45 protein-coding genes and 1 riboswitch are annotated in these 54,985 nt (G+C 62.9%); of the genes, 15 read left to right on the top strand and 30 right to left on the bottom strand.

Going from position 1 to position 54,985, the window contains the following annotated elements; all coding sequences use genetic code 11:
* Positions 1-18 precede the first annotated feature (18 nt).
* Positions 19-1,125 carry a DUF3800 domain-containing protein gene (locus B2Y33_RS21775; protein ID WP_206406087.1) on the bottom strand — a complete coding sequence of 369 codons (1,107 nt, stop codon included), beginning with the start codon at positions 1,123-1,125 and terminating at the stop codon, positions 19-21.
* Positions 1,126-1,588: 463 nt separating this feature from the next.
* Here B2Y33_RS21775 and B2Y33_RS21770 point away from each other — a divergent pair, with 463 nt between their 5' ends.
* On the top strand, positions 1,589-2,587 hold the full coding sequence (locus B2Y33_RS21770) for a DUF2314 domain-containing protein (RefSeq protein ID WP_080992823.1): 999 nt from the start codon (positions 1,589-1,591) through the stop codon (positions 2,585-2,587).
* A gap of 129 nt (positions 2,588-2,716) precedes the next feature.
* Here the strand turns inward: B2Y33_RS21770 and B2Y33_RS21765 are convergent, their stop codons facing one another.
* The 9 genes from B2Y33_RS21765 to mtnA form a co-directional block, all read right to left on the bottom strand.
* Positions 2,717-3,652 (bottom strand): AEC family transporter, encoded by a 936-nt coding sequence (locus B2Y33_RS21765; RefSeq protein WP_206406086.1) that lies wholly within the window; start codon positions 3,650-3,652, stop codon positions 2,717-2,719.
* Between the two features lies 1 nt (position 3,653).
* Entirely contained in the window at positions 3,654-4,529 is an 876-nt protein-coding gene (locus tag B2Y33_RS21760) for a carboxylate/amino acid/amine transporter (protein ID WP_027915877.1), read from the bottom strand.
* 154 nt (positions 4,530-4,683) lie between these two features.
* Complete coding sequence (gene rpsA / locus B2Y33_RS21755) at positions 4,684-6,360, bottom strand: 30S ribosomal protein S1 (protein ID WP_003252673.1); 1,677 nt, start codon at positions 6,358-6,360, stop codon at positions 4,684-4,686.
* A 124-nt stretch (positions 6,361-6,484) separates the two neighbouring features.
* Positions 6,485-7,171 (bottom strand): (d)CMP kinase, encoded by a 687-nt coding sequence (cmk, locus tag B2Y33_RS21750; protein WP_023533778.1) that lies wholly within the window; start codon positions 7,169-7,171, stop codon positions 6,485-6,487.
* Positions 7,168-9,375, bottom strand: a complete 2,208-nt coding sequence (locus tag B2Y33_RS21745; RefSeq protein WP_027915876.1) for a bifunctional prephenate dehydrogenase/3-phosphoshikimate 1-carboxyvinyltransferase — start codon at positions 9,373-9,375, stop codon at positions 7,168-7,170. Before B2Y33_RS21745 ends, cmk begins: the two co-directional genes overlap by 4 nt.
* A gap of 110 nt (positions 9,376-9,485) precedes the next feature.
* Positions 9,486-10,580, bottom strand: a complete 1,095-nt coding sequence (pheA, locus tag B2Y33_RS21740; RefSeq protein ID WP_023533762.1) for a prephenate dehydratase — start codon at positions 10,578-10,580, stop codon at positions 9,486-9,488.
* Positions 10,580-11,665, bottom strand: coding sequence for a 3-phosphoserine/phosphohydroxythreonine transaminase (serC, locus tag B2Y33_RS21735; RefSeq protein ID WP_023533733.1), 1,086 nt, complete (start codon positions 11,663-11,665; stop codon positions 10,580-10,582). Before serC ends, pheA begins: the two co-directional genes overlap by 1 nt.
* A gap of 136 nt (positions 11,666-11,801) precedes the next feature.
* Entirely contained in the window at positions 11,802-14,567 is a 2,766-nt protein-coding gene (gyrA, locus tag B2Y33_RS21730) for a DNA gyrase subunit A (protein WP_206406085.1), read from the bottom strand.
* A 384-nt stretch (positions 14,568-14,951) separates the two neighbouring features.
* Entirely contained in the window at positions 14,952-16,028 is a 1,077-nt protein-coding gene (mtnA, locus tag B2Y33_RS21725; RefSeq protein WP_028688041.1) for an S-methyl-5-thioribose-1-phosphate isomerase, read from the bottom strand.
* A 360-nt stretch (positions 16,029-16,388) separates the two neighbouring features.
* On the opposite strand from mtnA, the gene ubiG reads away from it, so the two are divergent.
* The 3 genes from ubiG to B2Y33_RS21710 are packed head-to-tail and all read left to right on the top strand — an operon-like array spanning position 16,389 to position 18,528.
* Positions 16,389-17,087 carry a bifunctional 2-polyprenyl-6-hydroxyphenol methylase/3-demethylubiquinol 3-O-methyltransferase UbiG gene (gene ubiG, locus B2Y33_RS21720; protein ID WP_023533768.1) on the top strand — a complete coding sequence of 233 codons (699 nt, stop codon included), beginning with the start codon at positions 16,389-16,391 and terminating at the stop codon, positions 17,085-17,087.
* A 2-nt stretch (positions 17,088-17,089) separates the two neighbouring features.
* A complete protein-coding gene (gene mupP / locus B2Y33_RS21715; RefSeq protein ID WP_027915873.1) occupies positions 17,090-17,761 on the top strand; it encodes an N-acetylmuramic acid 6-phosphate phosphatase MupP in 672 nt (223 codons plus the stop codon).
* A gap of 26 nt (positions 17,762-17,787) precedes the next feature.
* Complete coding sequence (locus tag B2Y33_RS21710; protein WP_023533782.1) at positions 17,788-18,528, top strand: YciK family oxidoreductase; 741 nt, start codon at positions 17,788-17,790, stop codon at positions 18,526-18,528.
* 103 nt (positions 18,529-18,631) lie between these two features.
* Here the strand turns inward: B2Y33_RS21710 and B2Y33_RS21705 are convergent, their stop codons facing one another.
* From B2Y33_RS21705 to B2Y33_RS21685, 5 genes are all read right to left on the bottom strand, one after another.
* A complete protein-coding gene (locus tag B2Y33_RS21705; protein WP_027915871.1) occupies positions 18,632-19,417 on the bottom strand; it encodes a TenA family transcriptional regulator in 786 nt (261 codons plus the stop codon).
* Between the two features lie 30 nt (positions 19,418-19,447).
* Positions 19,448-21,904: an EAL domain-containing protein gene (locus B2Y33_RS21700; RefSeq protein WP_027915870.1), complete on the bottom strand. Its 2,457-nt coding sequence runs from the start codon at positions 21,902-21,904 to the stop codon at positions 19,448-19,450.
* 305 nt (positions 21,905-22,209) lie between these two features.
* Positions 22,210-22,530: an AtuA-related protein gene (locus B2Y33_RS21695; protein WP_027915869.1), complete on the bottom strand. Its 321-nt coding sequence runs from the start codon at positions 22,528-22,530 to the stop codon at positions 22,210-22,212.
* Positions 22,527-23,891, bottom strand: coding sequence for an acyclic terpene utilization AtuA family protein (locus tag B2Y33_RS21690; RefSeq protein WP_028688046.1), 1,365 nt, complete (start codon positions 23,889-23,891; stop codon positions 22,527-22,529). Before B2Y33_RS21690 ends, B2Y33_RS21695 begins: the two co-directional genes overlap by 4 nt.
* Complete coding sequence (locus B2Y33_RS21685; protein WP_206406084.1) at positions 23,892-25,184, bottom strand: CitMHS family transporter; 1,293 nt, start codon at positions 25,182-25,184, stop codon at positions 23,892-23,894.
* Between the two features lie 129 nt (positions 25,185-25,313).
* On the opposite strand from B2Y33_RS21685, the gene B2Y33_RS21680 reads away from it, so the two are divergent.
* Entirely contained in the window at positions 25,314-26,186 is an 873-nt protein-coding gene (locus B2Y33_RS21680) for a LysR family transcriptional regulator (RefSeq protein WP_027915866.1), read from the top strand.
* Positions 26,187-26,273: 87 nt separating this feature from the next.
* On the opposite strand, the gene B2Y33_RS21675 is transcribed toward B2Y33_RS21680, so the two are convergent.
* The 5 genes from B2Y33_RS21675 to B2Y33_RS21655 form a co-directional block, all read right to left on the bottom strand.
* Positions 26,274-28,106 (bottom strand): ABC transporter ATP-binding protein, encoded by a 1,833-nt coding sequence (locus B2Y33_RS21675; RefSeq protein ID WP_206406083.1) that lies wholly within the window; start codon positions 28,104-28,106, stop codon positions 26,274-26,276.
* Positions 28,099-28,731 carry a DsbA family protein gene (locus B2Y33_RS21670; protein WP_027915864.1) on the bottom strand — a complete coding sequence of 211 codons (633 nt, stop codon included), beginning with the start codon at positions 28,729-28,731 and terminating at the stop codon, positions 28,099-28,101. Before B2Y33_RS21670 ends, B2Y33_RS21675 begins: the two co-directional genes overlap by 8 nt.
* A gap of 3 nt (positions 28,732-28,734) precedes the next feature.
* Complete coding sequence (locus B2Y33_RS21665; protein ID WP_027915863.1) at positions 28,735-29,667, bottom strand: rhodanese-related sulfurtransferase; 933 nt, start codon at positions 29,665-29,667, stop codon at positions 28,735-28,737.
* 217 nt (positions 29,668-29,884) lie between these two features.
* On the bottom strand, positions 29,885-30,181 hold the full coding sequence (locus tag B2Y33_RS21660; RefSeq protein WP_027915862.1) for a BolA family protein: 297 nt from the start codon (positions 30,179-30,181) through the stop codon (positions 29,885-29,887).
* Positions 30,182-30,189: 8 nt separating this feature from the next.
* Positions 30,190-30,714, bottom strand: a complete 525-nt coding sequence (locus tag B2Y33_RS21655; RefSeq protein WP_027915861.1) for a DUF2059 domain-containing protein — start codon at positions 30,712-30,714, stop codon at positions 30,190-30,192.
* Between the two features lie 152 nt (positions 30,715-30,866).
* On the opposite strand from B2Y33_RS21655, the gene B2Y33_RS21650 reads away from it, so the two are divergent.
* Entirely contained in the window at positions 30,867-32,261 is a 1,395-nt protein-coding gene (locus B2Y33_RS21650) for a class II fumarate hydratase (RefSeq protein WP_027915860.1), read from the top strand.
* A 202-nt stretch (positions 32,262-32,463) separates the two neighbouring features.
* On the opposite strand, the gene B2Y33_RS21645 is transcribed toward B2Y33_RS21650, so the two are convergent.
* Positions 32,464-33,426: a DMT family transporter gene (locus tag B2Y33_RS21645; protein WP_111475161.1), complete on the bottom strand. Its 963-nt coding sequence runs from the start codon at positions 33,424-33,426 to the stop codon at positions 32,464-32,466.
* Between the two features lie 182 nt (positions 33,427-33,608).
* The gene (gene pap / locus B2Y33_RS21640) at positions 33,609-35,102 is read right to left on the bottom strand and encodes a polyphosphate:AMP phosphotransferase (protein ID WP_206406082.1); all 1,494 of its coding nucleotides are present in this window, start codon (positions 35,100-35,102) and stop codon (positions 33,609-33,611) included.
* A gap of 130 nt (positions 35,103-35,232) precedes the next feature.
* On the opposite strand from pap, the gene mnmC reads away from it, so the two are divergent.
* From mnmC to B2Y33_RS21625, 3 genes are all read left to right on the top strand, one after another.
* Positions 35,233-37,203: a bifunctional tRNA (5-methylaminomethyl-2-thiouridine)(34)-methyltransferase MnmD/FAD-dependent 5-carboxymethylaminomethyl-2-thiouridine(34) oxidoreductase MnmC gene (gene mnmC, locus B2Y33_RS21635; protein WP_206406081.1), complete on the top strand. Its 1,971-nt coding sequence runs from the start codon at positions 35,233-35,235 to the stop codon at positions 37,201-37,203.
* 108 nt (positions 37,204-37,311) lie between these two features.
* The gene (locus B2Y33_RS21630) at positions 37,312-37,719 is read left to right on the top strand and encodes a DUF2946 family protein (protein WP_023533821.1); all 408 of its coding nucleotides are present in this window, start codon (positions 37,312-37,314) and stop codon (positions 37,717-37,719) included.
* Positions 37,720-37,795: 76 nt separating this feature from the next.
* Positions 37,796-39,847, top strand: a complete 2,052-nt coding sequence (locus B2Y33_RS21625) for a TonB-dependent receptor (protein ID WP_206406080.1) — start codon at positions 37,796-37,798, stop codon at positions 39,845-39,847.
* A 41-nt stretch (positions 39,848-39,888) separates the two neighbouring features.
* Here B2Y33_RS21625 and B2Y33_RS21620 read toward each other — a convergent pair whose 3' ends face one another.
* From B2Y33_RS21620 to B2Y33_RS21605, 4 genes are read right to left on the bottom strand one after another with little or no spacing between them, the layout of a single operon-like run.
* A complete protein-coding gene (locus B2Y33_RS21620) occupies positions 39,889-40,908 on the bottom strand; it encodes a FecCD family ABC transporter permease (protein WP_027915854.1) in 1,020 nt (339 codons plus the stop codon).
* Positions 40,905-41,873 carry an ABC transporter substrate-binding protein gene (locus tag B2Y33_RS21615; RefSeq protein ID WP_206406079.1) on the bottom strand — a complete coding sequence of 323 codons (969 nt, stop codon included), beginning with the start codon at positions 41,871-41,873 and terminating at the stop codon, positions 40,905-40,907. Before B2Y33_RS21615 ends, B2Y33_RS21620 begins: the two co-directional genes overlap by 4 nt.
* Complete coding sequence (locus B2Y33_RS21610) at positions 41,870-42,655, bottom strand: ABC transporter ATP-binding protein (RefSeq protein WP_027915852.1); 786 nt, start codon at positions 42,653-42,655, stop codon at positions 41,870-41,872. The genes B2Y33_RS21615 and B2Y33_RS21610 overlap by 4 nt, the downstream gene beginning before the upstream one ends.
* A gap of 45 nt (positions 42,656-42,700) precedes the next feature.
* Positions 42,701-44,839 carry a TonB-dependent receptor gene (locus tag B2Y33_RS21605; protein WP_376743993.1) on the bottom strand — a complete coding sequence of 713 codons (2,139 nt, stop codon included), beginning with the start codon at positions 44,837-44,839 and terminating at the stop codon, positions 42,701-42,703.
* A gap of 109 nt (positions 44,840-44,948) precedes the next feature.
* A riboswitch (cobalamin riboswitch) is annotated at positions 44,949-45,156 on the bottom strand.
* A 270-nt stretch (positions 45,157-45,426) separates the two neighbouring features.
* On the opposite strand from B2Y33_RS21605, the gene B2Y33_RS21600 reads away from it, so the two are divergent.
* The 5 genes from B2Y33_RS21600 (at position 45,427) to B2Y33_RS21580 (ending at position 50,970) form a co-directional block, all read left to right on the top strand.
* A complete protein-coding gene (locus B2Y33_RS21600) occupies positions 45,427-45,801 on the top strand; it encodes a hypothetical protein (protein ID WP_241195011.1) in 375 nt (124 codons plus the stop codon).
* 28 nt (positions 45,802-45,829) lie between these two features.
* Positions 45,830-47,617 carry an N-acetylglutaminylglutamine amidotransferase gene (locus B2Y33_RS21595; RefSeq protein WP_027915850.1) on the top strand — a complete coding sequence of 596 codons (1,788 nt, stop codon included), beginning with the start codon at positions 45,830-45,832 and terminating at the stop codon, positions 47,615-47,617.
* Positions 47,618-47,621: 4 nt separating this feature from the next.
* The gene (ngg, locus tag B2Y33_RS21590) at positions 47,622-49,367 is read left to right on the top strand and encodes an N-acetylglutaminylglutamine synthetase (protein ID WP_027915849.1); all 1,746 of its coding nucleotides are present in this window, start codon (positions 47,622-47,624) and stop codon (positions 49,365-49,367) included.
* Positions 49,368-49,472: 105 nt separating this feature from the next.
* Positions 49,473-50,657 (top strand): osmoprotectant NAGGN system M42 family peptidase, encoded by a 1,185-nt coding sequence (locus B2Y33_RS21585; RefSeq protein ID WP_023533809.1) that lies wholly within the window; start codon positions 49,473-49,475, stop codon positions 50,655-50,657.
* Positions 50,658-50,742: 85 nt separating this feature from the next.
* On the top strand, positions 50,743-50,970 hold the full coding sequence (locus tag B2Y33_RS21580) for a YheU family protein (RefSeq protein WP_027915848.1): 228 nt from the start codon (positions 50,743-50,745) through the stop codon (positions 50,968-50,970).
* Between the two features lie 28 nt (positions 50,971-50,998).
* Here B2Y33_RS21580 and csrA read toward each other — a convergent pair whose 3' ends face one another.
* Both csrA and B2Y33_RS21570 read right to left on the bottom strand, forming a co-directional pair.
* Positions 50,999-51,199: a carbon storage regulator CsrA gene (gene csrA / locus B2Y33_RS21575; RefSeq protein ID WP_059183723.1), complete on the bottom strand. Its 201-nt coding sequence runs from the start codon at positions 51,197-51,199 to the stop codon at positions 50,999-51,001.
* Between the two features lie 129 nt (positions 51,200-51,328).
* Positions 51,329-52,138, bottom strand: coding sequence for an SDR family oxidoreductase (locus B2Y33_RS21570; RefSeq protein WP_104926452.1), 810 nt, complete (start codon positions 52,136-52,138; stop codon positions 51,329-51,331).
* A gap of 223 nt (positions 52,139-52,361) precedes the next feature.
* On the opposite strand from B2Y33_RS21570, the gene B2Y33_RS21565 reads away from it, so the two are divergent.
* Complete coding sequence (locus tag B2Y33_RS21565) at positions 52,362-52,514, top strand: DUF3309 family protein (protein WP_012271016.1); 153 nt, start codon at positions 52,362-52,364, stop codon at positions 52,512-52,514.
* Between the two features lie 48 nt (positions 52,515-52,562).
* Here the strand turns inward: B2Y33_RS21565 and B2Y33_RS21560 are convergent, their stop codons facing one another.
* Both B2Y33_RS21560 and B2Y33_RS21555 read right to left on the bottom strand, forming a co-directional pair.
* Positions 52,563-54,227 carry a cation acetate symporter gene (locus B2Y33_RS21560; RefSeq protein ID WP_027915845.1) on the bottom strand — a complete coding sequence of 555 codons (1,665 nt, stop codon included), beginning with the start codon at positions 54,225-54,227 and terminating at the stop codon, positions 52,563-52,565.
* Positions 54,224-54,535 carry a DUF485 domain-containing protein gene (locus B2Y33_RS21555; RefSeq protein WP_023533810.1) on the bottom strand — a complete coding sequence of 104 codons (312 nt, stop codon included), beginning with the start codon at positions 54,533-54,535 and terminating at the stop codon, positions 54,224-54,226. The genes B2Y33_RS21560 and B2Y33_RS21555 overlap by 4 nt, the downstream gene beginning before the upstream one ends.
* Positions 54,536-54,985 lie beyond the last annotated feature (450 nt).

Here is a 54,985-nt window from a genome sequence, read left to right as displayed (position 1 = left end):
TAGGAAACCCGGGGCGATTCAGATGTCGTACTCACCTCGACTACTGAGCATGTAAACCTCTCGGGCTTTTTTGACACGCTCAAGCAACGGCACGACCACACCTGATGCCATCTCGAGAAAGTCATTGATGTCAGCTCTTGTTTGGGGAATCTTATATCCCTTGGATGTACTCGTGATGATGACATCAGCATCTCGTAACTTTGCAATGCCGCTCGACCTCACACGCTGCTTGGACAGATCACCAAAGCCCCTCTCCTCCAGATGAGCAAGGATGTCGGCTATTGGAATGTAGTCCTTGGTCACAAACTCACTCTGGAATCTGAGGTAATCCAGAATACTGAGCTGCAAACGCTCGTCCTCGTCCGGATAAAGGCCGGCTTTATCGATGAAAATATCCGCCTGACGCAGAGCCTCCTGATGCACATGCCAGTCCGCGTAGCTGGAATCATCCATCGAGGGAGCAAGCAGCGAATTGAACTTGGGTGGCCATTCGAGAATGCCGAGCGTCTGCTCACGTAGGATCTTTTTATAGACCTCAGTAATAATGCCGACAGCTTTTTGCTCATAGAGCTGGGCCACGGACCCCGCAAAGAAATCAGCGACCTGAATCAACACATCATCCTTGCTGGATTTTGTCTGGAATGCATGATCGTCCCCGAAGAGGTCTCCCATATAGCGATCCTCAACGTAGGCCTTAAGGCTTTCCTGAAACTCAGCTCCGCCATGCTCATCTACCATCATCTGCAGACTGTGGCAGTTCGTGAAAAGTCGGTTGTAAAGCAATCCGTTGATATGCTTCACGAACGAGGTCTTGAATTGCAGCCCCCCATCTTTGTAGATGCGCTCCTTCTCCACCGCCACGAAATAGAGCTTGATCGGAAGGTTCGCCAGGTCGGTCAGAATACGAACACGTCGCTCAGCATCCTTCGCCCGCACCTTACTGGACTTGATTTCGCCCGTTTGGAAGTGCTTCCGCCGGAGCGCCTCGGCACAGTGGTAGGCATCCTGCAGATTTTTCTCAGCAACAAGAATGGAACAAATGACGAAGAAACGAGAGCTCCCGGCCTTGGATATGCCCAGATCAGAATTACCTGACTCGTCCACATAGGCGTATGTCTTATCCAATTAGATGCCTCCTCATTAATAGGTAGCCGTAGTGCTACCAGGAGCAGGTCCTTCGCTGAATATGTGGACGCGATCAGGGCTGCTTCCACTCTGGCTATGGAGACTCCATAACTAGCGGAGCTATGCAGTCGCAGTCAAGCGCTACCAACAAAATCGCATGAAAGGAGTGTAGTGTCTCTATGGATTCTATGGACCCACGCCTATGCGGTCTAGTATTGCACCGGCGTCTGAACTGAGGTGAATCAAGCCTTAGTGCCTTACCTTATAAACGTTGAATCCGGCATGCCTAGACTCTGTACGAGCTTCCGAGAAAGCCAATTCCTGCCTCCTAACCCCAGAAGAACGTTACGAAAGACTATGGCTGTGTTCAAGGCTCGCCAGCCTCTCGAACCAGCTCCCTGCTCTTCGGTCAGATGACCTTGATACTCTTCGTCATCAACGCGCACTCACACGGATGTACCCCATGACCGAGCAAATCATCTACCCGGCCGACGACAACAGCCCTGCCCTTCAAGCCGCCATCGCCAATGCACAGGCCACGTTCAAGTTCTTCTGGCGCGAGCTCTCCTGGGAGGCGCGCCGGATCATCAAGGGCCTGGAAATGGCCGCCGTGAAGATGGCTTTCCCGGTCCAGGGCAACGACCCGGAACTGCCAACCGTCGAGAACATGTGGCTCAGCGAAGTGGCGTTCGACGGCGTCTCGATCAGCGGCGTACTGCTCAACGAACCGGAATGGGCTACGGGCTTCGATGCAGCGCAGCGTGTGACGCTGCCGTTTTCGGCGCTCACTGACTGGATGTACGTGTCTGCCGGTGAGGTCTATGGAGGCTTCACCATCGATGCAATGCGCAGCGAGATGCCCGCAACCGAACGTGCTGAACACGATGCGGCGTGGGGCCTGGAATTTGGTGAGCCCGGGTTCGTGGCGCTCGTACCGGCACCCAAAGGGCAACCTCAGGTATTGCTCTCGCGGGCCCTGGATACTCCTGCTGACGCCGAAGCGCTCAAGCGGCTGGAAGAGGCTGACCATCCCATGGCCGTGAACATGGTGGCGCAGGTGCACGATGCACTGGTGCAACATCCTGCCATGGTGACCGATCCCGATGAGGGCGGTTGGTTGCTGCTGCACCGCGAAACGCTGGCGGGCAACTACCCGGTGGTGAGCGCTCTGCTTGAGCACGGGGCCGACACCTCGGCGCTCAACCCGCTGGGTCAAACGCCGTTGCAACTGGCCGAGCAGGCAGGCTGGCCGCGACTGGTGCGATTGTTGCGCGGGGAGGAGGTGCCGCTTGCAGCGCCGCACGCCCCTGCCCCGCAGGCGCGACCCGCTGAACCTGACGAGGAGCAGACGCACACCCGGCCCCACGCCCAGGCGCAGCCACAGCAAAACAGCCGGCCGCGCTGGATGATCGTGGCTGGCGTGGTAATCGTGGTGGCCTTGATCTGGCTGCTGGTGCGCTAGCGACCTACCCGGCGGTCAAGCAGCCGTGTCGGTGAGGCGTTCTGGACCAGCGCCTCACCCTCAGTGTTCAGGTCCCGGCCAGCATGTCGCTGAACGCGATCGGAATCTCTGAGCGTTCGAACCGCTCATTCACTGCGCATACCCCAAAAGGTAAAGCAGCGCCGTCAAGGTCAGCAGTGAGACCACCGTTGACCAGAGAATGGTCCTGGAGATCAAGCCCGCATCCCGGTTGTAGTACTCCGCCAGCATGAACGGCCCAGTACCGGTGGGCAGTGCAGCCAGCAGCACGGCCGAGGCGGCCCACATTTCGGGCAGGTGAAACACCTTGTACGCCAGCACCCAGGTCAGCGCCGGCTGGCCGATCAATTTCAACGCCACCAGCGGCCAGGGGCTGGCCTGTGCGCGCGGCTGTTTCTCTGCCAGAAAGGCTCCGAGCGACACCAGTGCACAGGGCGTGGTGGCCAATGCGAGCATGTCGAGCAAGTGCATCACCGGTTCGGCCAGCCCCAGCCCGGTCATGGCCCACGCTGCACCTGCCAGCGGCGCGACGACCAGCGGGTTTTTGGCCAACGCCTTGAGCACCAGACCCACGGCGCGGCCCACTTCGGGCTCATCCTGCAAGCCGATTTCGATCAGCATCAGCGACAGGGCAAATACCAGGCAGACCACAATCAACGATGAAATCAGCGCTGGTTGCAAGCCAGGCTGACCGAACAGCAGCAAGCACAAGGGAATGCCGATGTAGCCGGTGTTGGCGTAGCCGGCACTCAGCCCATCGATGCTCGACGCCACTAATCCATGGCCGCCGCGCAGCCGCCATAGCAGGGTAATCGCAAACATCGCCAGGGCCCCGGCGCCAAATGCGGCGATGAAACCAGGGTGCCAGATTTCAGCCCAGGTGGCCGTGGCGGTGACCTTGAACAGCAAGGCCGGCAGGCACAGCCAGACCACCATCTTGTTGATTTCGGCCGCTGCCTTGTCGCCCAGTTTATGGGTACGGCGGCACAGGTAGCCGACGATGATCAAGGCGAAGATCGGTGCGACAATCACGAAAACGGTGTGCATGTCAGGCTTTGCCGGGCATTGGGGCCTGTGCCCGTGCACTGAAACGACTCAACCATACCGATCCCAGAATGATGGCTCCGCCTGCCAGAAGCCGCCCAAGCGGTTCATGCTGGTTCCAGATCAGCAGGTTGAGCAGCAGCCCCACCGGCACGTGCAGGTTGTTCATCACGGCGAGCGTGCCACCCGATACCAGGCAAGCACCCTTGTTCCACCAGTACAGGCCCAGCGCCGTGGGGCACAGCCCCAGAAATACCAACACGCCCCACTGCACCGACGTGCTGGGCAGGTGTGCGCCGTTGCCGAACAACACAAACGCAGGTAGGACCACCAACAGTGCCCCCAGGTAGAAATAGCCGAACCGCGCATAGTGCGGCAGGTCACTGGGAAAACGGGCAACCAGATGCCGATACAACACTTGGCCCGCGGCATACGTGAAGTTGGCCAGCTGTAGCAACAGGAAGCCCATGAAGAATTCGCCACTGATGCTGTCGAAGCGAATCACCGCCGCGCCGGCTACGGCCACCAGCGCTGCCAGCAGCGCCCATGGGTTGAACCGCCGGTTCATGGCATCTTCGATCAGGGTCACGTGCAACGGCGTAAGAATGGTGAACAGCAATACCTCAGGTACGCTGAGCACGCGAAAGCTCAAGTAAAGGCACACGTAGGTGATGCCGTACTGCAAGGCACCTATCAGCAGCATCGAGCGGACAAAGCGCGGTTCTACCTGCCGCCATCGGGTCAACGGCAGAAAGACCAGGCCCGCCAGCACCACGCGTGCAAGCACGGCAAAATAGCTGTCGACGTGGCCGGCCAGGTACTCGCCTATCAAGCTGAAAGAGAACGCCTGGATAAGCGCAACGATGATCAGATAGCCCATGGTTGTCTCTCGAAAATCAAGGTCGGGACCTTAGCGGGTTGAGGCAAGCGAGTTCAACCACGAAAAACGTAGGGACACGCCCTAAACGAGGCGAAGATGACGCCCATAAAAAAGGGCGACCCGAGGGTCGCCCTTTTTACCGATCAAACAGAACTCAGTTCTGCTTGGCCATTGCTTCGCGCAGCAGCGCAGCCATGGTGGTATCGGCAGCCGCTTCCGGAGCGTTTTTCAGGCTCTGGATGGCTTCACGCTCTTCAGCGTCGTCTTTGGACTTGATCGACAGGCTGATGACACGCGATTTGCGGTCAACGCTGATGATCTTGGCTTCGATCTCTTCGCCTTCCTTCAGAACGTTACGCGCGTCTTCAACGCGGTCACGGCTGATTTCGGAAGCTTTCAGAGTGGCTTCGATGTCGTCGGCCAGGGTGACGATGGCACCTTTGGCGTCAACTTCTTTCACGATGCCCTTGACGATAGCGCCCTTGTCATTGACAGCAACGAAGTTGGAGAACGGATCGTCTTCCAGCTGCTTGATGCCCAGGGAGATGCGCTCGCGCTCTGGATCGACCGACAGGATGACGGTTTCCAGCTCGTCGCCCTTCTTGAAACGACGTACGGCTTCTTCGCCGGTTTCGTTCCAGGAGATGTCGGACAGGTGAACCAGGCCGTCGATGCCGCCGTCCAGACCAATGAAGATACCGAAGTCGGTGATCGACTTGATGGTACCGGTGATCTTGTCACCCTTGTTGAACTGGCCGGAGAAGTCTTCCCATGGGTTGGACTTGCACTGCTTGATGCCCAGGGAGATACGACGACGCTCTTCGTCGATGTCCAGAACCATGACTTCCACTTCGTCGCCAACCTGAACGACTTTCGACGGGTGGATGTTCTTGTTGGTCCAGTCCATTTCGGAAACGTGTACCAGACCTTCAACGCCTTCTTCCAGCTCAGCGAAGCAGCCGTAGTCGGTCAGGTTGGTTACGCGAGCCTGTACGCGAGTACCTTCTGGGTAACGGGCAGTGATAGCTACCCACGGATCTTCGCCCATCTGCTTCAGACCCAGCGAAACGCGGTTGCGCTCGCGGTCGAACTTCAGAACGCGTACGTCGACTTCGTCGCCAACGTTAACGATTTCCGATGGGTGCTTGATACGCTTCCAAGCCATGTCGGTGATGTGCAGCAGGCCGTCGATACCGCCCAGGTCCACGAATGCGCCGTAGTCGGTGAGGTTCTTGACGATACCTTTGACTTGCTGGCCTTCCTGCAGGGTTTCCAGCAGGGCTTCGCGCTCGGCGGAGTTCTCGGCTTCCAGCACGCTGCGACGGGAAACGACAACGTTGTTGCGCTTCTGGTCGAGCTTGATGACCTTGAATTCCAGCTCTTTGCCTTCCAGGTGGGTGGTGTCGCGCACTGGGCGGACATCAACCAGGGAGCCCGGCAGGAACGCACGGATGCCGTTAACGTCGACAGTGAAGCCGCCCTTAACCTTACCGTTGATAACGCCCTTGACCACTTCTTCGGCGGCGAAAGCTGCTTCCAGAACAATCCAGCACTCGGCGCGCTTGGCTTTTTCACGGGACAGCTTGGTTTCGCCAAAGCCGTCTTCGACCGCGTCCAGCGCAACGTGCACTTCGTCACCGACCTTGATGGTCAGCTCGCCAGCTTCGTTGTAGAACTGCTCGAGCGGGATGACGCCCTCGGACTTCAGGCCAGCATGTACGGTAACCCAGTCGCCGTCGATGTCGACAACGATACCGGTGATGATCGCACCCGGCTGAAGATTGAGGGTTTTCAGGCTTTCTTCAAAGAGTTCTGCAAAGCTTTCGCTCATTTTAATTCCTGTAGATTCGGGCGAAACAGACGCCCATCGCCACATTCCAGACAATGTGGGTTTCGTTTAGATAAAGGAAAGCGGGCAGGACGTTGACTGGTGCCCCTGCCTGCCTTCCTGGTTATCAGAGGAGATCGCGCAAGGCGAGCTCGCTCCTGATACGTTGCAACACCTGCTCGATGGACAACTCGGTTGAGTCCAACTGAATGGCATCGGCCGCTGGTTTGAGCGGGGCCACTGCACGTTGGGTGTCGCGCTCGTCACGCGCACGAATCTCATCCAGCAGACTCGACAGACTAACATCTTCACCCTTGCCCTTCAACTGAAGGTAACGGCGGCGGGCACGTTCCTCGGCACTGGCGGTCAGAAATACCTTCAGCGGCGCGTCCGGAAACACCACCGTGCCCATGTCACGGCCATCGGCAATCAGGCCTGGGGCCTCGCGAAAGGCGCGCTGGCGCACCAGCAGCGCATCGCGCACCGCAGGCAGCGAAGCAACCATGGAAGCACCGGCACCGACGGTCTCGGTGCGAATCACGTTGCTGACATCCTCACCCTCGAGAATGATCTGCTGCAGTTTACCGGGCTCGGCGGCAATGAATTGCACATCCAGATGGGCGGCAAGCTGAGTCAGCAACTCCTCGTTGGTCAGGTCCACGCCATGGTTGCTGGCATTGAAGGCCAGCAGACGGTACAGCGCGCCCGAATCCAGCAGCCGCCAGCCCAGCTCGCGCGCCATCAGACCGGCCACGGTCCCCTTGCCGGAACCACTGGGCCCGTCGATAGTAATGACTGGCGTCAAGGCGCTCACGACTTGCCCTCTTCGGCCACGCGGATGCCAACCTCAGCGCACAGCGACAGGAAGTTGGGGAACGAAGTGGCGACGTTGGCGCAGTCATGGATACGAATCGGCGCGCTGGCGCGCAGCGATGCGACGCTGAAGGCCATCGCGATGCGGTGGTCACCGTGCCCGTGCACCTCACCGCCGCCCAGTTGCCCGCCGTCGATGATGATGCCATCGGGGGTGGGCTCACACTGGATGCCCAAAGTGAGCAGGCCATCGGCCATCACCTGGATGCGGTCGGACTCTTTCACGCGCAGTTCTTCGGCACCGCGCAGCACGGTACGCCCTTCGGCGCAGGCAGCGGCGACGAACAGCACGGGGAATTCGTCGATGGCCAGTGGCACGAGCGCCTCCGGGATCTCGATACCCTTGAGCTTGGCACCGCGCACACGCAGGTCCGCCACCGGCTCACCGCCCACCTCACGCTGGTTCTCCAGGGTGATGTCGCCGCCCATCAAGCGCAGGATGTCGATGACGCCGGTGCGGGTCGGGTTGATGCCGACATGTTCGAGCACCAGTTCCGACCCCTCGGCAATGGATGCCGCCACCAGGAAGAACGCTGCAGACGAGATATCGGCCGGCACCTCGATGCGGGTGGCGGTGAGTTTGCCGCCGGACTGCAACGAGGCGACCGGGCCATCGGACTGCACGTGGTATCCGAAACCGCGCAGCATGCGCTCAGTGTGGTCGCGCGTTGGCGCCGGCTCGGTGACGGTGGTGCGCCCCTCGGCGTACAGGCCGGCCAGCAGCAGGCAGGATTTGACCTGGGCGCTGGCCATCGGCAGCGTGTAGGTCAGGCCCTTGAGCGGCTTGCCGCCGCGAATGGTCAGCGGCGGACGGCCTTCGGGGCCGGTCTCGACCACGGCGCCCATTTCGCGCAGCGGGTTGGCCACCCGGTTCATCGGGCGCTTGGAAAGCGAGGCGTCGCCGGTCATGGTGACGTCGAACGACTGGCCGGCCAGCAGGCCCGACAGCAGGCGCATCGAGGTGCCGGAGTTACCCACGTACAGTGGACCCGGCGGCGGCTTCAGGCCGTGCAGACCGACACCATGGATGGTCACGCGGCCCTGATGGGGGCCTTCGATGACGACGCCCATGTCGCGAAATGCCTGCAAGGTCGCCAGGGCATCTTCACCTTCGAGGAAACCCTCGACCTCGGTGGTGCCTTCGGCCAGCGAGCCGAGCATGATCGAGCGGTGGGAAATCGACTTGTCGCCCGGTACGCGGATTCGCCCGTTCAGGCGGCCACCGGGTTGGGCCAGGAAAATCAGATCGTTGGCGTTCATAGCGTCCACATAGGCCCGGCGGGCCAGGATTTTACTGAAATGCTCGCGGGCAAACCGAGCGCGGGTGAAAACACCCAGCAGCTGGTGCCCGTCCCCTTCAGCGATCGCGTCGCGCAAGGCGTCGAGATCACTGCGATATGTATCGAGTGTGCGCAGGACAGCGTCGCGGTTGGCGAGAAAGATGTCATGCCACATGGTCGGGTCGCTACCGGCGATTCTTGTGAAATCGCGAAAGCCTCCCGCAGCGTACCGGAAGATGTCCAGGTTTTCATTGCGCTTGGCCAGCGAATCGACCAGCCCGAAGGCCAGCAGGTGTGGCAAGTGGCTGGTCGCAGCCAGCACTTCGTCGTGGCGCTCGACGGGCATATGCTCAACGTCAGCCTCCAGCGTACGCCACAGGCGATCGACCAGGGCCAACGCAGCAGGGTCGGTTTCGGCCAGCGGCGTGAGGATGACCTTATGCCGACGGAACAGGCTGGCGTTGGACGCCTCCACCCCGCTCTGCTCGGAGCCGGCGATGGGGTGGCCAGGCACGAAGCGCGACAAGCGCTCGCCAAGGACCGAACGCGCTTCGCGCACGACGTTACCCTTGGCGCTGCCGACGTCAGTGATCACGGCCTCACCCAGATCGAGCCGGGCCAGGCGCGCCAGGACTTTCTCCATGGCCAGGATCGGCACGGCCAGCTGGATCACGTCGGCGCCAATGCAGGCCGTGGCCAGGTCCTCTTCGCAGCGATCGACCACGCCCAGGGCAACGGCCTGCTTGCGCGAAGGCGCATCGAGGTCGACGCCGACCACTTCGCGGCACAGGCCACTTTCACGCAGGCCTTTGGCGAACGAGCCACCGATCAGACCGAGACCGACCACCACCAGGCGGTCGATGATCGGGACGGGTTTGGTTTTTGCTGCTTTTACCACTGGTATGAACCCTGTACGAAAATCGAGGCAGTCCTTGAGGGCTTACGGGGCCATGCATCGGCCCGGAAGGTTGCGCTTCAAAGCACCGCCTTCGGATAAGACCCCAGCACTTTCAGCGCCACCGCCTCCTGGCTGATCTGTTCGAGCACTGCCTTGATCAACGGATCGCGGTGATGACCGACGAAGTCGATGAAGAAGACATACGTCCACTTGCCACTGCGCGAAGGCCGGGTCTCGATGCGGGTCAGGTCGATGCCGTTCTGGTGGAACGGCACCAACAGCTCGTGCAGGGCACCGGGCTTGTTGCTCATCGAGACGATGATCGAGGTCTTGTCGTCCCCAGTGGGCGGCACTTCCTGGCTGCCAATCATCAGGAACCGCGTGGCGTTGTCCGGGCGGTCCTCGATTTTCTCGGCAAGGCGGGTCAGCCCGTACAGGTTGGCCGCCATGTCGCCGGCGATGGCCGCCGAGTTCCACTCACCCTTGACCCGCTTGGCAGCCTCGGCGTTGCTCGACACCGCTACCCGCTCGACATTGGGGTAGTGGGCATCGAGCCACTTACGGCACTGGGCCAATGACTGGGCATGGGAGTAGATGCGGCTGATACTGTCGGTCTTGGTGTTCTCGCCCACCAGCAGATGGTGGTGAATACGCAGCTCCACTTCGCCACAGATCACCATGTCGTGCTCGAGGAAGCTGTCCAGGGTGTGGCTCACTGCGCCTTCGGTGGAGTTTTCCACCGGCACCACGCCGAAGTTCACGGCCCCGGCCGCCACTTCGCGGAACACCTCGTCGATGGCCGCCATCGGGCGGCTGACTACCGCATGACCGAAATGCTTCATGGCGGCGGCCTGGGTAAAGGTGCCTTCAGGGCCCAGGTAGGCGATCTTGAGCGGCTCTTCCAATGCCAGGCACGAGGACATGATCTCGCGGAACAGCCGCGCCATCTCCTCGTTGTCCAGCGGGCCCTTGTTGCGCTCCATCACGCGCTTGAGCACGGCAGCCTCGCGCTCGGGACGATAGAACACCGGCGCCTCGCCCTCGGCCAACGACGCCGTCTTGACCTTGGCCACTTCCTGGGCGCAGCGGGCACGCTCGCTGATCAGCTCGAGAATCTTTTCGTCGAGGCTGTCGATGCGCACACGCAGCGCCTGCAGTTCATGCTCGGACATCAACCGTGCTCCTTCTCGAATTCAGCCATGTAGGCCACCAGGGCTTCGACCGCATCCAGACCCAAGGCATTGTAGATGGATGCACGCATGCCTCCGACTGACCGGTGTCCCTTGAGGTTGAGCAGGCCACGGGCGTCGGCACCGGCCAGGAAGGCCTTGTCCAGACGCTCGTCGGCCAGGCGGAACGGCACGTTCATCCACGACCGGGCATTGACGCTGATCGGGTTGCTGTAGAACGCGCTGGCATCGATGAACCCGTACAGCAGGTCTTTCTTGGCACGGTTGCGCTGCTCCATGGCGTCCACGCCGCCCTGCTCCTTCAACCACTCGAAGACCAGGCCCGAGAGGTACCAGGCATAAGTCGCAGGCGTGTTGTACATCGAGCCATTGTCTGCCGAAACCTTGTAGTCGAGCATGGTCGGGCAGCTGCTGCGGGCATGGCCCAGCAGGTCTTCACGCACGATGACCACCACCAGCCCGCTGGGGCCGATGTTCTTCTGGGCACCTGCGTAGATCAGGCCGAACTGCGACACGTCGATGGGGCGCGAGAGAATGTCGGAGGACATGTCGACCACCAGCGGCACATCGCCGGTCTGTGGCACCCAGTCGAACTGCAGGCCACCGATGGTCTCGTTGGAGGCATAGTGCACGTAGGCTGCGTTGGCGGTCAGGTTCCATTCGTTCTGGCCAGGGATGGCCAGGTAGTCGTAGGGCTTGGCGCTGGCAGCCACGTTGACGTTGCCGAAGCGGCGCGCTTCCTCGATGGCTTTCTTCGACCAGATACCGGTCTCGATGTAGTCGGCGGTGCCGTCTTCAGGCAACAGGTTGAGCGGGATTTCGGCAAATTGCTGGCTGGCGCCGCCCTGCAGGAACAGCACCTTGTAATTGGAGGGGATGGACAGCAGGTCACGCAGGTCCTGCTCGGCCTTCTCGGCGATGGCCACGTAGTCGTCGCTGCGATGGCTCATCTCCATGACCGACAGGCCCTTGCCGTGCCAGTCCAGCATCTCGGCCTGGGCGCGCTGCAGCACAGCATCAGGAAGCGCGGCAGGGCCTGCGCAGAAGTTAAAGGCTCGTTTGCTCACATCCACTCTCGCTCTGCCAAATAGAACAACATCGTAATTCGGTGGCCCAGGCCTGCCTGGGGCCCTTGCAGGCCAAATGCCTGGCTTGATCAGTCAAACGGGGCGACCTTGGTCGCCCCGTTCGGGTTCAGCGCACTTACTCTTGCGGGGCCTCTTCGGCGCCCGCTGCATCTTGCTCGTCAGGGGCCTGGGCCTCCACGCCCTCCTCGTCAAGCTCGATGAGCGCATCGAGCTCTTCCTCGGACGGCTCCTGGATGCGCTCAAGGCCCACCAGCGTCTCGTCGGAGGCCAGCTTGATCAGCGTCACGCCCTGAGTGTTACGGCTCAGGCTGGACACCTCGCCGACCCGGGTACGTACCAGTGTGCCCTGATCGGAAATCAGCATGATTTCCTCACCTTCCTGCACCTGGATGGCGCCGATCAGCAACCCATTGCGCCCCTTGGTACCCATGGCGATCACGCCCTGGCCGCCACGGCCGCGACGAGGGAACTTGGACAGCGGGGTACGCTTGCCATAGCCACGCTCGGACGCGGTGAGGATCTGCGCACCGGACTCCGGGATCAGCATCGAGATGATCTGCTGCCCCTTGCCCAGCTTCATGCCGCGCACGCCGCGGGCGGTACGGCCCATTTCGCGCACCACGCTTTCGGCAAAGCGGATGACTTTGCCGGCGTCGGAGAACATCATCACTTCCTTGGCGCCATCGGTGATGGCCGCAGCGATCAGGGTGTCACCTTCCTTGAGCTTCAGGGCGATAAGGCCGTTGGAGCGAGGACGGGCAAACTGGACCAACGGCGTCTTCTTGACAGTGCCGGAAGCGGTGGCCATGAAGATGTAGGCGCCAGTAGGCTCTGCCGCCCACTCGGGGGTGTCGCCTTCTTCCTCGTCCACTTCCTCGACTTCGACCAGCTCGCCTTCGAGCACGGCGTCATCGGCGTCTTCGAGTTCTTCTTCAAGGTCGGCGTTCTGCTGCAAGGCCTCAAGATCGACCTGCAGCATGGCGGTGATGCGCTCACCCTCTTCCAGCGGCAGCAGGTTGACCAGCGGACGACCACGGGCAGCGCGAGATGCCTCGGGGATTTCGTAGGTCTTTTTCCAGTACACCTTGCCCTTGCTGGAGAACAGCAGCAGGGTGGCGTGACTGTTGGCGACCAACAGGTGCTCGATGTAGTCCTCGTCCTTCACGCCGGTGGCCGACTTGCCCTTGCCGCCACGGCGCTGGGCCTGGTAGGCGGACAATGGTTGGGTCTTGGCATACCCACCATGGGAAATGGTCACCACGCGCTCTTCTTCGGGGATCATGTCGCCGTAGTTGAGGTCGTGGCTGGCATTGAGGATCTCGGTGCGGCGGGCATCGCCGTACTCGGCGCGAATCGCCTCGAGCTCTTCGCGGATCACTTCCATCAGGCGCTCGGCGCTGTTGATAATGCGGATCAGCTCACCGATCTGCTCCAGGATTTCCTGGTACTCGGCCAGCAGCTTCTCGTGCTCCAGGCCAGTCAGGCGGTGCAGGCGCAGATCAAGGATCGCCTGGGCCTGTTCCGGCGACAGGTAGTACTTGCCGTCGCGCAGGCCGTATTGTTCAGGCAGGTCGGCCGGGCGGCACGAATCGGCACCGGCACGTTCGACCATGACCTGCACGGCACTCGATTCCCAGGCGGTGGATACCAGGGCTTCCTTGGCCTCCGACGGGGTGGGCGAGGCCTTGATCATCGCGATGACCGGGTCGATGTTGGACAGCGCAACCGCCTGGCCTTCGAGGATGTGGCCGCGCTCACGCGCCTTGCGCAGTTCGAACACGGTGCGCCGGGTGACCACTTCGCGGCGGTGGCGCACGAAGGCTTCGAGCAGGTCCTTGAGGTTGAGCAGGCGCGGACGGCCATCGACCAGGGCCACGACGTTGATGCCGAACACGCTCTGCAGCTGGGTCTGCGAGTACAGGTTGTTGAGCACCACCTCCGGCACCTCGCCGCGACGCAGCTCGATGACGATGCGCATGCCGTCCTTGTCGGACTCGTCGCGCAGCTCGGTGATGCCCTCGATCTTCTTCTCTTTGACCAGCTCGGCGATCTTCTCGATCAGGCGCGCCTTGTTCAACTGGTACGGCAGCTCGGTCACCACGATCTGCTGACGACCGCCCACCTTGTCGATGTCTTCGATCTGGGAGCGGGCCCGCATGTAGATGCGGCCACGGCCGGTGCGGTAGGCCTCGATGATGCCCTGGCGGCCGTTGATCAGGCCTGCGGTAGGGAAATCGGGACCGGGGATGTGCTGCATCAGCTCATCGATGGTGACGTCCGGGTTGTCGATCAGCGCCAGGCAGCCATCGATGACTTCGCCCAGGTTGTGCGGCGGAATGTTGGTGGCCATGCCCACGGCGATGCCGCTGGAACCATTGACCAGCAGGTTGGGAATACGCGTCGGCATGACCGCCGGGATCTGCTCGGTGCCGTCGTAGTTGGGCACCCAGTCGACGGTTTCCTTGTGCAGGTCGGCCAGCAGCTCATGAGCCAGCTTGGCCATGCGCACTTCGGTGTATCGCATGGCCGCGGCGTTGTCGCCGTCCACCGAACCGAAGTTGCCCTGGCCGTCGACCAGCAGGTAGCGCAGCGAGAAAGGCTGGGCCATACGCACGATGGTGTCGTAGACCGCAGTGTCGCCGTGCGGGTGGTACTTACCGATCACGTCACCGACCACACGGGCGGATTTCTTGTACGGCTTGTTCCAGTCGTTGCCCAGTTCGCTCATCGCAAAGAGAACGCGGCGATGCACGGGCTTCAAGCCGTCACGCGCATCGGGCAGCGCTCGCCCGACAATCACGCTCATCGCGTAGTCGAGGTAAGACTGTCTCAGTTCGTCTTCGATATTGACCGGGAGGATTTCTTTGGCCAGTTCGCCCATGAGAAGCCTGATTCCTTTTTCTGGTGAAACTTCGCAGCGCCATCAAGGGCCGAACGAAGCTCGCCGCCGCAGTGCACTCGCCTGCGACGACTTACGACAAATCAATGAGTTGTGCCATGGATCTGCGCAATGAAGACCGCCGCACAGCGGGGTCTTGGAAACTGCCGGATATTACCACAACGGCAGGGGTAGTGGGAGATGCGGCAAGTGGCCAGCCGGGCCGAGAATTCATGCCCTGGCCGAGCGGTGCACGCCGGGGTGAACGGTAGCCGCGAGCCCCACAGGCCCGCGCTCGACAGCGCGCCGGGCAGGTGCGCCTGGGCGCGTGTAAACACCTGCTAGGACAGCGGGCTATGGCGCACGAAGGGTCTGCTGCGCCGCCCTTCAGTGAAGGCGCTTGCGGCACATCATCTGCGCCAGCTTGGCCGTATCCGGGCGTTCGATGATGCCGCGCTCGGTCACGATCACATCAATCAGGTCCGCCGGGGTCACGTCGAAGACCGGATTGAATACCTCCACCTCCGGTGCCACCCGCGTGCCGGCATAGTCGAGCAGTTCATCCGGCTCGCGCTCTTCAAGCGGGATGTCGTCCCCCGTCTCCAGGTTCAGGTCGATACTGCTGCTCGGGGCCACCACCATGAAGCGCACACCATGGTGCATGGCGCTGACCGCCAGTTGATAAGTGCCGATCTTGCTGGCCACATCCCCATTGGCAGCGATGCAATCAGCGCCGACCACGACCCAGGTGATGCCCTTGGTCTTCATCAAGTGCGCCAGGGCCGAATCGGCGCACAGGGTGACCGGCAGGCCTTCGTTGGCCAGCTCCCAGGCCGTGAGCCGCGATCCCTGGAGCCACGGGCGAGTTTCCCCGGCGTACACCCGCTCCACCATGCCTTCCAGAAAGCCTGCGCGAATCACCCCCAGCGCGGTTCCGAAACCGCCGCTGGCCAAGGCGCCGGCATTGCCGTAGGTCAGCAGCGTCTGGGCATTGCCCTGGTGTCGGCGGATCAGTTCGGTGCCGTGCTGGGCCATGGTCAGGTTGGCCTCGCGATCGCTTTCGTGAATGGCCAGCGCCTCGGCTTCCAGTGCGCCCAGCACGTTCTCGTCGGGACGCAGGCGTTGCAGGCGCTCGCGCATCCGGTTCAAGGCCCAGAACAGGTTGGCTGCGGTAGGGCGCGCCTCGGCCAGGAGCATGAAATCCTCTTCGAGGTCCATCTCCCAGTCGCCACCTTCTGCCAGACGCTCCTCGGCGGCCAGTACCAGCCCATACGCGGCCACGATACCGATGGCCGATGCGCCGCGCACGGCCATGTCGCGAATGGCGGTGGCCACCTGGGCGACAGTGTCGCAGGCCAGCCAGTGTTCCTGGGACGGCAGCAGGCGCTGGTCGAGCAGATGCAGAACGCCGCCCTGCCAGCGGATTCCGGTCACCTTCTCGGCCGCCAAAAGTTGCTCGCGCATCACCTCTCCCCGTCGTTCGCGTATCAAAAGCCGGCGATTATAGCGACCCGGCGCCCCGAGCGCTCGGGTATACTTCGGCCTTTTCCAGCGCAAGCTGCGCGCCGCAGACATCCGGCAGCACAAGCAAGGTTGGGCACAGCGTCGCTGGCCGAGGCGCCATCGCCGCCCCCCCTCTGGCATGGGCCTACTCGGCCACGCACAGAAAACCACCGTACTGCCCGACAGGCAAAAGGCCCACGGCGTGTGCACGAGCCCGGCCTGAACGCCGTGCGAACGCTTGGGCCAACGCCACCGTCTGTATGTCATGTACCTTGCAGCTTGCCACGTGAAGCTGATTCCCACGTTTCTGAGGACTGTTCAATGAGCAACGTCGACCGCGCTGAAATCGCCAAATTCGAAGCGCTGGCCCACCGCTGGTGGGACCGCGAGAGCGAGTTCAAGCCGCTGCACGATATCAACCCGCTGCGCGTCAACTGGATCGACGAGCGCGCCCATCTGGCTGGCAAGAAAGTGCTGGACGTGGGTTGCGGCGGCGGCATCCTCAGCGAAGCCATGGCCCTGCGCGGCGCCTCGGTGACCGGCATCGACATGGGCGAGGCGCCCCTGGCCGTCGCCCGCCTGCATCAACTGGAATCGGGCGTGGAGGTCGAATACCGTCAGGTCACGGCCGAGGCCCTGGCCGAAGAAATGCCCGGTGCCTTCGACGTGGTCACCTGCCTTGAGATGCTCGAGCACGTACCTGACCCGTCATCGGTAATCCGCGCTTGCTACCGCATGGTCAAGCCAGGCGGCCAGGTGTTCTTCTCCACCATCAACCGCAACCCCAAGGCCTACCTGCTGGCCATCGTCGGCGCCGAGTACATCCTCAAGATGCTGCCGCGCGGGACCCATGACTTCAAGAAGTTCATCCGCCCTTCCGAGCTGGGTGCCTGGAGCCGCGTCGCCGGCCTTGAGGTCAAGGATATCATCGGCCTGACCTACAACCCGCTGACCAAGCACTACAAGCTCAGCAGCGACGTGGATGTCAACTACATGATCCAGACCCTGCGCGAGGAATGAGCATGCGCCTGCGAGCGGTACTCTTCGACATGGACGGCACCTTGCTGGACACGGCGCCCGATTTCATCGCCATCTGCCAGGCCATGCTCGCCGATCGAGGCCTGCCGGCCGTCGACGACGAGCTGATCCGGGGTGTGATCTCCGGTGGTGCTCGCGCCATGGTGGCCGCCACCTTCGCCATGGACCCGCAGGCCGAGGGTTTCGAAGCCCTGCGCCTGGAGTTCCTGGAGCGCTACCAGCGCGACTGCGCCGTGCATACCCGCCTGTTCGATGGCATGAGCGAGCTGCTGGAGGACATCGAGCGAGGCAAGCTGCTGTGGGGCGTGGTCACCAACAAGCCGGTGCGCTTCGCCGAGCCGATCATGCAGCGCCTGGGCCTGGCCGAGCGTTCGGCCTTGCTGATCTGCCCGGATCATGTAAAGAACAGCAAACCCGACCCGGAGCCGCTCATCCTGGCCTGCAAGACCCTGGCGCTGGACCCTGCCAGTGTGCTGTTCGTCGGTGACGACCTGCGCGATATCGAATCCGGCCGAGATGCTGGCACCCGCACCGCCGCGGTACGCTTCGGCTACATCCATCCCGAGGACAACCCCAACAACTGGGGTGCCGACGTAGTGGTGGACAGCCCGCAGGACCTGCGTAAAGTCATCGACAGTGCCCTGTGTGGTTGCTGATCACCGCTAACGCCAAAGGATCTGACATGTTCGAATACACTGCCCGCCCCGACCTGCTCAAAGGCCGGGTCATCCTGGTCACCGGTGCCGGGCGCGGCATCGGTGCTGCCGCGGCCAAGGCCTACGCCGCCCTGGGCGCCACGGTGCTGTTGCTCGGCAAGACCGAAGCGAACCTCAATGCGCTCTATGACGAGATCGAAGCGGCCGGGCATCCCCAGCCTGTGGTGATCCCGTTCAACCTGGAAACCGCCTTGGCCCATCAGTACGACGAGCTGGCGGTCATGATCGAGGAACAGTTCGGGCGCCTGGACGGGTTGCTCAACAACGCCTCGATCATCGGCCCACGCACGCCCATGGAACAGTTGTCGGGCGACAACTTCATGCGCGTCATGCACATCAACGTCAATGCCACCTTCATGCTCACCAGCACCCTGCTGCCGCTGCTCAAGCAGTCCGAAGACGCTTCGGTAGTGTTCACCAGCAGCAGTGTCGGGCGCAAGGGCCGCGCCTATTGGGGCGCCTACGGCATCTCCAAGTTCGCCACCGAAGGCATGATGCAGACCCTGGCCGACGAACTCGAAGGGGTGGCGCCGGTGCGCTCCAACAGCATCAACCCGGGCGCGACGCGTACGGCCATGCGCGCGCAGGCCTACCCGAGCGAGAACCCCCAGGACAACCCGCTGCCCGAGCAAATCATGCCGGTCTACCTCTATCTGATGGGGCCTGACAGCAAGGATGTGAACGGGCAGGCATTCAACGCCCAGTGAACGGCTCGTCTACCTGAGGCCGCCTTGCGCGTTCTCGGCCGTTTCGCAGCCCATCGCCGGCGTATCGGCGATGGGCTGAGCCTGCATCACGACAGGCGCGCAATCACCCCGCCGCCAACGCCGGGCTCGCCCGCTCGTGCTGGGTGGTTTCAAGTTGCATGCACCGCTCCAGGAACAGGTACATGCAGTCATAGCTCTTGCAGATGGCCCGGCGCAATTCGGTGCGCAAGGCCATGCTCGGGTTCTCGCCTACCAGCGTACAGATGATCTCCAGCGCCTCCCACGGGTGGGTGTCGTCATACTGCGCGTGCATCTTGAGCCACTTCATGGCCCGCTTGCGCTGCTCTTCCGGGAAGCCCATCGCGTAGGTGTCGGTGGAACACACCACCGCCGACCACTCCCCGGTGGCTCCTTCGATGGCATAGTTGGTGGCGGCCATGGCAATGGCCAGGTTTTCCGTGGCACACACACGCCAGCACCAATCGTTGAGGCCATTGAGCTCAGGCGGCACATCCTGAGCCTGCAGGTCGTGCAGGTGAATGCCGTGGGCGTGGGCCCAGTTCACCCAGTAATCGGCATGGTTAAGCTCCACGCGGATATTGCGCATCAACCAGCGCCGCGCCATGTCCTCGCCTGGGTGCCGGCCATAACGGGTCTTGGTGAGGTTATGGGCCATGTACAACGAGAACTGCTCGACCACCGGCCAGCCGCCGATCAGGTACTGGCGAATGGTCGCTTGCTTCAATTTGCCGTCACGCAGACGTCGATACACCTCATGGTCAACCACTCGCTGCTTGCTCTCATGGCAATCGGCAAGCAGTTGCTGGGCCCATTTGGGGTAACTGGCCGGGTCCATCAATGGCCCGATACGAACGAATGCATCAATCACTGTCTACTCCTTGTTCCTTGTGATTTCCAGCTAACGAAAGGTGCCAGGCGCCCGCTGCAACAGAGGCCGGGCGGCAATCCGTTGGCGATGCAGACTGTCACATGTGAATACCTGGGGCCGCTCGATCAGATAGCCCTGGGCGTAATCGACACCAATTTCCTGTAGCGCTTGTTCGATCATGGGTGTTTCCACGAATTCTGCAATGGTGCGCTTGCCCATGACATGGCCAATATGGTTGATGACCTCCACCATGGCCCGATTGACCGGATCGTCCAGCATGTCCTTGACGAAGCTGCCGTCGATCTTGAGGAAGTCGACGGGCAGATGCTTGAGGTAGGCGAACGATGACATGCCTGCACAGAAATCATCCAGTGAAAAACGACAACCCAGGCCTTTTAGCTCGTTGATGAAGCGAATGGCGCTGCCCAGGTTGGCAATGGCGCTGGTTTCGGTGATCTCGAAGCAGATCATGCGCGGAGGAATGGCATATTCGGCGAACAGGCGCTGCAGGTATTCGAGGAACTTGTCATCGCCGATGCTTGCACCGGACAGGTTGATGGCGCAGGTCGACAGCGGCCCCTGGTGGCCTGCATCCAGGCATTGGCGGATGATGATGAAGACGTTGCGCACTACCCAGCGATCGAGCGCGGTAATCAGCCCGTAGCGCTCGGCAGCCGGGATGAAGCTGTTGGGGAGTATGGTGCGCCCGCTTTCATCGTGCAGGCGCAACAGGATTTCGATGTGGCCGGGCCCCTCGAAAGCCTTCAACGGCGCGATCTCCTGGGCGTACAGGCAGAACCGGTTCTCTTCCAGGGCCACGTGCAAGCGCTGAATCCAGGCCATCTCGCCAAACCGAATGGACAGCTCGCTGTCATCGGCGTGGTACACCTGAACCCGGTTGCGCCCCTTTTCCTTGGCCATGTAGCAGGCCATGTCAGCAGCCCGCAGTGATGCCTCGAGGGTGCCGGGGGCCTGAGCGATATGCACCAGCCCGATGCTGACCGTGGTCACGAACGGCCGGCCTTTCCACACGAAATGCAGGCTCTGGACGGTCTGGCGTAACTGCTCGGCAATCCGCTCGGCCTGCTCGGACGGGCAATTCTCCAGCAACACGCCAAACTCATCGCCCCCCAGCCGCGCCAGCGTGTCACCTTCTCGCAGGCCCGATTGCAGCACGGCGCAAATGTGCCGAAGCAGCTCATCCCCGGCGGCATGGCCGCACGTATCATTGACCAGCTTGAACTGATCCAGGTCCAGGAACATCAGTGAATGCCGCCCAGGCTGGCGCGCCAGCGCATTGAGCGCCTGCTCCAGCCGGTATTCGAACTCGCGACGGTTGGCCAGGCCTGTCAGCGCATCGTGCGTGGCCTGCCAGGAGAGGTTGGCGATGTACTGGCGCTCCTGGGTCATGTCGTGCAGCACCAGCACGATGCCATTGACCTGTCCGTCATTGACAATGGACGAGCCCACCAGGTTGATCGACACCGTGCTGCCGTCCAGGCGCTGAATCAGGCGGGCATGTTCGGCGCCCCCTTTCAAACTGCCACTGAGCACCTGCTCCACCAGGCTGCGGCCCTCGTCCACGTCGTGCTCGTCCACCAGGGTGAACAGGGCCGACAACGGCAGGCCCAGGGCCTGGGCGGCCTTCCAGTGGGTCAGCTGCTCGGCCGCCGGGTTCATGTAGCCGATCAAGCCCTCCACATCCGTGGTGATTACCGCGTCACCGATAGCCTGCAAAGTGATCTGCGCACGCTCCTTTTCTTCCTCCAGCGCGTTGGCAAACGCCTGGCGCTGGGCCAGCAGTTTGCTGGAGCGCCGCCAGGCGATGGTGATCAGGATCATCGCAGTCAGCAGGTTGGTGATCAGCAGCACCCGCAGCAGGACGCGCGACCCCTCGCCCAGGGCATCGCTGAACGCCTTGGCAGCCGGCGTCACCCCCTCGTTGATGGTGGCAATGCGGCTTTTCCAGGCACGAATCACCTGCTCATCGACCGGCCCGCTGGCGAAGCGCTGGTGCATCTCGCCTGCCAGCACGTTCAGCTTGGCCAGGTAATCGTCGCCGATGTCCCAGTAATTGATGGCTGTCTGCAGGTAGCTGACAGTACGAAAGTGGCGGTAGAACCAGATGATGCGTTGCACGTCGTCGGGGTGGTTGCCACCTTGCAGGACGGCCTGGCGCACCGCCTCCAGGTCCAGATTCGACTGATCCATGAGCTTGCGCGCGCGGTGATCGCCCTGGGGCACCACGATGGCCTGCTGGTAGCGGCCATAGGTGGCTTCGTCGCGCGTGGTGGCGTACAGGTTGAGGTAGTAGATGGCGTCTTTTTGCGCCTTTGACCACAAGCTTTCGCCCGCCACGTAGGCACGCACGGCAGAAAGCGTGTAGAGGCTGAGGCTGCCAAGGGCGACCTGGAAAACCACCACGGCGATGAATGGCCAGGTGAGCCCGAGGAGCTTGGGCGCTTCTTGAGTGCGATGTCCCTTCATGGAGTCCCTGTCACAGAGCAGATAAGGCGCGAATCAACCCAGACAAAGCACAGCGTAGGCCATCTGCCATTAACGCGATGAAAATTTAGGGGCCCGATTTCAGTCAATGATAGCCGCCGCGCCTGCTGCCTGCAGGGCGCAGCGTCTGGTTCGCCGGTTTGAGCGTGGCGCGGTGCTGGACCCATTGTCGCAGACACCGCACGGACCCCGTCAATCACGTCATGCCAGCCTGGTTTTTGGCCCACTCAAGTGCGCACCGCAGGGGCCGGGCTTGACCCGTGTGCACGGCGCGGGCCGACCGCTTGTCAGAGTTCGAGATCCAGCAGCGCCGCCCCCAGCGTCTTGCCATGGGCATCCAAGGCCAACGATCGGGTCACACCGCCACGCAGGATGCCGGGCAGCACGAAGTTCAACGCCCCGAGCTGCGCCAGCTCGTACCGGCGAACGGGGGGGCCTGCCGGGTCCAGCAGCTCGGCAAAGTGGGCCGTGACGCGCTCTACCGTCAGCCACTGGGCCAGGCGCGGGTAGTCAGCCGAATCAAAGGCGATTACCGAGATGTTCGACGTGTCGCCCTTGTCGCCAGTACGGCTGTGGGCTATATCGCGCAATTTCGTGTGGGTACTCATGCCACCTCCTCCAGATGCACCTGCAAGGCGACCGCGTCCCTGGGCAGCAACAGCGAAGCCACCGCCACCACCTGACGCACCGACTTGCTCGCTCCACCGCCGCCATAGGGGCCGTTGGTGTAGAGGGTTTCCACCTCGTTGCCGATGCGCACCGCATCATTTTTGGTGGCGCAGCGCGCCGCCACACGCAGCCGCACCTCCCAGGGCTCGCCCTGGGCGCGCTGGGCCAGGTCGTCACCGTGCAAGGCGCTGACGCCTATCAGCTCGCTGCGTATATCGTCGCAGGCCACACCGGTCAGTTGCAGGCGCTTGCGTACGATCGCTTCGGCCAGGCGCCCGCGGGCCACCGCACCAGGGCCGCCATAGGACATCTGCCCTTCGCCGATCCAACCGTCGAGAAAACCCACCGACACCTTCAACGCCTCCGGGCGCGCGCGCCCACTGGCGCCTCGCACCTGGACCTCATCTTGATCCAGGGCCTGAAACGTCACCTGACTGAAATCAGCCGTCACATCGGGCGTAAGGTAAGCGGCCGGATCATGCACTTCGTACAACAGTTGCTCGGTGCAGGTAGCGGTATCGATGCGCCCGCCGGAACCGGCCACCTTGCTGATCACCGCATGGCCCATGGCATCGATTTCGGCCAGCGGGAAGCCGAGGCGGTCGAGTTCGGGCACTTCCTTCACCCCGGGGTCGGCGAAGTAGCCGCCGCTGATTTGCCCTGCGCATTCGAGCAGGTGCCCGACCAGGGTGCCGCGCCCCAGTAGCGTCCAGTCGTCGACGCGCCAGCCGAACTCGAACAGCTGCGGTGCGAGAAACAGCGACGGATCGGCCACACGGCCGGTGACCACGATATCTGCATCGGCCTGCAAGGCCTGCACGATACCCTCTGCGCCCACATAAGCGTTGGCTGAAATCAATCGATCGCCCAGTTCAGAGAGGGTGGCACCGTTGTCGAGGGTCTGCTCGGGCCATTGCTGCAAGGTGGCGAGCACATCGTCGCCGGTCAGCGCCGCCACTTTGATACCAGGCAAGCCAAGCTCAGCCGCGATGCGGCGGATTTCAGAGGCCGCGCCCAGTGGGTTGGCCGCACCCATGTTGGTGATGATGCGCAGGCGCCGCCGCGTGCCGTCGGCCCCTGGACCTACGTAAGGCAGCACGCGGCGCATGCGCTCGCCCAGCAAGGGGTCGAAACCACCGTGCGGGTCCAGCAACCGCGCTTGCTGCGCCAGGGCGATGGTGCGCTCGGCCAGGCATTCGAACACCAGGTAGTCCAGTTCACCCTGTTGCGCCAACTCGATGGCCGGCTCGATGCGGTCGCCCGAATAACCGGCGCCAGCGCCGATGCGTATGGTCTTCATCTAGAAAACTCCAATGACCAGGGCGGTCAAGGTCATCAGAACCGAGGCCGCGAACAGGAAAGGGATGGTGAAGCGCTGGTGATCGGCCAGTTCGATCTTGCACAGGCCAACCAGCAGGAAGGTCGCGGGGGTCAGTGGACTGACCGGAAAACCCGTGGTGTGCACGCCCAGAAGCGAAGCCTGGGCTACTTGCATCGGGTCCACGCCCAGGGCTCTGCCAACCTCGGCGACCACCGGCATGATGCCGAAGTAGAACGAATCCGGGTCGAACAGCAGGCTCAGGGGCATGGAAAGAAAACCGACTACCGCAGGAATCAGTTGGCCATGCCCTGCAGGAATCTGCCCCACCGCCACCTCGGCCATCGCTTTGAGCATGCCGGTGCCTTGCATGATGCCGGTGAAGACGCCCGCGGCCAGAAGAATGCTGGCAATGGTCAGCGCGGTCTTGGCATGGGCGTCGATGCGCGCCCGCTGCGCGTCCACGTTGGGGTAGTTCAGGCACAAGGCGAGCACGGTACCGACCATGAACATCACCACCGGGTCCACCACCCCTGCGATCATTACGCCCATCACCACCAGGGTCAGCAGCAAATTGGGCCAGAACATGCGCGGCTTGCGCAGCTCGCGTTCGGCGTCAGTCAGCACACGCTGGTGAGGGGTGACGTCGAGCGCGTCCCGGCCCAGACCCAGGCGCCGTTCTTCGCGTCGCCCAAGCCAGTAGGCACAGGCGAAGACGAAGATCAGCCCGACGATCTGCACCGGAATCAGCGGCTGAAACAGGTCAGCCACCGGCACGTGCAGCGCTGCCGATGACCGCAGCACCGGGCCGGTCCAGGGCAGGAAGTTGACCCCGGCCGCCATGGCCGTGACGCAGGCCAGGATGCGCTTGTCCATGCCCAGGCGGGTGTACAGCGGCAGCATCGCGGGGATGGTCACCAGGAAGGTCACTGCGCCCGAACCGTCCAGGTGCACCAGCAGGGCCAGCAGGGCCGTGCCCATGACGATGCGCGTCGGGCGTGTGCCGACGCGCTTGAGGATGCGGTCGATGATCGGGTCGAGCATGCCGGCGTCGGTCATGATGCCGAAGAACAGGATGGCAAAAACGAACATGCCCACGACCGGGGCGACGTTCTTGATGCCGGTGATGATGAAGCCGCTGGTTTGCAGGCCGAAGCCACCGAGCAACGCCGCGATGATGGGCAGGGCGATCAGGGCGACCAGGGGGGAGATGCGTTTGCTCATGATGCTCACGAGCATGCACAGGACAGTAGCGACACCGAGGGTGGCGAGCATGGGGTTTCCTCTTCGGGCTCAGGTCCGCGGTTGCGAGAGAAGGCCCTGTTGTTGTTTTGCAAGAGTAATAACAACGGCGTTAGGCTCTGTGAATTGAAATATTCGGCAGGCCACGTTCGGAAAAACAAAATGAAGAATGCGATCCAGCTCATCCGTGCGTTCCTGGCGGTGGCGCGAACCGGTAACTTTTCCAAGGCCGCCCTGACCCTGAACCTGTCGCCCTCGGCGCTCACCGTGCAGATTCGCCAACTCGAAGACTGGCTTGGGGTGACCTTGCTCGAACGCAGCCCGCGTCACGTAGGCCTCACCGCTGCGGGTCAGCATGCGTTGTTGCCGATGGAAAAGTTGCTGCTCGATCTGGACAACATCGTCGAGGCGGCCCGTGACCATGCCACCTCCCGCCGTGGTGTACTGACCATCGCGGCCCTGCCCTCGCTGTGCTCGGGGTTGCTGCCAGGCGTGGTGCAGCGCTTTCGCGAACGCTTCCCCGGCATCGAGGTCAGGCTGCGTGACGTGGTAGCCCAGCGCATCGATACGCTAGTGCTGGAGCAGGAAGTGGATTTCGGCCTGGGTGTGCAGGCACGGCCTACCCAAGGGCTGGCGTTCAAGGCCGTGCTCGAAGATCGCCTGTGCCTGTACGTACCGCACGACCACCCCTTGGCCAGGCATACGGCGGTGACGCTGGCCGAAGCGGCGGCATACCCCATGCTGCTGACCGGACGGGACAGCAGCGTGCGCAACCTGGTCGAGCGGCTGTTCGCCGACGCGCGCCTGCCCCTGGCGGCAGGGCTTGAAGCTAACTACATGTCGACGGTGCTGGCACTGGTGCGTCAGGGCCAGGGCGTGGCGTTGTTGCCCGAGTCGGCCGACGAGGGCCGTCACGAAGTGAGCAAGGTGGCGGTGGATCATCCGGGAGTGGTACGCGAGATCGGCGTGATCACGCGGGCTGAACAGGTGATGGCGCCGGCCGGTGTCGAATTCCTGCGATTGCTCAGGCCCTAGCCTGGGTGTGAAACGCTCGAATACTCGGTGAGACTGTGTTGCAAGCAGCCCCGTCTGACCGTCGCCCCAAGGCACTTCACACAGCGCTCAGAGCTGCTGCAGGTGCCCGTACAGTTTGGCGTACAACCCGCCCTCGGCAATCAACTGCTGATGGTCGCCGTCCTCGGCCACATGACCGCCGTCGAACACCAGCACCCGGTCCGCCTGTTTCACCGCCGACAAGCGGTGGGCAATGATCAGCGTGGTGCGGCCCTTGAGAAAACGCGCCAGCGCCTGATGCAGGTTGTATTCGGTGGCAGCGTCCAGCGCCGAGGTGGCTTCGTCCAGAATGACCACCTTGGGTTCGGCCAGTACCATGCGTGCAATGGCCAACCGTTGACGCTGACCGCCGGACAAGCGAACACCCGAACGTCCCACCACGCTGTCCAGGCCGTGAGGCAGCGCGGCGATGGTGCCGTCGAGCTGAGCGATCCGCAGTGCCTGCCAGCAGGCATCATCGGTGCAGTCCCGGCCCATGGTCAGGTTGGCCCGCACACTGTCGTTGAACAGCGACGGGTGCTGCAAGACCACGGCCACCTGCTCACGCAGGGTTTCCAGGCCGATTTCCTGCAGGGTGGCACCGCCGAAGCGAATGGTGCCTGCATCCGCGCTGTACAGCCCGAGCAGCAGCTGCACGAGCGTGCTCTTGCCACCCCCGCTGGCGCCGACAATGGCAACCTTCTCACCGGGTGCGATGGCCAGGTTCAGGTTATCCAGCACCGGCTCGTCGGCGTAGGCAAAGGACAGGTCCCGTACCTCGATGCCCACCGTTGCGTGCCCGGCGAAAGGGTCACTGGCTGCCGGGTACTGGGGCTCGTCGGCGCGTGCCAGCAGCTCATTGAGGCGGTTGAGCGCACCGCCAGCGGCATAGTAGGCATATTGCAGGTTCAGCAACTGCTCGACCGGGCCGATCATGAACCAGAGGTAGCTGAAGACGGCAAGCATCTGGCCGATCGACAAGTCCGAGAACAACACCGTCAACATGGCCGCTGCGCGGAAGATGTCGATGCCGAACTGGAACAACAGTCCGCTGGCGCGGCCGCTGGCGTCGCTCTTCCACTGCGATTCCACGGCGTAGTCGCGCACCTCGCGAGCCTTGACGCCCAATCGACCGAGGAAATAGCCCTGGCGGTTACTGGCGCGGACCTCCTGGATGGCATCGAGCGTTTCGGCTAACGCCTGGGTGAAGCGGGCCGTGCTGTCGTTCTCGAGCTTTTTCAGGTGCTTGACCCGCTTGCCCAACTGCACCGTGAAGTAGATGACCAGCGGGTTGAACAGCAGGATCAGCAGCGCCAGTTGCCAGTGCATCCACAGCAGGATGGCGGCCGTGCCGGTGAGGGTGAGCATGGCGACCAGAAAGCGGCTGAGGGTCTCGCCCACGAACTTGTCGAGGGTGTCCAGGTCCGTGACCAGGTGCGTGGTGACCGTGCCGCTGCCCAGGTTCTCGTACTCTTTCAGGGAAATACGCTTGAGCCGTTCGATCAGGCGAATGCGTAGCCGGTAGACGATGTCCTTGGCCAATCCGGCGAACAGCCTGGCCTGGATGACGTTGAACGCCAGTGCCGCCAGGCGCAGGCACAAGGTCAGGCACAACATCAGGCCGATATAGCCTGCTGCGACCTGCCAGCCAGACGGCAGCAGCTGGTTCATCCACTTGAGCGCGGCATCGCCGTGCCCGAGCAGCACTTCATCCACCAGCAGCGGCAGCAATAATGGGATCGGGACACTGCAGCAGGCTGCCAGCACGGCAATCAGGTTCGCCGTCCACAGCTGCTTTTTGTGGTGCAGGGCAAGCCGGCGGATTTCCGACCAGCTCAGCCGGTCGGCCGAGCACGCCGGCTTGGACGGCGCCGGGTCGGGCGACCCGGGCACATCAAGCATTGGCAGCCTGCTGCAGCCAGCGGCCAAGCAACGGTTGCAGACGCTCAAGCGGCTGATAACCGTTGGTCAGCAAGGCCAGTTGGCCGTTGCGCTCAGCGAGCAAGGTCGGGAAGCCCGCGATGCCCAAGCCTTGCGCCCAGGCGAAATCCGCGGCGGTGGCAGCGCGGGTTTCGGCGCGGGTGAACGCCTCGGCGAACGGCCCGCGCTCAAAACCCGCCTGCTCGGCCAGCTCCACCAGGTGCGGGGCGGTGGTCACGTCATGAGCCCCTTCATAGAACGCAGACTGTATGGCTGCCAGCAGAGGCCAGAGGCGCTCGCCATCCAACTCGCGGGCAGCAACCAGTGCTCGGCAGGCCGGTTCGGTGTCGTAGACAAAGCCGTCGGGCATGGCGCCCTCGAAATTGAAAGGCTGCCCCGTTGTCTGGGCCACGGCCTGCCAATGCTCGAGAATGTACTTGCGGGTGGCGCCGTCCAGGGCGGCACTGCCGCTGCGCAGCCCGCCGACCACCAGATGGGTAGGCACGCCCGCCTGACTGGCCTGATCGATCAGCGCACTGGCCACCGGTGCGAAGCCCCAGCACCAGGAACACATCGGGTCCATCACGTAGATCAGGCGCGCAGACATCACTCAGGCCTCGGCTTTGTAGTTGTGGCCAATCGGATGTGGCAGGTTGCGGGCCTTGGCCAGCTCGATCTGCTTCTGCCGGTCGATGGCGCTGCGGCGGGTCTTTTCGCTCAGCGAATCCCAGCAGTGCGGGCAGCTTACACCTGGCGAGTAGTGCTCCGAGGCACGCTCCTGGGCATTGATCGGGTGACGGCAGGCGTGGCACTGGTCATATTCACCCTCGCTCAGGTCATGGCGAACCGTGACGCGGTTATCGAACACGAAGCAGTCGCCCTCCCACAGGCTTTGTTCCTGTGGCACTTCCTCGAAGTACTTCAGGATGCCACCTTTCAGATGATAGACCTCCTCGAAGCCTTCACCGAGCATATAGCTGGACGCTTTTTCGCAACGGATGCCGCCAGTGCAGAACATGGCGACCTTCTTGTGGCGGGCCGGGTCGAAGTTGGCCTTGATGTAGTCGGGAAATTCGCGGAACGTTTCGGTCTTGGGGTCGATGGCCCCCTTGAACGTGCCGATGGCCACTTCGTAGTCGTTGCGCGTGTCGACCAGCAGCACCTCGGGGTCGCTGATCAGCGCGTTCCAGTCCTTGGGCTCGACGTAGGTGCCCACCGCCTGATTGGGGTCGACCCCAGGCACGCCCAGGGTGACGATCTCTTTCTTGAGCTTGACCTTGGTACGGTAGAAGGGCTGCTCGTCGCAGTACGACTCCTTGTGGTCGATGTCCACTAGGCGCGGGTCGCTGCGCAGCCAGGCCAGCAGGCCGTCGATGCCTTCGCGGGTGGCCGACACGGTGCCGTTGATGCCCTCATGGGCCAACAGCAAGGTGCCTTTGACATGGTTGTCGAGCATGGCCTTGAGCAGCGGCTCGCGTAGCTCGACGTAGTCTTGCAAGGTGACGAACTTGTACAGCGCCGCGACGACGATGGGGTGTGACATGAATCAGGTTCTCCAGGTGGCTGCCCTCGTAAGGGGCGGACCGGGTTACACAATGAACAAAGGGCCGCCGCACGCCCATCGCAGGCACACCTGCCGCTTCAGGTGCCCGGTGCGTCAACGCAGTGGGGTTACCTGAAGCAGCTGGCGTACCAGCGATGGGCTGTGCAGCAGCCCCTTTTTGGGATGAAGCGGATTCTACCAGAACAACAGTAAGCTTTCAGTGCCCGCCGCCGGCGCAGACAGGCGATGCCGGCGCACTGCCGACCTGCGCCCATTCATCGCCGGTATAGGTGTGAATCGCCAGCGCATGAATCTGGCCCATCAGCTCGCCCATGGTCGCATACACCTTCTGGTGCCGCTTGACGCTGTTCAAGCCTTCGAACACCTCGCTCACGATCACGGCCTTGTAGTGGGTCTGCTGACCACGGCTGTGCATGTGGCTTTCATCGAGCACCTGCAGGTGCTGAGGCGCCAGGCTCGCCAGTTGCTGTTCGATACGCTGTTGCATGTTCATGGCCGTGCTCACTTCTTGGCTGGCGCGGCTGCCTTGCCGTAGTTAGGGTCCAGCTCCTTGGTCATGTCTTCAAGCAGCTTGTTGACCACCGGCACCGCCGGTTCGAGGGTCTGCTGGGTCAGCTGAGCCGATTGCTGGGTGACCTTGGGCATCTCGCGCAGCACCTTGCGGCCAAGGGGCGACTCGTAGAACTTGACCAGGTCCTTGAGCTCTTGCTCGGTAAAGGTCTGGGTGTAGAGGTCGACCATCTTGGGCTTGAGCTTCTTCCAGCCGATGGCGTTGTCCAGCGCGGCGTTGGCCTTGGCCTGGTAGCTTTCCAGCACAGGCTGCTTGGAGGCAGGTGCCTTGGTCTGGGCAAAGCGCTGGGCGAACATCTGCTGCACTTGCATGTACACCGGCGTGCCCAGTTTGTCGGCATTGGCCAAGGTCAGGAATTTCTCGGCAGCGGCGTTGTGGCTGGGGGTGGCGGCCAGGACCTGGCCACTGGCGCAAGCCAGGGCGACAGCAGCACAGAGGACACGAAGACGGGTCATTGCATTTCCTTCAGGAGGGGGAGGCGGTACCTCAGAGCGAGCATTCTGCGCCCGCCAGGGCGAGCTGCTCAAGTGGCACGACAGGCGATTGAACCGCCAGGTCGCATGAGGGCCTAAACTGCTGATTCTGACTGACAGGGAGTGAATGCAGCATGAGCCGTATCGAAACAGACAGCCTTGGGCCGGTTGAAGTTCCTGAGCACGCCTACTGGGGCGCGCAGACTCAGCGCTCGTTGATCAACTTCGCCATCGGCCAGCAACGCATGCCGCTCGCCGTCCTGCATGCCCTGGCGCTGATCAAGAAGGCCGCTGCCCGCGTCAACGACCGCAACGGTGCACTGCCCGCCGACATTGCCCGGCTGATTGAGCAGGCCGCCGATGAGGTCCTGGACGGCAAGCACGACGATCAGTTCCCGCTGGTGGTCTGGCAGACCGGCAGTGGCACGCAGAGCAACATGAATGTCAACGAGGTGATCGCAGGTCGCGCCAACGAACTGGCCGGCCAGGTGCGCGGCGGCAAGTCGCCGGTGCACCCCAACGATCACGTCAACCGCTCCCAGAGCTCCAACGACTGCTTCCCCACCGCCATGCACATCGCAGCCGCCCAGGCCGTGCACGCGCAACTGCTGCCGGCCATCGCCGAGCTGTCCTCGGGCCTGGCCGAGCTGTCGGCACGGCACCATCGCCTGGTCAAAACCGGACGCACCCACATGATGGATGCCACGCCGATTACCTTCGGCCAGGAAGTCTCGGCGTTCGTGGCGCAACTCGATTATGCCCAGCGCGCCATCCGCGCCAGCCTGCCGGCGGTGTATGAGCTGGCCCAGGGCGGCACGGCGGTGGGCACGGGCCTCAATGCGCCCCAGGGGTTCGCCGAAGCCATTGCTGCCGAGCTGGCCGCTCTGTCCGGGCTGCCCTTCGTGACCGCACCCAACAAGTTTGCAGCGCTGGCCGGGCACGAGCCGCTGACCAGCCTGGCTGGGGGGCTGAAAACCTTGGCGGTGGCCTTGATGAAGATCGCCAACGACCTGCGCCTGCTCGGATCAGGGCCCCGTGCGGGGTTGGCCGAGGTACGCTTGCCCGCCAACGAGCCCGGCAGTTCGATCATGCCGGGCAAGGTCAACCCGACACAGTGCGAGGCGCTGTCGATGCTGGCCTGCCAGGTGCTTGGCAACGATACCACCATCGGTTTTGCCGCCAGCCAGGGGCATCTGCAGTTGAACGTGTTCAAGCCGGTGATCATCCACAACCTGCTGCAGTCCATCGAGCTGTTGGCAGACGGTTGCCGCAACTTCCAGCAGCATTGCGTGGCGGGCATCGAGCCAGATACCGAGCAGATGGCCGCACACCTGGAGCGAGGGCTGATGCTGGTAACGGCACTCAACCCGCATATCGGTTACGACAAGGCTGCCGAGATTGCCAAGAAAGCCTATGGCGAGGGCAAGACCCTGCGTGAGGCGGCGCTTGAGCTGGACTACCTCACCAACGAGCAGTTCGATGAGTGGGTAAGGCCGGAGAACATGCTGGCGCCGGGTGGCAAGGGTTGAAGTCTGTGGGGGCGGCTTGCGTTGCCCCCTTTTATTCGGCAACGCCAAGAAGGCTCGCGCATTGGGTGTGGGAGCAACTGCCTTGCACCGCATCCGGGCCAGCGAGTCCCCGTGTGAGCGGCAGCGATAGGCTGCCGAGCGGCCGCAACCATTCCTGCTGCCCAACCGGCGTCTGATCAGAGGCGCCACCCGCCCCCAACACCTAGGACACCTGCGCAAGCCGCGCGCGACGTGCCCGCCATCCCGCCACCAGGGAAGGCCCGAGCGCAACCAGCGCCGAGCCTGCCACCACGACCACAGCCCCTACATACCCGAGCATGTTGATCTGCTCCGCCTGCACATACTCAGGCCACACCAGCGCAGCCAGTGCCACCGCCACGAACGTCACCAAGGGGGTCAATGCCAACGTCGCACTGACCCGGGAAGCCTCCCAATGCGCCAGGGCTTCGGCAAAGGCGCCATAGGCCACCAGCGTGTTCAGGCAGCACGCCAGCAGCAGCCAGCCCTGTACGGGGCTCAGTTGCAAGACTTCCAGCGGCTGCACCCAAGGCGTCAGCAGCGCCGCGCAGCACAGGTAGATCACCATCATCACCTGCTGCGAGTTCCACACCGTCAGCAACTGCTTCTGGCTCAAGGCGTAGAACACCCAGATACTGGTGGCCAGCACAATGGTGAGCACACCCGTGGTATAGGCGCCAAGCGAAGTCAACAGTTCTTCCAGGCGCTGGTTGAAGAACAGCCCGAAACCTGCCAGCAGGATCAACAGCCCCACCCCCTGCCCTACGCTGAATCGCTCGCGAAACACGAATACGCTGGCCACCAGCAACAGCACCGGCCCCAGCTGCACCACCAGCTGCGCCGTACCAGGGCTGAGCAGCTTCAAGCCGATCAGGTACAGCACGTAATTGCCCATCAGCCCCAGCACCGCCACCCCCACCAGGCCCCTGCCCTTGCGCGTGAGCCTGCCCAAAGACGGCAGGCGACGGTTGGCCGTCAGCCAGGCGCACAGCAGCCCACCGGACACCAGCAGGCGATACCAGGTCACCGTCAACGGGTCCATCACCTGCAACACCTGCTTGAGCTTGATCGGCAGGATGCCCCATAGCAATGCAGTCAACAGGGCAAGCAGCAGGCCGTGAACCCAACGGCCGGAGGTGGTATGCATGGTGTCCTCGATCAGATCCGTGGTGGGGGTGGCTGAATTCTACGGGGTTGCGCAGGTAGCCAGCGCAGGCATGCCGGGAAAAGAATTCATCACGTCATTCTATGGGGGCATGATGCGGGCAACACACCGGAGCGCAGCCGTGTTGCACATGCCCACCTGCCTGTCAGGGGTACGCGCCCCGCCTACTTCTTGTGCTTGGCGAACGCCGCTTCCAGCGCCTCGTTGATAGTGCGCAGGACCTTGACCCGCGCCCAGCGCTTGTCGTTGGCTTCGACCAACGTCCAGGGCGCAATCTCGCTGCTGGTGCGGTCGACCATATCGCCTACGGCCTGGCTGTAGTCGTCCCACTTGTCGCGGTTGCGCCAGTCGTCCTCGGTGATCTTGTAGCGCTTGAATGGGGTTTGCTCACGCTTCTCGAAGCGTTCGAGCTGGGTCTGCTGGTCGATGGCCAGCCAGAACTTGACCACTACCACGCCCGCGTTCACCAGTTGCTCTTCGAAGTCGTTGATTTCGCCATAGGCGCGCATCCAGTCGGCAGGGCTGCAGAACCCCTCGACCCGCTCCACCAGCACCCGGCCATACCAGGAGCGGTCGAAGATGGTGAACTTGCCACGCGCGGGAATGTGCCGCCAAAAACGCCACAGGTAAGGCTGCGCGCGTTCTTCTTCGGTCGGCGCGGCAATGGGCACGATCCGGTACTGACGGGGGTCCAGGGCAGCGGCCACGCGCCGGATCGCACCGCCTTTGCCCGCCGCATCATTGCCTTCGAAGGCCGCTACCAGGGCATGACGGCGCATGTGCTTGTGACGCAGCAAACCGGCCAGGCGCGCCTGCTCGGTGACCAGTTGCTCTTGATAGTCGGCCTTGTCCAGACGCACTGTCAGGTCCAAGGCACCGAGCAGGCTGCGCTGATCAATGCTGCGCCCAAGCGGCGCGACATTGCCCACGTGCTTGCCCTTGGGATTGTTGGCCAGGGCCGCCTGCAAGCTGTCGAGCAGGATACGCCCGACGGCCAGGCTGCGGTAATTGGGATCAACCCCCTCGACGATATGCCAGGGCGCGTAATCGCGGCTGGTGCGGCGCAGCACACGTTCCCCGAAGCGCACGAAGCGGTCGTAGGTGTGCGACTGCTGCCAATCCAGCGGGCTGATCTTCCAGCTGTGCAAGGGGTCGTCCTTGAGGGATTTGAGCCGCGCCTTCATCTGCTTCTTGGAAAGATGAAACCAGAATTTGATGATCAACGCGCCTTCATCGCACAGCATCTGCTCCAGGCGTTCGGCGCCGTTGATGGCCTGGTCCAGCACCGCATCCTTCAACACTCCATGCACGCGCCCTTGCAGCATCTGGCTGTACCAGTTGCCAAAAAACACCCCCATGCGCCCCTTGGGCGGCAAGGCGCGCCAGTAACGCCAGGCCGGTGGCCGCGCCAGTTCCTCGTCGGTCTGCTGATCGAAGGTGAGCACATCGATCATGCGCGGGTCCATCCACTCGTTGAGCAGCTTGACCGTCTCGCCCTTGCCGGCCCCCTCCACGCCATTGATCAGCACGATGACCGGAAAACGCGCTTGCTGCTTGAGCTCATACTGGGCCTCGAGCAGTGCTTGACGCAGGGCTGGAACCTCGGCGTCGTAGGTTTGCTTGTCGATGCTGTGACCAATCTCGGCAGATTCGAACATGCACGGGCTCCTTCAATGGATAAACAAGACTAGCGCAAAAGCACACCTGGGGCGGGGGTTTGGGCTGCAAGAAAGCCCCAGCCATGCGACTATCGCCACTTCTTCAGTCGCTTGTCGCTGCGCACCCGCCATGACCGTATCTCCCCCTCTCCAGCACGCCCAGATCGACTGGGACGAACAGGGCCGCCCTCATTCGCGGCATTACGATGACGTGTACTTCGCCGTCAACGAAGGCATCGATGAAACCCGCCATGTGTTTCTCGGACAGACCCGCCTGGCGGAACGTTTCACTGCAATGGCGCCCCATGCCTGCGTGGTCATCGGCGAGACGGGCTTTGGCACCGGCATGAATTTCTACTGCGCCTGGCAACTGTTCGCGCAACATGCCCACGCAGACGCCCGGCTTCATTTCGTCAGCGTCGAGAAATTCCCCCTGGACCGCGATGACCTGGCCCGTGCCATCAGCCTGTGGCCAGAGCTTGCCGCTTACAGCCAGCCTTTGCTGGCGCAATACGTGGCAGTGCACCCGGGGTATCAGCAATTCACCTTCGAAGGTGGGCGCGTCACCCTCACCCTGCTGATTGGTGATGTGCTCGAGCAATTGCCAGAGCTCGACGCCCAGGTCGATGTCTGGTTCCTCGATGGCTTTGCCCCTGCCAAGAACCCCGACATGTGGACCCCGGCACTGTTCGCGCAACTGGCGCGGCTGTCCCACCCCGGTACCGTGCTGGGTACGTTCACCACCACCGGCTGGGTACGCCGCAGCCTCGTGGAGGCGGGTTTTGCCATGAAGAAGGTGCCTGGCATCGGCAAGAAGTGGGAAGTAATGAGCGGGGCGTATGTGGGCCCACCCCCTGCCCCGACAGCGCCTTGGTACGCCCGACCGCCTTCAAGTGATGGGCCGCGTCAGGCCGTGGTGGTGGGTGCAGGGCTGGCCGGCAGCTGCACGGCGGCAAGCCTGGCCCGTCGAGGCTGGCAGGTCACGGTACTGGAGCGGCATGCGGCAGCGGCGCAGGAAGCGTCCGGCAACCCGCAGGGGGTGCTGTACCTCAAGCTATCGGCGCACGGCACGGCCTTGTCCCGAATGATTCTCGCCGGTTTCGGCTACACCCGCCGTCAGCTTGAGCACCTTCAGCGCGGCGAAGACTGGGACGCCTGCGGCGTCCTGCAACTGGCCTTCGACGACAAGGAGGCGGCGCGCCAGGACAAGCTGGTGCAGGCCTTCGAGCCCGGGCTGGTACACGCATTGACCAAGGACCAGGCCCAGGCCGTTGCCGGCATCACCCTACCGGCAGGTGGGCTGTTCTATCCCGAAGGCGGCTGGGTGCATCCACCGGCGCTGTGCCGCCAACAGCTTGAGCATCCGAACATCCGCCTGGTCCCGCACCAAGAGGTTCTGTCGCTGCACAAGGTCGCTGGGCGGTGGCAGGCCTGGGCCGGTGATCAGTTGCTGGCCGACGCGCCAGTGATGGTTCTGGCCAGTGCTGCCGAGGTCAAACGGCTCGAGCCCTGTGCCGGCTTGCCGCTCAAGCGCATCCGTGGGCAGATCACCCGGCTACCCGCAACACCCCAGAGCCAAGGGCTGGGCACCGTGGTCTGCGCGCAAGGCTATGTAGCGCCTGCGCGATGCGGCGAACACACCCTGGGCGCCAGCTTCGATTTCCACAGCACTGACCTGACCCCCACGGCGGCCGAGCATGAGGGCAACCTGGCGCTGCTGGACGAAATTTCTCCTGACCTGTCCCGCCGCCTTGGCGCAACGGGGTTCAATGTGCAGGCGCTTGAAGGCCGCGCCGCTTTCCGGTGCACCAGCCCGGACTACCTGCCTATTGTTGGGCCGTTGGCCGACGACCCTGCCTTCGCCCAGGCCTATGCAGCCCTTGCCCGGGACGCACGACAAGTGCCGCAGGTGGCATGCCCTTGGCTCGAGGGCCTGTACGTCAACAGCGGCCACGGCTCACGGGGTTTGATCACCGCGCCGCTCAGCGGTGAGCTGGTGGCGGCCTGGGTCAGCGGCGAGCCGCTGCCGGTACCGCGAACGGTCGCCGAAGCCTGCCACCCCAACCGCTTTGCACTGCGCCGGCTGGTTCGGGGCAAATAGCAGGTGCCTCGTCCAGGCAGGCGCCCTGCGACAATAGGGCGCAGCTGCGACCTTTCATCCCCGAGCGCGAATAAGGCTTAATACGGGCCTTGTTCGCCTGGGGGTCGGATGACCGTACGTGCACGCTCACTTGTGTGTTTGCTTGCAGCCATTGCCGTGCTGTTCAACCTGCTGGCGATGCCGCTCGACCGCGCCTTGCAATCCCCCAGCATCGACAGCCAATCGCTGATCCTGGGCAGCTTCTGCAGCCTGCACGGTGCGCAAAGCCTGCCCAAGTCACTGCTGGCCCAGCTCAAGGCCGAACTGCCGCAGCTTGACGATCAGCCAGAAATGAAACACCAGGTCGGTGACTGCTGCTGTGGCCATGCCGGGCATGCCTTGATGGCCAGCAATTACTATCGCCACCTGTTCCCCCGCTACTGGCCCGACGCACTGCTGATCGGCGACAGCCACAAGCTGCCGTTGCCGCGTGAGCAGTGGCCCAAACTCAACCCCCGCGCCTCCCCCCTGGCCTGACCCGTCGCCGCTTACCCAATGCTGCCCCGCACCATGCGGCGCGCAGCGCTGCTCGACTGTCTCCAGGAAACACTTCATGTCTGCGTTTCGTCATACCGCACGCGCCGTCCTGCCCGTGCTCGCTGTTTACAGCCTTAGCCCCTTGTCATCGGCCGTTGCCGAAACACGCTCTGCCGAGAACTCGATAATGACCCTCGGTGCGGTCAGCGTGACCAGTACCGAAAGCGGCCCGCTGGCCACCCGCAGCGTGCTCAGTTCGGTGGATATTCTAGGCGGTGACATCCTCGAAAAAATGCCAGTGGCCTACAGCTGGGAGCTGTTGCGCCGGGCACCGGGGGTGATGCTCACCGAGTTCAACCAAGGCACTACCTCGGGCAAGCTGTCGTTTCGCGGCTTCAATGGCGAAGGCGAAGTGAATGCGGTCAAGTTGCTGATCGATGGGATCCCCAGCAACACCAATGACGGCAACATGCCCTTCATCGACGCGGTGTTCCCCATGGACATCGACAGCATCGACGTGGTGCGCGGCACCAGCGACCCGCGCTATGGCCTGAACAACATCGCCGGAAACGTCAACATCAACACCCGCACTGGCGGCAACTACAACAAGGCGCGCCTGCGCTACGGCAGTTTCAACACCCGCGAGGTGCAACTGGCCAAAGGCATCGAGACCAGCAACTGGACGCAGAACTACTTCTTCGCCCGCCAGCAGGTCGACGGTTACCGCGATCATGCCGACACCGAACGCTACAGTTTCGGCGGCAAGTGGTTCTATACCCCTGACGATGGCAGCTACCGCCTTGGCCTGATCGCCCGCCACTACACCTCCGAAGCCCAGGAGGCCGGTTACCTGACCGAGGATGACGCCCGCCATCATCCGCGCATGAGTAATGACTACAACGCCACGGACAAAGGCACGCGACGGATGAACCAGGTCAGTGTGCACCTGGACGCCGACCTGGCCGAGACCCTGTCTTGGTCGGCCAAGACCTACCTCAATACCTATGACGACCGTCGCTGGACCCAGTACTGGCGCACGAGTTCACAGCAGGAGCGCGACACCTACGAGGACCAGTACGGCGCCATCACCTCGCTGACCTGGCGACCCCAGGTGGACTGGCTGCACGCCTTTGCGCTGGAAGGTGGCAGCGATGTGGAGAAGCAACAGAACCGCAGCGAGCGCTACCGCACCGTGGAGCGTGTACGCCAGGCGCAGACACGCGACCAGGACTTCGACTTCAACACGGTCGGTGCCTACGTACAGGCGCAGATCGAGCCGTTCGAATCGTTGAAGATCGTGCCGGCCTACCGGGTGGACAAGATCAGTGGTGACTTCACCAACAAGATGACCGGGCAGGGCTACGACATCAACGACTACGGGCTGATCAAACAGCCCAAGCTCAGCATTGTCTATTCGCCATGGAAGTTCGCCAGCGTTTATGCCAACTGGGGCCGCACCTTCCAGGTCGGGACCGGCGCCGCAGCGTACAAGGTGCCGCCGCGCAACGAGGACCTGGCCCCTTCGATCAACGAAGGCTGGGAAACCGGCATCAAGTTCACCCCGGCCAGCTGGGTCGATGGCCGCGTGGCCTACTGGCGTCAGGATGCCTCTGGCGAAGTGAGCCGGCGCCTGAACGACCCCAGCGGGGAGTCAGACAATGTCGGGGAGACACGCCGTTGGGGCTATGACCTGCAGGTCAACCTGCACCCGGAAGAGCGCACCGAGGTATGGATGTCGTACTCCTGGCAGTACTCCAAGATCCTTGAGCCCAGCAGCGCGTTACCAGGCAGCAAAGGCCAGGAAATCGATCACGTGCCCCACCATCTGTGGAACACCGGCATCAGCTACCAGGCCACGCCCGCGCTGCAGCTGACTGCCTGGGCGAACGGGCAGACCCACTACTACCTGGAGCGGGAGAACACCCAAGGTACGTATGGCGGCTACGTACTGATGAACCTCGGTGCAACCTACAAGCTCAGCGAAACCATGAGCGTGGACTTGCAGTTGAAGAACCTGACCAACCGCTACTTCGAGTACGTCTGGTACGACCCGGATGGGGCAGATGCGTCACTGCACTCCCCCGGCGACGGCCGTGCGCTGTATGCAGGGCTTACCCTGGACTTCTGATGCAGGCCACGGCAAGCCCTCCAGCGTGGCTTGCCGTGGCGTCACCGCTTGAGCAACAGCATGAAGAACACCCCGCCCAGTGCTGCGGTCGCAATGCCGATCGGCAGGTCCTGCGGTGCGATCAGGGTACGGGCAGCCACATCCACCCACACCAGAAACACCCCACCCAGTAGCGCACTGACCGGCATTAGCCTCCGATTGTCCGCCCCCACCAGCAGGCGCGCTACGTGGGGCACCATCAGGCCAACGAAACCAATGGCGCCCGACAGCGAGACCAGCACCCCGGTCAACAAGGACGTGCAGATGAACACCTGAAGGCGCAGGCGCCGGCCGCAGACGCCCAGGCTGATCGCGGTCTGCTCCCCACTCATCAGTGCATTCAGGCCGCGCCCCATCACCTGTAGGGCACACAGCCCAAGCAGCACGCACAGTGCCGGCAGCCAGATGACCTCCCATCGGGCAGCCCCCAGCCCACCCAGCATCCAGAACACCACCGACGCCGCAGCGTGCTGGTCACCGGTATAGAGCAGCACGTTGACCACGGCCATGAGTACGAAGGACACCGCGACCCCCGCCAACAGCAGGCGATCGCTTTCCAGGCGCCCACTGCGACGCGCCACGCCGATCACCAGCAGCATGCTCCCTATTGCCCCCGCGAACGCAGCCAGCGGCAGGCTGAGTACACCGACAAAGTCCCCGACATAGAGCATCACCAGCACCGCGCCCAACGCCGCGCCGGCGCTGACGCCCAGCAAATGCGGATCTGCCAGGGGGTTTCGGGTGACGGACTGCAGGGCTGTGCCCACCAAGGCAAGCCCCGCCCCGACCAGTGCGCCCAACAGCACACGCGGGGCACGGATGAGCCAGACGATGTGCACCTGGCTCTTGCTGAGCGCAGGCCCCCAGTCGATGCCCAATTGCTGCGCGACGATCCCGATGACGTGGGTCAAGGGCACCGATGCCGGGCCAAATGCCAGCGACACGACCGATGACGACACCAGCAGGATGACCAGCATCACGATCAGCCAACCATAATGCACCGGGCTGCGCGCCAAGGTCACGGTGCCCCCGCTGCGAACAGCTCGGGGTGCAGGGCGCGGGCAATGTTCTCCACCGCCTCGACGTTCTCCACCGAGGGGGTGACCTGCAGGTAGGTCAGGGGTAAGAAGCGCTGCTCGCGAATGGCCCGTACCTCTTTCAACGCAGGCTGCTGCATCAGAAAATCACGTTTCTGCTGCCAGGTCCTTGGCCCGTAGTCGACAATCAGGATCACGTCAGGGTCGCGCTCTACCACGCTTTCCCAATTGACCTGGGTCCAACTGGCGGCCACCTCTTCCATCACGTTCACGCCACCGGCTGCGTCGATCAGTGCCTGCGGCATGCCCAGACGCCCCGATGTCATCGGACGATCTTCGCCGCTGTCGTACAAAAAGACCCGTGGTCGGTGTTGCGCCTGCCCTACCCGCGCTTGCACCGTGGCGATTCGCTGGCGCATCTGGTGGATCAGCGCTTGCGCCTGGCGCGGGTGATCGAACATGCGCCCCAGGTTGTCCAGATCGCGGTAAACGTCATCGAAACTCGCACGTTGGCCAGGCATGACCCAAGAGCAGGACTCGCTCAACTCGTAGACCGGGACCCCAAAGGGTGCCAGCGTCGCGGGGGTGACCGGCCCTCCTACGTGCATGCCATAGTTCCAGCCGGCGAAAAACAGGTCGGTATCGACTGCCAGCAGCGTTTCAATGGAAGGATACCGACTGGCCAGTTGCGGTATGCCCTCCAGCGCAGCGTCAATCCATGGGTCACGGTGTTTACTTCGGGTGAACCCTGTGTAGCCGATGATGCTGTCTCGCAGCCCCAGGTGCAGCAGCATGGCGGTCATGTTCACATCGTGCACCACCACCCGCTGGGGAGCCTTGCTGAACGTCACCAGGCGCTCACAACTGCGCACGTTCAGCGGGTACTCGCTGGCCACGGCAGGCAGCGCAAACAAGAGCGTTATCAGGGCGATCAGAAAGCGAGCGTTCATGGTCGGGTTATCCAGGTAATGCGGGGGTAAGGGTGCAGCGGATGAAGGTCGACCAGCGCCTGGACACCAAACACCTCCTGGATCAGTTCGCCGGTCAGCACCTGCTGGGGCGTGCCACTGACACGGATTCGGCCAGCGTCGATGACGTACAGGCGGTCGCAGAATGCCGCCGCCAGGTTGAGGTCGTGGAAGCTGGCCAGGGTGCTCAGCCCCAGGCTGCGCAAATGCCGCAAAAGCCCAAGCTGGTAACGCGGGTCGAGGTGGTTGGTTGGCTCGTCGAGAATCAGCAGCTCAGGGGCCTGGACCAGTGCCCGGGCCAGTAGCACGCGCTGCTTCTCGCCCCCGGATAGCGAAGCGAACGTGCGCCCGTCATAACCTGCCAGCCCAACCAGCACGAGCGTGTGAGCAACCCTTTGCCGGTCCTCGGGCGAGTCGCCGTCAAACAGGGCCTTGTGCGGCGTGCGCCCCATGGCCACCACTTCGGCAACACTCAATCCAAACTCGCCAGGAAACTCCTGAAGCACCACCGCGATACGCTGCGCACACCAGCGCGGGCTGCGTTGCCAGATATCGGCACCGCTCAAGCTGACGCTGCCTGCGGTGGGTGGCGTGGCGCGATAAGCGCAACGTAGCAGGCTGGTCTTGCCACTGCCGTTAGGGCCGATAAGCCCTACGCACTCACCGTCGTCCACATGCAGGTCCACGCCTTGCAGGATCTGGCGCACCCTGCGCCCCGCCTCGGGCACTGCCCAATGCAGGCCCTCGATACTCAGTCGAGTCATCGGATTCACTCCAGCAAGCACCGGCCCGAAGGCCGGTGCAACAGGTCAGAAGCGGTAATCCGCCGTGACGAAAAATGACCTTGGCTCGCCCAGGTACCACTGGCGCCCATTGTTGCCGGTGGTGGTCGCGTACTGGCGATCGAACAGGTTGTTGAGCTGCAAGCCCAAGGTCAGGTCCGGCTGCACGTGCCAGTCAACGTTGGCGTCGACCACGGTGTAGCTCGGCACCTGCACGGTGTTGGCATTGTCCCCATAGCGGCTGTCGACATACCGCACACCCGCCCCGGCACTGAGCAACCGACCAAAGTCCTTGCTCAACCACAGGTTGGCCGATCGCCGGGGCACATCGACCGGCCGATTGCCGCTGTAGTTGCTGGTTCCACTGGCAAACTCGTCGTACTCCGCGCGCACCCAGGCGGCGTTGGCCGAAAGCTGCACATCGTAGGGCAGGCGCAACGCCAAGGTGGCCTCGATGCCGTCCGAGGATTGCTGGCCGACCTGTTGCTGAAGGACAGGGTTGAGCGGGTCGCTGCTCAAGAGCTTTTTCTTGACGATGTGGTAGGCCGCAAGCGTCCACTCGCCACGGCCATCGGGGAGCATCTGTTTGACACCGACTTCGGTCTGTTTGGCGGTACTCAGGTCCCAGCTTTGTTGCGCTGTACTGAGCGTCAGCAGGTTGCTCACGCCCTCGGTGCTGGTGGCGTACTGACCATAGACCGAGAGGTCCTCGGTCAGCGCGAACACCAGGCCTGCCCGCCAGTTGTCGCCACTCAGGCTGCGGTCCGAGCGGGTATCGGTGTCCAGATCGTCACGGTTCAGATGCACCTGATCACGCCGCACACCGGTGATCAGCGACAGACGCTCGGTGAGTTGCGTGCGGTTTTCGGCGAACAGCGAGAATTGCCGTGCCTGGTTGGCTTCGCGCGAGCGATAGGGGTCGGTGCTGATGTAGTCACCGCCGCCCGAGCCCGACAGTGGCACGGTGTCGGTAAAGGTATTGCCGAAATCATGTTTGCGCACGAAGCGGATCGCATTGTAGTCGGCGCCAACAACGGTCTGGCTGTCCAGGCCGAACAACGCGTGCTGCAGGGTGAACGACTGGCGATCCCCGATCTGCTCCTGGGTCTGCTTGATGCTGATGAAACTGCTGCGCTGCACCTGGTCGCCAGGCAGCCAGGTGTAGCTTTCGGCATTTCGCCACCGGCGCTGGGCCTTGAGGAAGTACAGCTGATTGCAGGCGGTCAGGTTGTCGGTGATCACCCAGTCCGTGACCAGGCGAGTGGACTGATCGTTGTAATGCACCTCGGCATTGGCCACGTTGTAGTTGTGGTCACGCAGCGACTCACGGTAATGCCCATTGACCAGCGGCGTACCGAAATACTGCTGCGGATCCTGGTCACCGTAGTCATGGCTGAGGGTGATGCTGAAATCGTCGTTCGGCTGCCAGCGCAATGAACCGCTGACAGCAACGCTGGCTGACTCACCACGGTCGACCCAGCCATTGCTGTCCAGTTTGTTGAGGTTCAAGCGATAGCTCAGGGTATCGGTCAGCGAACCGCCGCTGTCCAACGCCAACTGCCGGCGATCATGGGAACCGTAGCCCAGGCGGACAAGGTTGCGAACCTCGCCGTCGAAGGGCTTCTTGGGCACCACGTTGATCACCGCACCGGTGGCGCCCTCCCCGTACAACACCGAAGCCGGGCCGCGCAGTACGTCGATGCGGTCCACAGCCCAGGTGTCCACGGGAAACGTGACGGTGCCAGCACCCACGTACAGGCGGGTGCCGTCATACAGCTGCATGGTCGAACTGTGCCCGGTGAAGCCACGGGCCGAAAGCGCAGTGCCACCGTTGCCAGGCGTGCCGATGAAGGTGATGCCGGGAGTGCGGGTCACTGCTGCCTGCACCGTGGCGTTGTTGCGTCCACTGATGTGCTCGGCGCTGATGCTGGTGACGCTGGCTGGCGTTTCCAAGGGCGTGAGGTGCAGGCGCGAACCGCTGGTGCCAGGGGTGTGCAAGTCCATGGAAGGGTTCTGCTCGGCAGTGCCGGTGATGGCCGTGGCGGGCAATGCCAGTGCAAGGCCGTCTTCGGCTGCCTGAATCGGTACGGCCATGCACACACAGGGCACCAGGCTCGCACCCAGCAACGCCCCTTGAGGGGTATGAAAAACACTAAAGCGGGACATATCTTTCCTTTTGCAGCAGGAATGAAAGAATCCCGGAGGGAACAACGCATGGGGAACGCGCAGGCGCACGCGCCCACGGAAACCGGCCTGCGCCCGCCCACCGCGGGTTTGCCAAACAAGGCTTCAGGCCGGTCTCCGGGCTCGCGAGGGTCATGATGCCGTCACCTTCCCATGCCTGTGGCACAGTGGTCTGTCGAAAGCATCGCTCGCATACCGTTGCGGGGGCAGCGCCGGACTGATCACCCTGGGGCGACGAACCGGCTTCCCGTTTCACCCCATGCACGGCGGCAGGGGGCACCTGAAACAGGCGCGCAGATGACCACCAAAATCGTCCTGGGTCAACATCCCGTGTGGAGGATTAGCCGCCGCCAAGCGTCGACGAACGGCATTGCGAAGATTAACGCCTCCCGCCTGGCGGGCTTCATCCGAGCGTGCGAAGGCGCGCTCAGGTAGGCGTAGCACTGGGTTTGAACGCGATGGATCGATGCTGGACGTCGACCCACAGAGGCGGACTTCAGCCACGAGGAATCACCGAAATTCGCACCAAAACCAGGCGCCCACGTAAAGTTTTATTGAACGATCGGGCCTTGCACGCCCTCGAAAAACCCAGACCGCTCACCGAGGCGCGTTCAGATGACGTGTTCGCGCCCAGTGGGACAGACGACCGTTCGGCGCTGTTCATACGCCCCGAAGCGAGTCAACAACGTTACTGGCTGGCAGCTTTGCGTACGCTTGGTATCAGGCACCGCAGGCTGTACGACACGCGCCACACGTACGCGACCATGTTCCTGGTGGCCGGCATGAACCCGGCATTCATCGCCGCGCAACTCGGGCACAGCGTGCAGGTGCTGCTCTGCATGCGCCAGGTGGATCACCCCCTCACGATTGGGCGGGGCTTGATCAGCCCTGGCGTTTGGAGGCGGTACAAATGGGGTACGAGTGAAAAGCCAGTGACGCCATGAGTGCCGAAACTCAAAGGGTTTACGTTACATGTGCGGACTAGCTGGAGAATTGCGTTTCACCCCCCTCGGTCAAGCCCCTCGCCCAGCCGACCTGGCTGCCGTTGAGCGAATCACTCATCACCTGGCGCCACGTGGCCCGGATGCGTGGGGCTTTCACAGCCAGGGGCCGATCGCCCTCGGCCACCGTCGCCTGAAAATCATGGACCTGTCCGACGGCTCCGCCCAGCCCATGCAGGACAGCACGTTAGGCCTGTCACTGGCCTTCAACGGCGCCATCTACAACTTCCCTGAACTGCGCCAGGAACTGCTGGACCTGGGCTATACCTTCTGGTCCGACGGTGACACGGAAGTGCTGCTCAAGGGGTACCACGCCTGGGGCGAGGCGTTGCTGCCCAAGCTCAACGGCATGTTCGCCCTGGCTATCTGGGAGCGCGACAGTCAGCGCCTGTTCCTGGCCCGCGACCGCCTGGGCGTAAAGCCCCTGTACCTCTCGCGCAACGGCGAGCGCCTGCGCTTTGCCTCCACCTTGCCGGCGCTGCTCAAAGGGGGCGACATCGACCCGATGCTCGACCCGGTGGCGCTGAACCATTACCTGAATTTCCATGCCGTGGTCCCGGCACCGCGCACGCTGTTGGCCAACGTGCAGAAGCTCGAACCCGGGACCTGGATGCGCATCGACCGCCACGGCGAAGTCGAGCGCAGCACCTGGTGGCAACTCCAGTACGGCCCCAACCCGGATGAGCGTGACCTGACCCTCGAGGATTGGACCACACGCGTACTGGACGCCACCCGCGATGCGGTTGCCATCCGCCAGCGCGCCGCCGTCGACGTGGGCGTGCTGCTCTCCGGCGGTGTCGATTCCAGCCTGCTGGTCGGCCTGCTGCGCGAAGTGGGTGTGGATGACCTGTCGACCTTCTCCATCGGTTTCGAGGATGCAGGCGGCGAGCGCGGAGACGAATTCCAGTACTCGGACCTGATCGCCAAACACTACGGTACCCGCCACCATCAACTGCGCATTGCCGAGCACGAGATCATCGACCAACTGCCCGCGGCGTTCCGTGCCATGAGCGAGCCGATGGTCAGCCACGACTGCATCGCCTTCTACCTGCTGTCGCGGGAAGTGGCCAAGCACTGCAAGGGCGTGCAGAGCGGCCAGGGAGCCGACGAGCTGTTTGCCGGCTACCACTGGTACCCGCAGGTCGATGGCGCCAACGATGCATTCGCGGCGTACCGCGAAGCGTTCTTCGACCGCAGCCATGCCGAATACCGTGACACCGTGCAGCCGGCCTGGCAGCTGGAGAACGATGCCGCTGGCGACTTCGTCCGTGAACACTTCGCCCGCCCTGGCGCCGACGCCGCCGTGGACAAGGCCCTGCGCCTGGACAGCACGGTGATGCTGGTGGACGACCCGGTCAAGCGCGTTGACAACATGACCATGGCCTGGGGGCTGGAAGCCCGTACGCCGTTCCTGGACTACCGCCTGGCAGAACTGTCGGCCCGCATTCCGGCACGCTTCAAGCTGCCCGACGGCGGCAAGCAGGTGCTCAAGGAGGCGGCGCGCCGAGTGATTCCGCACGAGGTCATCGACCGCAAGAAGGGTTACTTCCCGGTGCCTGGCCTCAAGCACCTCGAAGGCGCCACCCTGGGTTGGGTCCGCGACCTGCTGACCGACCCCAGCCAGGACCGCGGCCTGTTCAATCCGGCCATGATCGACCGTCTGCTAAGCAACCCGCACGGCCAGCTCACCCCCCTGCGCGGATCCAAACTGTGGCAGTTGGCGGCGCTGAACCTGTGGCTGACCGAACAAGGACTCTGAACCCATGAAAGCCCACGAAACGGCCTATGGCCAGCGCCTGCTGCGCGGCCAGGCGCCCTCTTACGAGCGCCTGCAGGCACGCCTTGCGGGCGATGGCAGCGAGCCTCACGATCAGCCACGTGCCCTGCACTGTGGCTGGGGACGACTATTGATCGGGCATACCTATGCCGACCCGGCCAAGCTAGCCGAAGACCTGTTGGGCGAATGCCGCGGCGAACGCGACATCGCCCTGTACGTGGCAGCGCCCCAGCAGGTGCTGGCACACGCGCCGCAGCAACTGTTCCTGGACCCCTCGGACACCCTGCGCCTGTGGTTCACCGACTATCGCCCGGCGCAACGGGTATTTCGCGGGTTTCGCGTGCGCCGTGCGCAAAATCCCAGTGACTGGCAAGCCATCAACACGCTCTACCAGGCACGCGGCATGCTGCCCGTCGACCCGGAGCTGCTCACCCCGCGCCACTTGGGTGGGCCGGTGTACTGGCTGGCCGAGGACGAAGACAGTGGCGCGATCATCGGCAGTGTCATGGGCTTGAACCACGCCAAGGCCTTCGACGACCCGGAACACGGTAGCAGCCTGTGGTGCCTGGCCGTCGATCCGCACTGCACCCGCCCCGGGGTGGGTGAAGTACTGGTGCGTCATCTGATCGAGCACTTCATGAGCCGCGGCCTTGCCTATCTGGACCTGTCGGTGTTGCATGACAACCGCCAGGCCAAGCGCCTGTACGAAAAACTGGGCTTTCGCAACCTGCCCACGTTCGCCGTCAAGCGCAAGAACGTCATCAACGAACGCCTGTTCCTGGGCCCTGGGCCACAGGCTGACCTCAACCCCTATGCGCGGATCATCGTCGATGAGGCCCTGCGCCGGGGTATCGAGGTGCAGGTGTGCGACGCGGCTGCCGGGCTCTTCACCCTGAGCCTGGGCGGTCGCCGTGTACGCTGCCGGGAGTCGCTCAGCGACCTGACCAGCGCCGTGACCATGACCTTGTGCCAGGACAAGCGCCTGACCCAACACGCCCTGCACACCGCAGGTCTGCTTGTGCCGGCGCAGCAATTGGCCGGTAACGCCGATGACAACCTGGCGTTCCTCGAGGACCACGGCGCGGTCGTGGTCAAACCCGTGGATGGCGAACAGGGCCAGGGCGTAGCGGTCAACCTCACTACCCTCGAAGACGTCACGCGTGCGGTCGAACACGCCCGTCAGTTCGACAGCCGCGTGCTGTTGGAAAGCTTCCATGCCGGGCATGACTTGCGCATCGTGGTCATCGGCTATGAAGTGGTCGCGGCCGCGATTCGCCACCCGGCGCAGGTGATGGGCGATGGTACGCACAGCATCCGCGAACTGATCGACGCACAAAGCCGGCGCCGCCAAGCGGCCACCGGGGGCGAAAGCAAGATCCCGGTGGACGATGAAACCGAGCGCACGCTGGCCGCGGCCGGCTTTGGGTTCGAGGATGTGTTGCCCGCAGGTCGCCAGCTGGCCGTGCGGCGCACCGCCAACCTGCACACCGGCGGCACGCTCGAGGATGTCACGGCACGCCTTCACCCTACACTCGCCGATGCGGCCATTCGTGCAGCGCGGGCACTGGAGATACCCGTGGTGGGCCTTGATTTCATGGTCAAGGATGCCAGCGAACCCGACTACGTCATCATCGAAGCCAACGAGCGCGCAGGCCTGGCCAATCACGAGCCACAGCCCACGGCAGAGCGCTTCATCGACTTGTTGTTCCCCCATAGCAGGCCGCTGGCCTGATACACCCATGCTCCGCTTCGACGGGAGCCCGGCGCCAGCGCCGCTCCCGCTCGACTGTTACGACCGGATCATCCAACGATTTTTCAACCGACCGGAGGCCTGGACATGTCCGAACGACATCCCGAACCCGATCTCGAGTACCTCAAGCGTGTCTTGCTGGAGATGCTCGCCATCCCCAGCCCTACAGGCTTCACCGACACCATCGTGCGCTACGTGGCCGAGCGCCTGGACGAGCTGGGCATTCCCTACGAGCTGACTCGACGCGGCACTATTCGCGCCACCCTCAAAGGGCGTCAAAGCTCCCCGGACCGCGCCGTCTCCGCGCACTTGGACACCATTGGCGCCAGCGTGCGCCAGGTGCAGGACAACGGTCGCCTGGCCCTGGCGCCGGTGGGCTGCTGGTCCAGCCGCTTCGCCGAAGGCAGCCGCGTCAGCGTGTTCACCGATACGGGCGTATTTCGTGGCAGCGTACTGCCGCTGATGGCCAGTGGGCATGCCTTCAATACCGCCATCGACCAGATGCCCATCAGTTGGGACCATGTGGAAGTGCGCCTGGACGCTTACTGCGCCACCCGTGCCGATTGCGAGGCGTTGGGCGTGGGGATTGGCGACTTCGTGGCCTTCGATCCGCTGCCCGAGTTCACCGACAGCGGTCACATCAGCGCCCGTCATCTGGATGACAAGGCCGGGGTCGCCGCCTTGCTGGCGGCCTTGAAAGCCGTGGTGGAAAGCGGCCGTCAGCCGCTGATCGATTGCCACCCGCTGTTCACCATCACCGAAGAAACCGGCTCGGGTGCCGCCGGCGCCCTGCCCTGGGATGTCAGCGAGTTCGTCGGGATCGATATCGCCCCGGTCGCCCCCGGCCAGGCCTCCAGTGAGCACGCCGTCAGCGTGGCCATGCAGGATTCGTCCGGGCCGTACGACTACCACTTGTCCCGGCACCTGCTCAAACTTGCAGGCGAACAGGAATTGCCGGTACGCCGCGACCTGTTCCGCTACTACTTCAGCGATGCCCACTCTGCGGTGACCGCAGGCCACGACATCCGCACGGCGCTGGTCGCCTTCGGCTGCGATGCCACCCATGGCTATGAGCGCACGCACATCGACAGCCTGGCCGCGTTGAGCCAGCTGTTGTCGGCTTACCTGTTGAGCCCGCCCGTGTTCGCCAGCGACTCGCAGCCGGCCAATGCGTCCCTGGAGCGCTTCAGTCACCAGCTCGAGCACGATGCGCAGATGGAGAGCGACACTCGCGTGCCGGCGGTGGACAGCCTGGTCGGTCAGAAGACCTGACGGAATGCGCGGGACCGCCTGGCGGGCGGTCCCTGCGCCATCGAAATCGCGTAGGATGCCTACAACTCATTCAGACACGTTACCCATGCTGATACCCTACGAACACCTGCAAGCCGACACCCTCACCCGCCTGATCGAGGACTTCGTCACCCGCGACGGCACCGACAATGGCGATGACACACCGTTGGAAACCCGTGTGCTGAGAGTTCGCCAAGCGCTATCCAAGGGGCAGGCGTTCATCCTGTTCGATCCGGAAAGCCAGCAGTGCCAGCTGCTGGCCAAGCACGACGTGCCCCGCGAACTGCTGGAATGATGCCCGTGCGCGTCGACGCCAGTCGGCCTCATGAAGCCTTGTTCGCCCTGCGCGCCCTGGCACATTGCGTTTCCTTGATGCGCCTGTAGACCTCGGCGCGGTGCACCGGCACTTCCCTGGGTGCATCGACACCGAAGCGCACCACCCCGTCCCGGGTTTCTACCACCATGATTCGGATGTCATCGCCGATCATGATGACCTCGCCCACTTCGCGTCCTATTACCAACATGTTCCGGTCCTCCAGCGAAAGGGAAAACCGGAGCGTGCAGCGTAGCCATTTGGCTACTCAATACTTCCACCCTCATTCAGAAAGACCCGACACGCCTAGGTAACCTTTCTTACGGATCCACCCTACGCCTTAACGGGCTCGGGCCTTCGCACGCATCTTCACTGCCATGTCGGCCATTTCATCGTACAGCCGCTCAGGTGCCTGGCATTTCAACGCCCAGGCCTGACGGCCCGCTTCGTGGGGCAGGATCAGGAACTGCCCGTCAGCCACCTGGCGGTAGATGCAGTCGGCGATATCGCTGGCACTGATGGGCGAGCCTTCCAGCAGCTTGCCGACCTGCGCTTTCATGGCCGGGTCCGGCCCACGGAAGGAGTCCAGCAGATTGGTCTGGAAAAATGACGGGCAGACCACGTGCACACCCACCCCCAGTTGGCGCAGCTCCACCAGCAGGCTTTCCGAGAGCGCCAGCACCCCCGCCTTGGCGACGTTGTAGTTGCTCATGCCGGGGCCCTGCATGAGCGCTGCCATGGAGGCGATGTTGACGATGCGCCCTTTGCTACGCTCAAGCAGCGGCAGAAAAGCCTTGCAGCCTTTGACCACGCCCATGAGGTTTACCGAAATCTGCCAGTCCCAGTCTTCGAGCGACAACTCGGCGAAGAACCCGCCTGATGCCACGCCGGCGTTATTGACGATGATATCGATGCCGCCGAAGTGCTCCTCGCAGGCCTGGGCCAGCGCGGTGAGCTGGCTGTAGTCACGTACATCGCACCGTTGTACGAACCCGTCGCTGCCTGCGGCACGCACCATTTCCAGTGTCTGACGCAGCCCAGCCTCACTGATGTCGGCCAACGCCAGGCGCCAGCCTTCGCGCGCCCAACGCAGGGCAATTTCGCGGCCCAGCCCGGAGCCTGCGCCCGTGATCATGATGCGCTTGTGCATGGCGACTGCCTTTTTCAGAGGTTGTGGCCCCAGTCTAATCAAGCCTATGCCCAGAGCGGGTGCTTATCAGGCAAGTGAATGAGCGACCATGAACCGCCCGCTGCGCACAAAGACGGGGCGATGACCAACACGCCGATGGAATCTTTCACAAGCGGCGCCGGTCATTAGTTACAAGAGGCCGGCAACCTGGGCCCTTGACCCTCAACCACGCAAGGACTCCTCCATGACCACGATTCTCATCATCATCCTGATCCTTCTGTTGATTGGCGGCTTGCCAGTGTTCCCGCACTCGCGCAGCTGGGGTTATGGCCCGTCCGGCATCGTCGGTGTGGTGCTGGTGATCTTGTTGGTGTTGCTGTTACTCGGCATGATTTAGTGCAGCAAAAAAAACCGCGCCGAGGCGCGGTTTTTTCATGCCTGCGAATCAGTGCGATACCGCCCCTGAAGCGCCCAGGCCAGTCTGCGAGCGTACGAACTGCGGGAAGAACAGCGCCCGCTCGTTTTCGGCAGCCGTGGACTTGTCGGTGATCGAGAAGAACCAGATACCCACGAAGGCAATCAGCATCGAGAACAAGGCCGGGTACTCGTAAGGATAGATCGCTTTCTCGTGACCAAGGATCTGCACCCAGATGGTCGGGCCGAGCACCATCAGCGTCACCGCGCTGATCAGGCCAAGCCAGCCGCCAATCATGGCGCCACGGGTGGTCAACTTCTTCCAGTACATCGAGAGCAGCAGTACGGGGAAGTTGCAGCTGGCCGCAATGGAGAAGGCAAGGCCCACCATGAAGGCGATGTTCTGTTTCTCGAACAGGATGCCCAGGCCAATGGCCAGGACGCCCAGTGCAACGGTGGTGATCTTCGAGACGCGGATTTCGTCCTTGTCGTTGGCCTTGCCCTTGCGCCACACGCTGGCGTACAGGTCATGGGACACCGCCGAGGCACCCGCCAGGGTCAAGCCTGCCACAACCGCCAGGATGGTGGCGAAGGCCACGGCCGAGATGAAGCCCAGGAACACACTTCCGCCTACGGCATTGGCCAAGTGCACGGCGGCCATGTTGTTACCGCCCAGCAAGGCGCCGGCGGCGTCCTTGAAGTCCGGGTTGGTGCTGACCAACAGGATGGCGCCGAAGCCGATGATGAAGGTCAGGATGTAGAAGTAACCGATGAAACCTGTGGCATAGAGCACGCTCTTGCGGGCTTCCTTGGCATCGCTGACGGTGAAGAAGCGCATCAGGATGTGTGGCAGGCCAGCCGTACCGAACATCAAGGCCAGGCCCAGCGAGAAGGCCGAGATGGGGTCTTTGACCAGACCGCCGGGGCTCATGATGGCCTCGCCCTTGGCATGCACCTTGATGGCTTCGGAGAACAGGGTGTTGAAGTCAAAGCCCACGTGCTTCATCACCATCAGCGCCATGAAGCTTGCACCCGACAGCAACAGCACCGCCTTGATGATCTGTACCCAGGTGGTGGCCAGCATGCCGCCGAACAGCACGTACAGGCACATCAGGATACCGACCAGGATCACGGCCACGTGGTAGTCCAGGCCGAACAGCAGTTCGATCAACTTGCCTGCACCGACCATCTGCGCAATCAGGTAGAAGGCCACCACCACCAGCGAGCCTGAGGCCGACAGGGTGCGGATCTGCTTTTGCCCCAGGCGATAGGAGGCCACATCGGCGAAGGTGTACTTGCCCAGGTTGCGCAGGCGCTCGGCGATCAGGAAGAGGATGATCGGCCAGCCTACCAGGAAACCGATGGAGTAGATCAGGCCATCGTAGCCGGAGGTGAACACCAGTGCGGAAATACCCAGGAACGAGGCTGCCGACATGTAGTCCCCGGCGATGGCCAAGCCGTTCTGGAACCCGGTGATGCGACCACCGGCAGCGTAGTAGTCCGAGGCGGATTTGTTGCGCTTGGAGGCCCAGTAGGTGATGCCCAGGGTGAAAGCCACGAACGCCACGAACATGGCGATGGCAGAAACGTTCAGCGGTTGTTTCTGCACCTCGCCGGTCAGGGCATCGGCAGCCCACACGGCGGGTGCGAAGACGCCGCAGGCCAGAACGGCCAGTGTCTTGGCATGACGAATCATTGTTGCGCCTCCTTCAGGATGGCCTTGTTCAGCTCATCGAATTCGCCGTTGGCTCGGCGCACGTAGATGGCGGTCAGGACAAATGCCGAGATGATCAGCCCGACGCCCAGGGGAATGCCCCAGGTGATCGATGACTCAGGGCTGATCTTGGCGCCCAGTATCTGGGGACCGTAGGCGATCAGAAGGATGAAAGCGCAGTACAGGCCGAGCATGATCGCCGAGAGTATCCAGGCGAACCGTTCGCGCTTGCTGACCAGCTCCTTGAAACGGGGGCTGTTTTGTATCGAGAGGTAAATGCTGTCGTTCATTGTTTTTGTCCTAGCAGCACAGAGAGGGAATGTAACCCACGTCCTTACTTTATGCGGCTGTTGGACGGCAACCAGACGACCTTAGTCTTAGATGCAACGGTGTTTTACCGATTGCGCAACAAAGTGGGTGACGGAGGTGGGGTTCAAGGGGAGTTTCTGCCTGATCGTGTGCAGAGAGAGGTGGCCCTCCCTCAGAGCTCAGCACATCGCGTACCGAGCAATCGGTGAATCGGACTTCAGACTACATATACCCGGGGGTTGTACGCGTGCGACGGGTGTGGGCATCGGTGGATCTCCAGTAATCTGCTACAGGGTTTAATACTGCACCCAGTGTTTCAATCAAATCATTTTTTTCAATCTTGAATGAGTGCAACCTGGCAACCTTGGTAACTTCCAAAGATCTTGCCAAGCCACTCACTCCACCCTACTCTGCTGTTGCTGTTGCTGTTG

This window comes from Pseudomonas sp. UBA5666 (assembly GCF_002420785.1).
GTDB classification, from domain to species: Bacteria; Pseudomonadota; Gammaproteobacteria; order Pseudomonadales; family Pseudomonadaceae; genus Aquipseudomonas; species Aquipseudomonas fulva.
Note: the sequence above shows the minus strand (reverse complement) of the source record. Positions and strands in the feature narration are given on the sequence as shown.

What these genes read in the sequence shown, in the direction of transcription:
- B2Y33_RS21770 (WP_080992823.1), top strand. Translation starts at nt 1,589, where the DNA reads ATGACCGAGCAAATCATCTACCCGGCCGACGACAACAGCCCTGCCCTT.
- B2Y33_RS21765 (WP_206406086.1), bottom strand. Translation starts at nt 3,652, where the DNA reads ATGCACACCGTTTTCGTGATTGTCGCACCGATCTTCGCCTTGATCATC.
- B2Y33_RS21760 (WP_027915877.1), bottom strand. Translation starts at nt 4,529, where the DNA reads ATGGGCTATCTGATCATCGTTGCGCTTATCCAGGCGTTCTCTTTCAGC.
- rpsA (WP_003252673.1), bottom strand. Translation starts at nt 6,360, where the DNA reads ATGAGCGAAAGCTTTGCAGAACTCTTTGAAGAAAGCCTGAAAACCCTC.
- pheA (WP_023533762.1), bottom strand. Translation starts at nt 10,580, where the DNA reads ATGTCCGAGCATGAACTGCAGGCGCTGCGTGTGCGCATCGACAGCCTC.
- gyrA (WP_206406085.1), bottom strand. Translation starts at nt 14,567, where the DNA reads ATGGGCGAACTGGCCAAAGAAATCCTCCCGGTCAATATCGAAGACGAA.
- mtnA (WP_028688041.1), bottom strand. Translation starts at nt 16,028, where the DNA reads ATGCGCGAGCAACTTTTGGCGGCCGAGAAGGTGACCGGAATCCGCTGG.
- ubiG (WP_023533768.1), top strand. Translation starts at nt 16,389, where the DNA reads ATGAGCAACGTCGACCGCGCTGAAATCGCCAAATTCGAAGCGCTGGCC.
- mupP (WP_027915873.1), top strand. Translation starts at nt 17,090, where the DNA reads ATGCGCCTGCGAGCGGTACTCTTCGACATGGACGGCACCTTGCTGGAC.
- B2Y33_RS21710 (WP_023533782.1), top strand. Translation starts at nt 17,788, where the DNA reads ATGTTCGAATACACTGCCCGCCCCGACCTGCTCAAAGGCCGGGTCATC.
- B2Y33_RS21700 (WP_027915870.1), bottom strand. Translation starts at nt 21,904, where the DNA reads ATGAAGGGACATCGCACTCAAGAAGCGCCCAAGCTCCTCGGGCTCACC.
- B2Y33_RS21695 (WP_027915869.1), bottom strand. Translation starts at nt 22,530, where the DNA reads ATGAGTACCCACACGAAATTGCGCGATATAGCCCACAGCCGTACTGGC.
- B2Y33_RS21690 (WP_028688046.1), bottom strand. Translation starts at nt 23,891, where the DNA reads ATGAAGACCATACGCATCGGCGCTGGCGCCGGTTATTCGGGCGACCGC.
- B2Y33_RS21685 (WP_206406084.1), bottom strand. Translation starts at nt 25,184, where the DNA reads ATGCTCGCCACCCTCGGTGTCGCTACTGTCCTGTGCATGCTCGTGAGC.
- B2Y33_RS21680 (WP_027915866.1), top strand. Translation starts at nt 25,314, where the DNA reads ATGAAGAATGCGATCCAGCTCATCCGTGCGTTCCTGGCGGTGGCGCGA.
- B2Y33_RS21675 (WP_206406083.1), bottom strand. Translation starts at nt 28,106, where the DNA reads ATGCTTGATGTGCCCGGGTCGCCCGACCCGGCGCCGTCCAAGCCGGCG.
- B2Y33_RS21670 (WP_027915864.1), bottom strand. Translation starts at nt 28,731, where the DNA reads ATGTCTGCGCGCCTGATCTACGTGATGGACCCGATGTGTTCCTGGTGC.
- B2Y33_RS21665 (WP_027915863.1), bottom strand. Translation starts at nt 29,667, where the DNA reads ATGTCACACCCCATCGTCGTCGCGGCGCTGTACAAGTTCGTCACCTTG.
- B2Y33_RS21660 (WP_027915862.1), bottom strand. Translation starts at nt 30,181, where the DNA reads ATGAACATGCAACAGCGTATCGAACAGCAACTGGCGAGCCTGGCGCCT.
- B2Y33_RS21655 (WP_027915861.1), bottom strand. Translation starts at nt 30,714, where the DNA reads ATGACCCGTCTTCGTGTCCTCTGTGCTGCTGTCGCCCTGGCTTGCGCC.
- B2Y33_RS21650 (WP_027915860.1), top strand. Translation starts at nt 30,867, where the DNA reads ATGAGCCGTATCGAAACAGACAGCCTTGGGCCGGTTGAAGTTCCTGAG.
- B2Y33_RS21645 (WP_111475161.1), bottom strand. Translation starts at nt 33,426, where the DNA reads ATGCATACCACCTCCGGCCGTTGGGTTCACGGCCTGCTGCTTGCCCTG.
- pap (WP_206406082.1), bottom strand. Translation starts at nt 35,102, where the DNA reads ATGTTCGAATCTGCCGAGATTGGTCACAGCATCGACAAGCAAACCTAC.
- mnmC (WP_206406081.1), top strand. Translation starts at nt 35,233, where the DNA reads ATGACCGTATCTCCCCCTCTCCAGCACGCCCAGATCGACTGGGACGAA.
- B2Y33_RS21630 (WP_023533821.1), top strand. Translation starts at nt 37,312, where the DNA reads ATGACCGTACGTGCACGCTCACTTGTGTGTTTGCTTGCAGCCATTGCC.
- B2Y33_RS21625 (WP_206406080.1), top strand. Translation starts at nt 37,796, where the DNA reads ATGTCTGCGTTTCGTCATACCGCACGCGCCGTCCTGCCCGTGCTCGCT.
- B2Y33_RS21615 (WP_206406079.1), bottom strand. Translation starts at nt 41,873, where the DNA reads ATGAACGCTCGCTTTCTGATCGCCCTGATAACGCTCTTGTTTGCGCTG.
- B2Y33_RS21610 (WP_027915852.1), bottom strand. Translation starts at nt 42,655, where the DNA reads ATGACTCGACTGAGTATCGAGGGCCTGCATTGGGCAGTGCCCGAGGCG.
- B2Y33_RS21605 (WP_376743993.1), bottom strand. Translation starts at nt 44,839, where the DNA reads ATGTCCCGCTTTAGTGTTTTTCATACCCCTCAAGGGGCGTTGCTGGGT.
- B2Y33_RS21595 (WP_027915850.1), top strand. Translation starts at nt 45,830, where the DNA reads ATGTGCGGACTAGCTGGAGAATTGCGTTTCACCCCCCTCGGTCAAGCC.
- ngg (WP_027915849.1), top strand. Translation starts at nt 47,622, where the DNA reads ATGAAAGCCCACGAAACGGCCTATGGCCAGCGCCTGCTGCGCGGCCAG.
- B2Y33_RS21585 (WP_023533809.1), top strand. Translation starts at nt 49,473, where the DNA reads ATGTCCGAACGACATCCCGAACCCGATCTCGAGTACCTCAAGCGTGTC.
- B2Y33_RS21580 (WP_027915848.1), top strand. Translation starts at nt 50,743, where the DNA reads ATGCTGATACCCTACGAACACCTGCAAGCCGACACCCTCACCCGCCTG.
- csrA (WP_059183723.1), bottom strand. Translation starts at nt 51,199, where the DNA reads ATGTTGGTAATAGGACGCGAAGTGGGCGAGGTCATCATGATCGGCGAT.
- B2Y33_RS21570 (WP_104926452.1), bottom strand. Translation starts at nt 52,138, where the DNA reads ATGCACAAGCGCATCATGATCACGGGCGCAGGCTCCGGGCTGGGCCGC.
- B2Y33_RS21565 (WP_012271016.1), top strand. Translation starts at nt 52,362, where the DNA reads ATGACCACGATTCTCATCATCATCCTGATCCTTCTGTTGATTGGCGGC.
- B2Y33_RS21560 (WP_027915845.1), bottom strand. Translation starts at nt 54,227, where the DNA reads ATGATTCGTCATGCCAAGACACTGGCCGTTCTGGCCTGCGGCGTCTTC.
- B2Y33_RS21555 (WP_023533810.1), bottom strand. Translation starts at nt 54,535, where the DNA reads ATGAACGACAGCATTTACCTCTCGATACAAAACAGCCCCCGTTTCAAG.